This window comes from Mesorhizobium newzealandense, assembly GCF_042682145.1.
GTDB lineage: Bacteria > Pseudomonadota > Alphaproteobacteria > Rhizobiales > Rhizobiaceae > Mesorhizobium > Mesorhizobium newzealandense.
Window position 1 is genome coordinate 1 of the sequence record NZ_JBHUGZ010000015.1, and the last position, 57671, is coordinate 57671.

Genomic DNA, 57671 nt, shown 5'->3' on the forward strand with positions numbered 1-57671 from the left:
AAGGATGTCTACGAATATTCGAACCAGTGAAGATCCCCGCACGCCAACCCCTATGTCCGCGAGCTCGTCTAACACCGCTTTCCGGCTCGCACAGGATGCCATCAACCAAGGGCATGACAGGCGCTGAAGACAAAGCCAAACACGAGCCTGTGGGGAAGTGCCTCTATCTGCCGATCGATCCGGCCGATGTTGCCGCAGCTTACGACAGCGATCATCCGCATCAACGTCGCAGTCGGGCAAGGGCGGGCATCGCGATGTGCTGCAGGCCGACTACGCCTCAACCTGCTGCGCCGGCAATTTGTGCATGATCGAGTTCATGCCAGGAGATCCAGGCGATCACCGCACGCCGAGGGCATAGGAAGAAGTGCCGCTAGGCAGCATCTACTGAGCGCTTCCTCGAGCCTATGTCGACACAGCCGGGCCTGCGCGGGTGAAATTTATCGCGATCACCACGACCTATCCAGCACCGAGACAATGGGCCGCGTCGCGTCGGCGAGGCTGTCATCCTTACGACAACGAGCAAGGAGGTGACGATATCGGCACCAGGCACCGGCCCGATCGATCGGGACTTCGTCGATGCTCGCTGTCGCGCGCCATCTCTCGGCGTCGATAGATGTCGGTGTGCTCGACTTATTCCGAGCACTCGATGCAGCGCGCTCGAACGTCCTCGAGCATCTCCTATGTCGAGATGAGAATCATCCCGGTGGCAGCTGTCAGGCGCCGGCATCACAACACCACACATCGTCTGCCGCTCGCTGGAAGCGGTGGTGTCGCGCCGCCAACCGTGTATCGTGGGCCGCAAGGCAAGGCTGAGTCTGTAAGCGCGCAGATTGACCTTCCGTTCAAAACGCGACGCGCATTTAAGGCCCCTCGGCACGAAGACCGGAAACGCGTTTTTGTCGTCCGCCATTCATTCGCTGCCGTTCACGGCACCGGAGGCGCGCCGCGGTCCGGCGTGCGGACCAGGCCACGTTTTGCGGCCGTTCTACACGGGCCATAACCACCGAAGAATAATCGGTGCGTACGTGATCGCCATAATCGGAGTGTACACTGTGTGGCTGGTGCGGGAACTATATGATCGCACCTTACAACCTTGTGCCGACTTCGAGAGGATCGAACCACTTGCAGCATGCCACGCCTGCCTCGCCCGGCAGGGCAGTGCGCAGACACTGCGCCGACTGCTGCTTGACCAGCGCAAACAACTGTTCGGGCTACGATCCGACGCGCCGCGCAAAGCTATTGTGCGTTCTCTTAGTCGACTCACGCGAACAAGCCGGCCGAGCCGACAGGCTCAAGGGCTTCTCTCCATCGCCTATGGATGTTTTTCCGGCAAGGACGGCGATTTCGATCCGTCCACCGACGCCGTGTGCGGGTTCAGGCGCCGGCAGGCCAACTGCAGACGCGACACTTCTGCAGCTATAGTTTTGCCATGAGGGCGTTGCCAGAGCATCTGTCCGCAGCCGCTACTTCCGCGCGGCGGCTATGTCCCTGCCTACGAATTGAATCGCCATACCGTCTGCCCGGCTGTAGGTGGCTATCCCCGAACTCACGCTGGATGGCGCCGCCACCTGTACTTTTTAAACAGTGACTCATCGATCGCGCCAACGCCGCACATATATAGACACGGGCATCGCCGGTTGCGTCGCCCTGGTCTGTCGCGTACGCCTGCTCGGTGGTGCGTCCCACCATCTCCGCTTCTTCTGATCGCGCTCGTCACCCTGGTCCTTCGCCATGTTGGGTGTGCTGCATATCCTTCGTCTACGCTAGCAGTCCGCTTGCATGGCCGGCGGCGACGATGCGCGGTCGCCGCTCGAGACATGCCGGCGCAACCGGCAGCTTCGTGCCATGCGGCAACGGGCGTGTGACGCCGGCCTGCTGGGTTTGTCCATATGCGACATCTCAGGCCAGAGGCCGCCGAGTGCCGGTGCGTGTCGCCGCGTCCGCATGCGCGCGCATCGGCCTGAGCGCGCTTCCATATCGATCGACTTCATCGTTTCGGCCGCGATCAAGATTACCGTCACATCGCTCGGGCCGACGGTATGCCACCAGTTTCATATTGCGACATCACTGCCTGCGACCGAACGCAGGCGATATCTCGTATCGAACTGCAAAGCATGTGGCGTCGGACGGGTGCGTCTGTCACGCAATCGGACCCTCTGCCGACAGCGCACCAGTCCGCGGTCGATTAGACCGTATCGCCCTGACATGTCTGAGCACTCGAGCCCTTCTCCCGCCTTCGGGCACGATCTCTACAACTATATCGAGCATGACTCCGCGCGTCGCCAACACGGTCTGCCGCAATGCCTGCTGCTACAACGTACATATCTATTATCTCGACCAGATTACGCCGGACCCATGATGCGATGCCTATCGCGTGCCTACGAAACCTTGGTCAATGGTCGGGACGAAATATCCTCGCTCGTCTAGTCGGAGCGTTGCCTCCCTGACATCTCGAAGCGAGTCTCCGATCATATGCTATCCGCACCATGCGATCGATGTTGAAAGAGCAGTGGAGTTCGCCCATCGCGGCGGTGCAGATGGGGCCGACCAGTCCGTATGCGCATCGCTCCTACGGCTACGTCAGTTCGCATGCCATTTGGCAACACGGACGAAAGCGATCCGCTGGCTCCGCAAGGCTACGAACGTCAATCCCTACGATCTCGGCATGGCTGCCGCTTACGGCTACGGGCTGATCTTCGCCGGCCGATACGCGGAGGGACCGCCGATACCTTGCCCATGCTGCGGAGACCTTCAGCCAGGCCACTCGCACAATGGTGGGACTATGGGAACTGTTCGTCGGTGAGTTCATGCTCGGCGACATGAAACAAGCCGATCGCGGCCAGCATGTGCTACTGAGGACCACGGCAACGAAATCGCACTACGCGTGGCGCGCGGCTTGATCACGGCGCCAGTGCGGGCGGACAGGTGACATCTGGGTGAGCACGCTGGACTGGCCGACTGAACGCCGAGATTCCCTAAAATTTAGCCGCCGATCCAAAAGAAACGCGCGCGACCTCGTCGAGCGGCAAATAAGCTATCCAGCCGACCTGACCGACCGGTCTTGGTCGCAGCCCTGCGCAGCCGCCGGCCTCGGCAACGCAAGCGTGACAGCATACTCGACGGTTCAGCAGGATCCTGAGCGCGCCGTGTCTCATATGTATCCTGCGCTCACGATGTCGCGAATGCCGTGGTCGCCGACTTCCGTCCGCGTAACCCCGTACAAATGCGCGAAGATTTACTGCGTCATCTACGGCTACGCCAGCACATATAAGAGATGCACTTCAGCCAAAGTTTGGTGTCGCCCGCATCCCGTTCAATAACCAAATGATTCAGCTCACTGACCGACATCGGCTTTTTTGCCTGCCGACAGGTGTGGCTCGAAGGTCATCGTCCTGTTGCATGGTTTTTCGTTCGGCGCTGCCGACGATGTCTGGCGCACAGAGGTCATTTCGAATTTGTCATTTTCCCTCTCCTGGTACTGCCTTCCCACGCGCACCGCTGGCCTACTTGACTGCCGGGGCATGATGGCTGGTGTTGTCGTTCGATTTTGCCCCGACGCACGTGTCCTGGCCTAAAGGTGGCGCAAGAGCCGTGCTCTCGCCGATCTCTCGCAACGTGCGCTGAAGCGCGTTTCATCTCGTGGGCCACTCGATGGGCGGTGCGGTGGCGATGCTGATGGCGTTGGCCGAGCCCGGGAAAGTAGCCTCGCTGACGCTTCTGCGCCGGGGCGGCCTTGGCCCGAGATCACGGCCCGACGTGTGCGCAGCTATGCCGGAGCCGCAGACCGGTGCGAGATTCGCGCCTGCCTTGCCGCCATGTCCGCCCCCACAGTCTGCCTTCGGAGCGCATCGTCGAATGCTTTGCGAGATGCGCGGGCGTCCGGGCCAGGTGCCGAAGCTCGTCGAGATCGCGGCAGCCATGACCAATGGACGATCGGCAAGGCGTCATCCCGCAGGAATCGTCTCGACGCGCTGAACATGCCGGTCATGGTGTTTTCGATTTTCGAACTGTCGCCCAGGTCGCGGCGCAGTCTCCTATCGATATAGAATTTCATGGGCACAACGATCTCGGCCTCGCTGCCGCCAACACGCTGGCCGCGATACGCGCCGGCGCGCGCCATGCCTCCGTCACCGTTCTCGGGCTCGGCGAGCGCGTCGGCAATGCCGCGCTGGAAGAGGTGGCTACCGCGATGGCGGTCCTCGGCGGCCCAGACACGGGCCTAGAGCTGGCCGCATTGCCCGCCTTGGCGGCCCAGGTGACGCAGGTCGCCCGGCGGACGACAGCAGCCATCAAGCCGGTTGTCGGCGCCGATGTTTTCACTCACGAATCCGGCATTCACGTCGCCGGGATGCTGAAGGACCCGCGTACCTATCAGGGACTGGATCCGGCTCTCGTGGGCCGCTGCCGGCGTATCGTCATCGGTAAGCATTCCGGCGCCACCGCGATTGCTCATGTGCTGGGCGAAAGCGGCCGCGATCTCGACCCGGATCTGGCAGCCGCGATGGTTGCCCGTGTCCGCCGCATGGCAGCCGAGATCAAATCGACCGTCACCGCAGCTCAACTGGTCGAGCCCTACGATAGACTGCGCAGCGAGACGGCTGGCCGAAGCCTTGCATTCCACTGAGGCGGACGATGTCGTTTTTCCTCGCCATCCGTTCCGCCAGGATAGCAGCCGCGGCTTGTGGCGCAAAAAGCCGCTCCGCCATCGCACACAATTTCCGACCTTGGAGAATGCAATGAGTTGTTCCGCTGACGGCCGTCCCTTCGATCTCACGGATATCCTCGCGCGGCTGAAAGGCCTGTCGGCTGCGGAGGAGTTCTTCGCCATCCTTGGCGTTTCCTATGACCCCAAGGTGCTCAATGTCTCGCGGCTCCATATCATGAGGCGGATGGGCCAATACCTTGCGAGCGAAGATCTCTCCGAACTGCCCGACTCGGTGATCGCTGCGCGGGTCCGCGGCACGCTGGAGCGCGCCTACCAGGACTTCGCGATTTCCTCGCCGCTCACGCACAGGGTGTTCAAGGTGCTCAAAGACCACGATCCGGACAAACCTGCTACGCCGGGCCGCACCTTCGTCCCGTTCGAGTCCATGCTGAAACGGTTCGGGAAGGAATGAGCGCGACACGGATGCGACGCAACAATGTCGCCAAGTCGACAAATGGGGGTCATCACGACGAAGCCTTCAGAAGCAACCAACCGAATTTCCGGCAAGAGCGGCGCGCAAATGATTGGCATGAATGATGCGCGAAGGAGACGACCGCAAAGCCCGCATCCGGACAGGAGCCTAGAGAAACCGCCAATGCACATCGTAATCTGCATCAAGCAGGTGCCGGACTCGGCACAGATACGCGTCCATCCGGTGACGAATACGATCATGCGTCAGGGTGTGCCGACCATCATCAACCCATACGACCTGTTCGCCCTCGAAGAAGCGCTCAGGCTACGCGACGCTTATGGCGGCGAGGTCACAGTGCTCAGTATGGGTCCGCCAATGGCAGAGAACGCGCTGCGCAAGGCGCTCAGTTATGGGGCCGACCGCGCGGTGCTCTTGACCGACCGCTATTTTGCCGGCTCCGACACGTTGGCGACCTCCTTCGCTCTTTCCCAAGCAATCGCCAAGGTTGGCGAGACGTTCGGCACGCCAGACATCGTCTTCACCGGCAAGCAGACGATCGATGGTGACACCGCCCAGGTCGGACCCGGCATCGCCAAGCGCCTCGGTCTCTTGCAACTCACCTATGTCGCGAAGATCGCCTCCATTGATCTCGCTGCGCGCGAGATCAATGTCGAGCGCCGCTGCGAAGGCGGCATGCAGTTGCTTAAGAGCAGACTTCCTTGCCTTGTCGCCATGCTGGAAGGCACCAACGAGATCCGCCGGGGTTCGCTTCAGGACGCCCTGTGCGCAGCGCGCAGCCAAGTCGTGAAGTGGAGTGCGGCCGAGGCCGGCATTGAGGACCTCACCAGATGCGGCCTGCGCGGCTCGCCGACGGTCGTCAAGCGTGTTTTCGCCCCGACCCCACGGGCGGAAAAGGCGGAGCGTATCGAAACCGCGGAGAAGACGCCGCGCGATCTCGCTGACGAACTCGTCGCCGCACTCTTCACCCGGCAGCCGGAATTGGCACACGAACTCGCCTTCAACAACGACGCGTGAGGGCAAGGAGCAGACGATGTCGACCCCGAACCGAGAAACCCCTCCTCGCCCTGCCGCCGGCCGTGCCGGCATAAAGAAGGAACTGCCTGACCGTTTCAAGGACCATCGGCATGTCTGGGTTTTCATTGAGCTCGAACGCGGCCAGGTTCATCCCGTATCCGTGGAACTGCTCGGCGAAGGCCGCAAGCTGGCAGACAAGCTTGGCGTCCAGCTTGCGGGCGTCGTGCTCGGACCGCCTGAAGAAGCCACCCGCAACGCCGTTGCCGAGGCCTTCGCTTATGGAGCCGACATGGTCTACCTCGTCGAGGCACCGTTGCTGGCCGACTATCGGAACGAGCCTTTCGCCAAGGCGATGACGGATCTGGTCGATACCCACAAACCGGAGATCCTTCTGCTGGGCGCGACCACGCTCGGCAGGGATCTTGCCGGCTCCGTGGCGACGACTTTACATACGGGGCTCACGGCCGACTGCACCGAACTGGACGTGGATACAGACGGATCGCTCGCCGCGACCCGTCCGACTTTCGGCGGTTCCTTGCTATGCACGATCTATACGCTCAATTGCCGGCCGCAGATGGCGACAGTGCGTCCCAGGGTCATGCCCATGCCGCAGCGCGCCGACAGGCCGGTAGGTCGTGTCATCGAGCACAAGCTGTGGTTAGCCGAGGATGAGATCGTCACCAAGGTCCTCGGGTTCCTGCCGGATAGCCAGTCGGCAAAGGCAAATCTCGCCTATGCCGATGTCGTGGTTGCGGGAGGCCTTGGTCTCGGCGGCGCGGAGAATCTGCAGCTTGTGAAGAATCTCGCGCGCGCGATCGGCGCCGAACATGGCTGTTCGCGCCCGCTGGTCCAGAAGGGCTGGATGCCGGCTGATCGGCAGATCGGCCAAACCGGCAAGACCATCCGGCCGAAGCTTTACATCGCGGCCGGGATTTCCGGCGCCATCCAGCATCGCGTTGGCGTCGAGGGCGCCGATCTCATTGTCGCCATCAACACCGATCCGAACGCGCCGATTTTCGATTTTGCCCACCTTGGAATCGTCACTGATGCGATCCGCTTCCTGCCCGCACTGACGGAAGCCTTCACCCGGCGGCTGTCGCCGCATAGTCGCGACAAGCTAGCGAGTTAAGGAAGATGGACATGATCGAGGAAGAATTCGACGCCATTGTCATCGGGGCCGGCATGTCCGGTAACGCGGCTGCTTACACCATGGCAAGCCACGGCCTGAAGGTGCTGCAGTTGGAGCGCGGCGAATATCCGGGTTCCAAGAATGTCCAGGGTGCCATCATGTACGCGAACATGCTGGAGAAGATCATCCCGGACTTCCGGGACGATGCGCCTCTCGAGCGGCATCTGGTCGAACAGCGGCTTTGGGTGATGGACGACACCTCCCACACCGGGATTCACCACCGGTCGGACCACTTCAATGAGGCGAAGCCGAACCGCTATACGATCATCCGCGCACAGTTCGATAAATGGTTTTCGCGCAAGGTGCGCGAGGCTGGCGCGACGGTTCTTTGTGAGACGACCGTGACGGAGCTCGTCCGAGATGGCAGGGATAGGGTGATCGGCGTCCGCACAGATCGGAGCGGCGGAATAATAGGCGCGGACGTGGTCGTTCTCGCAGAAGGTGTGTGCGGGCTGCTTGGCACCCGGGCCGGCCTGCGATCGATGCCCAAACCAGAAACCGTGGCGCTCGCCGTCAAGGAGATGCATTTCCTGCCCGAAGAGGTCATCGAGCAGCGGTTCGGCCTCAACGGCGATGAAGGCTGTGTGATCGAGGCGGTGGGCACGATCTCCCACGGCATGGCCGGGCTCGGCTTCCTCTATACCAACAAGGAGTCAATCTCATTGGGCGTCGGCTGCCTCGTTTCCGATTTCGCCGCAGCGATGGAGAGCCCTTACGCTCTCCTTGACGCCTTCAAAAACCATCCTTCGATCCGGCCGCTGATCGCCGGCTCCGAGGTCAAAGAATATGCCGCGCATCTCATTCCCGAAGGTGGCTACAAGGCGATTCCGCAGCTCTTTGGCGACGGCTGGGTGGTGGTCGGCGATGCCGCGCAGTTGAACAACGCCATCCATCGCGAGGGTTCGAACCTCGCCATGACCTCCGGCCGTATCGCGGCTGAGGCAATCGTTCAGCTCAAGAGGCGCAGTCATCCAATGACTAAACGGAACCTATCTCTTTACAAGATCATGCTTGACAATTCATTCGTGGTCAAAGATCTGCGCAAATACAAGGACATGCCAGCCTTGCTTCATACCAATTCGTGCAATTTCTTCACCACATATCCGCAATTGCTGTCCAAGGCCGCGCAGAACTTCCTGCGCGTCGACGGCACCCCTAAGATCGACAAGGAAAAAGCGACCACGGCCGCCTTCGTCAAGGCTCGTTCGCGCTGGGGGCTGGTCAGCGACGCGGTCCGCCTAGCATGCGCGTGGCGCTGAGGGAGAGATGACGATGGCAGTGACCAAGTTACGCGTCGAGGACAAGCTTTACCACAACCGCTACTTGGTCGATCCTGGCCGCCCGCATATCAAAGTGCGACCGCACGAGAAGCCGAGCCCGAACCTTCTCGCCCTGACCCGCGTGTGCCCGGCCAAATGCTATGAGTTGAACGACGCAGGCCAAGTGGAGATCACCCCCGATGGCTGCATGGAGTGCGGCACCTGCCGGATTTTGTGCGAGGCCAGCGGTGAGATCGAGTGGAACTATCCGCGCGGCGGCTTCGGTGTCCTCTTCAAGTTCGGATGATCGGCGGCGCCCGCACTGTTCAAATGAATACTGGAGTTCAAACGACCAAGGCGCGCTTGGGAGGAGTATCCTGGATAACCGCTGAGGTGTTTCGATGGCCCATATGCTGCGGGATCGGTTCGATGAAGGAGGTCCTCCGGACATCGGGCCGGAACCGGCCCTCAAAACCATGCACAAAAGCCGATCTCTCACTCAGGGAATTTATGAGATATCGAAGGTTCTGACTGCGCCAGCTCCGCTGGAGATTACGCTCGCCAACGTTGTGAAGGTCCTCCCGTCCTTTCTGCAAATGCGCCACGCAGCAGTGGTTGTCCTGGACACTGCTGTGCGCGAGCTGGAAAACTGCGTGCAATGGACGGCTACACTTGCTCGGTCATGGACAATCACTTCGTCGGACTTCGCCTGCACGAATAGTCAATGCCTTTCTTCGCTCCTGTGGAAAGCAGCCGAGAGTTCGCATGGCGCCAATGCAATCGACGGGCTGTCACGCAGCAACATTTTGCCGGCTGGATCAGGGCTGCTGGCCAGCCGCATCGGCACTCCACACGACAAGGTATCGTCCCTGCTTGCCCAGCGACAGCCCTGCGTCTGACAGAGCGCGACCGGCTGATCGACACTATGGAGAAGGTGGGCTGGGTTCAGGCAAAGGCCGCCCGTATCCTCGACCTCACGCCGCGGCAAATCGGCTACGCTCTGCGCCGGTATGGCATCAAGGTGAAGAAATTCCAGAGATCAGATGACCTGCAATGGCGGGCTGCATCAGCGCTGCTGAACTGTGGCTCAGACACGCTTGCCTTCGCGGCCCCGATCCGCTTGTCCGCCTGTCGGAATGCCGACAAAACGCTGTCCGAACAAAACGACAGAATTCGACACGGAAAGCCAATTCGTGAATTAAAACCGCTCTTTGAGCTGGCATGGCTCTTGCGCTTCCAGCTGCGACGTCCACCAGCAACGGAGCCGTTCGATGCCCGCACCGATCGTTTCGCTTGAGGCCCTGACCAGCACGACGACTTTCGACCAATTGCTGGCGACGGCGAAATCGGCTGGCTGCACATCGCCATCCTGCGGCTCGTCGGAGAAGCCAGACGACTTGGATCCGGTTGTCTGGGAGAGAATCAAGGATCATCCCTGCTTTTCAGAAGAAGCCCACCATTATTTTGCGCGCATGCACGTTGCGGTCGCGCCGGCTTGCAATGTCCAGTGCAACTATTGCAATCGCAAATATGACTGCGCCAACGAAAGCCGGCCCGGAGTCGTCTCGGAAAAGCTCACTCCCGACCAGGCGCTACGCAAGGTGATCGCGGTTGCCAACGAAGTGCCGCAGCTTTCGGTACTCGGCATCGCCGGACCGGGCGACGCCTGTTACGACTGGAAGAAGACAAAGGCAACGTTCGAGCGAGTCGCCAGAGAGATCCCCGACGTCAAGCTGTGCATATCGACCAATGGACTCGCGCTACCGGATCGCGTCGCCGAGCTTGCCGACATGAATGTCGATCACGTGACGATCACCATCAACATGGTCGATCCGGAAGTCGGTGCAAAGATCTATCCTTGGATCTTTCACGGCCACCGCCGATACACCGGCATCGAAGCCGCCCGGATCCTGCACGAGCGGCAGATGCTGGGTCTGGAAATGCTGAGCGCGCGCGGCATCCTGACCAAGATCAACTCGGTGGTGATCCCCGCCGTCAACGACGAGCATCTGATCGAGGTAAATAAATGGGTCAAGGAGCGCGGGGCGTTCCTGCACAATGTCATGCCCCTGATTTCCGACCCCGCGCACGGTACGCATTACGGCCTGACCGGGCAACGCGGCCCCAATGCAACGGAACTCAAGGCCCTCCAGGATCGTCTCGAAGGCGGCGCCAAGTTGATGCGCCATTGCCGGCAATGCCGGGCCGATGCCGTCGGCCTGATCGGCGAGGATGATGGCCAGGAATTCACACTCGACCGAATTCCCACCGAGGTCACCTACGACGCCAGCAAGCGCGAGGCCTATCGCGAGGTGGTCGCGCACGAGCGCCGCGATCACATGGCGGCCAGAAGCAAGGCGATCGGAATGCTCAAGGCAGCAGGTTCCGGCAAGTCCCTTCTTGTGGCAGTTGCGACCAAGGGCGGCGGCCGTGTCAACGATCATTTCGGCCATGCGAAGGAATTCCAGATTTATGAAGCCTCGCCGCGCGGGATCACCTTCGTCGGGCATCGCAAGGTCGAGCAGTATTGCCTCGGCGGCTGGGGCGAAAAAGGCACCCTCGCAGCAATCATCGCTGCTCTGGGGGGCATAGACATCGTGCTGTGCGCCAAGATCGGAGATTGTCCAAAGGATCAACTCGCGGAAGCTGGAATCCGAGCGAGCGACGCTTACGGGCATGACTACATCGAGACGGCAATCAGCGCGCTTTACGCCGCCGAGCTTAGCGTCCAACCGCTGGCGGCGACGGCCTGAGCCGTCTCATTCCCAACCGAACCAGGAGTTACAATGAGTTTTAAGATCATCGCATCCCAATGCACTCAATGCGGCGCTTGCGAGTTCGAATGTCCCTCAGGCGCGATCGAATTCAAGGGCGAGAGCTACGTGATCGAGCGGGACAAGTGCACCGAATGCGAGGGGGCCTTCGATACGCAGCAATGCGCCTCGGTGTGCCCTATGCCGAAGACCTGCGTTCCTGCTTGATATCCGGTGGCCTGAAACGCCTTTATCAACAAACTGACACCTCAAGAAGGAAGGAACGGCCATGGGGCTCGGACGCGAACAGGGGGTCGAAATCCACCAACCTCCACGATTTGAGCCGGGTGAGCGGGTCCGTGCCACGCGCCACATAAAGAATGACGGCACCTTTCCTGGCAGGCAGATCGGCGAAAACCTCGTGCGGAAGGGCGACGAGGGCTATGTGCGCGATGTTGGCACCTTTCTCCAGCAGTTCTTCATCTACGCGGTCGAGTGGATCGATCGTGGCACGGTGGTCGGCATGCGAGCGCGTGAACTGATGAGCCTCGACAAGGTCGAGGCTCCGAGCAGGACCGACAGCACTGTGAATGAAGGAACGGCCAGATGAAAGTAATGATCCGCAGGACCGGCGCTGGCTTGTCGGCGTATATCCCCAAGAAGGATCTCGAAGAGCCGATCGTCAAACTCGAGAAGGAAGCGTTGTGGGGCGGGGCCGTGACGCTCAAAAACGGCTGGCGATTCGTTTTACCCGACCTTCCACGCGATACGCCTTTGCCGATCACCGTCGAGGCAAGGAAGATCTCCGACGAGGACTAATGCCGCGGATTGATAGAGAGCGCGACCAGAGGAAGCGAGCATGAACACGATCCCACCCTCGAGGCACCTCGTCATTGTCCGGGACAGCTTTGCCGAAAAGCTGCTTGAGCTTGCGAAGCAAGCGCTAGCCGCCGATCAGGTGATCCCGTATCTCGGTCCGGGCCTTCTCCGGCTGAGCTCCGCGGAGCCGACTGTACCGTTTACCTCGGAAGCCGTCGCCGCGGCGCTCAACACGAGGATGCCAGCACCTTCCAAGATCCGCACCAATATGTGGTCGGTCGCGCAGTTTATTGAACAGCGCCGGCACCGCCGCACACTTCAAACATGGATGGCCGAGATCTTCGCAGCGCCGGCGGCGCCGACTGTCCTCCACGCCTGGCTCGCAACGCTGCCGCTCTCCCTCATCATCGACAGCTGGTACGACGGCGCCATGCGGGCGGCCCTCGCAGATGCCGGCCGAACGGACGTCGTCGAGATACAAGGCGTAACTCGGGCGAACGAATTCGGTGACATTTGGACGAAAACGTATGATTTGTCCGGCAACGAACTCGAATCCGGATCGGTGGCAAAGACGGTCCTCTATACACCTCACGGCAGCATTAGGCCGGCGGCAAATTTCCTAGTGGCGGATTCCGACTATGTCGAAGTCCTTACCGAAATCGATATTCAGACCCCGATCCCAGACGCGGTGAAGGAACGGCGCAACGATCGGGGTCTTTTCTTTTTCGGCTGCCGCTTCAATGATCAGATGCTGCGCACCTATGCCAGGCAGATCTTGAAGCGCTCCATAGGCCCACATTGCACGGTAATGGATGCGCAAACGCTGACCAGAAACGAAGCCCGTTTTCTGGCGGCAAGCGGAATCACGGTGATCGATATGTCAGCAAGCGAAGCGGTGGCTCGGCTTGTCGGAGCGCGCACTGCAGCAGATGGCCAGGATCAACTTCGCGGACGCCTTTGATATGGAAAGCCGTCCGGCTTGCCGTCAAGGGGGCAAAATTCAGTCGGGAACACACCCGTGAGCAATGCCATTGGCACAGCAACGAACGCTCTGAATTCGGCCACCCATGCGGAGGCGACCCGCCGGGGGCGAGGCTTGAATACGCTGCTGCGCATTACGCGTATGAACTTGCGGCACCCTCGGCAGGTCACCTTCGCTTTCGGTTCCACGATCGGAGCAGTAATCCTCCAGTTGCTCATTCCCCAGCTTCTCGGGCGGGCTGTCGACCAGACCCAGATAGCGATCGGGGACGGTGTCACGGGGACCACGGCAGAACAAGCGCTCTGGACCCCGGCTCTGCTGCTGCTCGGTGTCAGCGCGCTACGCGGCCTCTTCACGATGGCGCAGAACTATTTTGCCGAAGCCGTCGGGCATCAAGTCGCGTACGAACTGCGGCTCGCTTGTTACGACAAGATCCAGCGTCTCAGCTTTTCCTATCACGATCGCGTGCATTCAGGTGATCTGATCATGCTCGGCATTCTCGATCTTGACGGCGTGCGGACGTATTTTTCCAACGCACTGGTTCGCGTGCTCTTGCTCAGCATGCTGATCGGGATCGGCGCCTACACTATGATCTCAACCGACCCGGTGCTCGGCCTGGTCGCGCTGAGCTTCGTACCTTTCGTCGCCTGGCGCTCGTCGGTCACACACCTTAGGCTGCGCGCCACCTGGCTAGACCTGCAGGAGCGGCTTTCGGTCCTGAGCCGCGTGATGGAGGAAAATCTCGCAGGCATCCGGGTCGTCCGCGCCTTTTCGGCACAGGCTTATGAGATGCTGAAGTTCGACCGCGCCTCGAAGAACGCGCTCGACCGCGCACACCACCAGGTTGACGTCTCCGTGCCCAACACATCGGCAATGACCCTCTCCTTTTTTTTCGCCATGGGGTTGGTGCTCTGGATCGGTTGCAACAAGCTCATCGCCGGCGATATCACGGTCGGGACGCTGGCGACGTTCCTGACCTTCATGACGATCCTGCAAATGCCCGTCCGCCAGATCGGTCTGATGGTCAATGCCTTCGCCCGCGCTTCGACTTGCGGTTCGCGTCTCTTCGCTCTCCTCGACCAGGATATCACGATCAGGGATGCTCCCGGCGCCAGACCGCTCGAGATCAGTGAAGGCATTCTGCGGTTCGACAATGTCTCGTTTGCATATCCCGGTACCGAAAACCGCGCCATTTTGAAGAATATCAGCTTTGAAGCCCGCAGGGGCGAGACGATCGCGATCGTCGGTCCGCCGGGTTCCGGCAAATCGACAATGGCTCATCTGATTGCCCGCTTTTACGACGTGAGCGGGGGCGCCATCACGCTTGACGGGCATGACATCCGCGGGGTCACCCTCGCGACGCTTCGCAAGATGGTCGCCGTCGCACAGCAGGATGCATTCCTTTTCACCACGACGATCGAGAACAACATCGCTTACGGCGATCCCTGGGCGAGGGAACAGCGGATCGAGCGCGCCAGCGAATCCGCCCAGCTGCACAGCTACATCCTTAGCCTGCCATCAGGCTACGAGACGGTCGTCGGCGAACGCGGCGCCTCTCTCTCGGGCGGCCAGCGCCAGCGTCTCACGATAGCTCGCACGATGATGCTGCGCCCATCAATCGTCGTTTTCGACGACTCAACGGCCGCGATCGATGGGGCCACCGAGCAGCGCATCCGCGCGGCGATACGACGTTTCGCCAAGGATAGGGTTACGATCATCATCGCCCACCGGCTGAGTTTGCTCACGCACGCCGACCAGATCCTTTTTGTCGACAACGGCGAGATCGTCGAGCGCGGTACCCATCAAGAGCTCTTGGTCAAGCGAGGACGCTATAGCGCCTTGCACGATTTCCAGTTGCGCGCCAGTGATGACATCGCGATCGCGAATGGAGGCGTGACCTGATGGCCAAGGGGCATGTCAGCGAACCCGAAACCGAAACCAATGACGGCAGGCGCCCCCCGCGCGCGGTCGTCGGCTCCCATCGCATCGAGGAGGAGATGTTCGGCCGGGCTTTCGACAACAACATCGTTCGGCGCATCTGGGCCTTCGTCCGCCCCTACCGCGCTATGGTAATCATCTCCGTCGCCGCATTGATGATCTTCACCGGTACGCAGCTTCTCATGCCGCTTATCATCCGTTACGCGATCGACCACGCCATGACTTCGGCTGGCGCTGATCGCTCCGCCCTGCTTGCGGCCGCCGAGGCGTTCGGCCTCACCATTGTGGTTAATTTCGGCGCCGCCTACACACAGGAAACCGCGGTGGGGAAAATGACCGAGAACGTCCTCTTCGATATCCGCCGCGCCATGTTTGGTCATCTGCAGAAGGTTTCGCTCTCCTTCATGGACAAGACCGAGGTCGGACGCCTGATGTCCCGCCTTCAAGGCGACGTCTACGCCATCCACGAATTCCTCGAAACCTCAATCTATTCCGTAGCCGATTTTGCGCTTCTCTTCGGCATTGTTTTCGTGATGTTGTACCTCGACTTCCGCCTCGGCCTCCTGACGCTCTCTGTCCTGCCGGCCTTGTTGATCATCCGGATCGTCTGGTTGCCGCGTGCCCGCCATGCCTTCATGGCCGCACATGAGACCAATTCGGTCGTCAATGGCGCGCTAGCCGAAGCCATTCACGGCGTGCGTACCATACAGTCCATGCACCGTCAGCAGGTAAATTTCATGCTCTATGACGATAAGGCACATGCCAACCTCAGGGCTCACCTGATCGCTGCCAGGTGTGCACAGGTCATGGTCCCGATCGTCGATGGCCTCACCGGCCTGGCCATGGCCGTCATGATCGCGGTCGGCGGCTCCATGGTCATGAATGGTAGAATCGATGTGGGCGTATTGGTCGCCTACCTGTTCTACATCCAGCGCTTTTTTGACCCAATTCGCTCACTTACCCTGCAATATTCGGTCATGCAGCGTGCCATGGCCTCCGGCAAGCGCCTGACCGATGTGCTCGACGTCAAGATCGAGGTACAGGACAAACCGGGTGCCAGGGTGCTTTCGCCGGAAATGGGCGGCTCGGTCGAATTCAGGAACGTCACCTTCGGCTACGAACCCAACCATCCGGTGCTGAAAAATGTCTCCTTCCGGGTCGATCCCGGCGAGACGGTCGCCTTGGTCGGGCCAACCGGTTCTGGCAAATCGAGTGCGATGGCCCTCGTCCGCCGCCTCTATGATGTTCAGCAGGGCCAGGTGCTGGTCGGCGGACATGATGTGCGCGATCTCACCCAAGAATCGCTCGGCGGCCAAATCGCCATGGTGCTGCAGGAGCCGTTCTTATTCACGGGGACGGTCTTCGATAACATTCGTTACCATAAGACCGACGCCACGCGCGACAAGGTCATCGAGGCCGCCAAGGCGGTCTGCGCCCACGACTTCATCATGAGCCTTGCCAACGGCTATGAAGCCGAAATCGGAGAACGCGGTGGCAACCTTTCTCTCGGCCAGCGCCAGCTCATCAGTTTCGCCCGCGCTCTCGTTGCCGACGCCAAGATCCTGGTTCTTGATGAGGCCACCGCCAACATCGACAGCTACACGGAAATCCTGATCCAGAAGGCTCTGAGAAAACTTCTTGAAGACCGCACTGGCCTCGTCATCGCCCACCGCCTTGCAACAATCCGTGGTGCCGACCGCATCATTGTACTTCAGAATGGCCAGGTCATTGAGACCGGCAACCACGACCAACTGATGGCCATGGGTGGGTTCTATTCCAAACTCTACAATCTTAACTACGCATCCTTCGACGACATTCCCGAAGAAAAACTCGATACCACCGCACTAGGGGGGTCCCGGACCTGATGTAAAGTCGGCCGCTGTCGGCCTCAACCGTTCCATCTGGTTGAGGCCGACGAGATCGTTGGACCTGGCGTGCTCGTCGGCGATAGTGTCGGCGGCCGCGCTACATGATCGGGCTCGGCGGCCAGGCTGCGTCGCATCTATCTCGCAGATTCGCGATGGCGTCTCCGGGCTGATCAGTCTCGACAGCAGTCCATCCCGAAGCTGGACCATGCGCGATGTGTCCCCGCGGGTCACTTCAATATTCCCCCGGTTAAGGTCAGTCAAACTCCTCCACCCGCAAGGCAGGACAGATGTGGATTTGTTAGTTTGACTTTGTTTCCCGGGCAAAGGCTTCAGCGGCTTCTTTGAGGCGATAGCAGTCATGAAAACAGCGCGTATCCAGGTCCGCAGCGATGCCGATGCCGTTCTGGTAGAGTCCATCGAGCGCGCAAAGAAGGCCATGCGAACGGGTATCCCTTCGGAACCTTCACATTCAGTTCGCCCTCGCAGCTGTTCACGGTGATCAGCCCCAAGCGGTGGGAGCTGATCGAGCACCTGAAGCGCGTGCATGACGATCTGTCCGGGCTGATCGATTGGGGCATCATCGAGCGCACCGACGACGGAAAGGTTTACGTGCAGATTCCGACATATCCGGCCGGGCATTCTAGCTTGAAGCCGGCCGCCGTTCCGACGTGAAGCTGGCCACCATTCCGATTAATATCCGGCCACTTTGAAGCCTGAGAAGGAGCACCTGGGTCAGCAACTTTGGCATGACGGTCCTTTGGAACAAGAGACGCGTAATGCCGGCAAAGAGAAGGCTGACCATGAGACATTTACGACAGATGCTGCGGCTTGCGGGTGACGGAACGAGCGCCCGAGAGATCGCCCAGAGGCTGGGCACAGCGCGCAGCACCGTGCAGGATAATAATCTGAAGCGTGCAGCTCCGGCGGGGTTGAACTGGCCGCTGCCGGGCGAGCTGACCGACGACGCGCTTGAGCGCCGGCTGTTCGCCAGGGCGGGCTCAAGCAGGGCCTGCGGCGGCTTCCGGAGCCGAATGGGCGGGGCTGGCGCTGGAACTGAAGAGCCGGGGCACGCTAATGCTCGCCGTATCGCGCCGTCCATCCCGGCGGCTATGGCTGCAGTCGTTATGTTGCGGCCAGATTTATGTTGCGGCTGCAGGGGTGAGCCAAGGCTCTCGGTGATTTCCTCGGCCCAAGCCGCCACATAAAGAAGAACGGCGATGGCAATTGCACTACAATGCTTTCAGGAATGCCATCAATGACGGCAGGGAATCGTTGACGTGGGGGCTTTTTCAGGCTGCTGATATCAACCTTGGCCAACGCCTTGGCCTTCATTTGCAGATCCACCTCGGCTTAGATGTGCGTGGTGTCCAACGACACATGGCCCAGCCAAACGCGGATCGTGTTGATATCGACACCTACACGCAGGAGGTGGACGGCTGTCGTGTGCCGAATCGTATGGGGGCTGACGCGCTTCTTGGTCAGGGTCGGAACGGCTTTGCTTGCCATGGCAGCATATTGCGTCACGACGCGGTGTATTCCGAACCGCGTCAGAGGCTCCTTCATCCGCCCAAGAAAGACTGCATCGCTTTTATCCCGATCGATCACCAGGCGGGCCAGCGATGTTGCCGTCGCTGGCCACAATGGGCAGATCCGGATCTTGTTCCCCTTGCCATGAAGACGCACTGAAGGAAACGCGCCCAGTTGAAGATTGCCGACCGTCAATTTTGCTACCTCATCCGCGCGAGCACCGCTGTTGTACAGGAATAGCAGCAGAGCATGGTCGCGCGCCCCCAGAGTCGTACGCCTGTCGGGTTGACCGAGAAGCGCATCCATCTCGGCCTCTTCGAGATATCCGATCGCGGCCTTTGCGGTCTTCTTGAATGGGATTGCCCTTATCTCGGAACACCAGGCCAGGTGGACCGGCGACCGCGTGCCGATGAAGCGAGCCAGTGAATGAATGGTCACAAGCCGTTGGTTGCGGGTTGCATCGCTGCATCGGCGATCACGTTCCAGATGGTCCAGGAACTTACGGGCGACTTCCGGCGTCAGCTCTTCGACGGTCATGCAATCGATGGCACAGCCTTCCTGTTTGCTAGCGAACGGCAGCAACAGAGCCAGCGTGTCGCGGTAGCTGGCTTGGGTGTTGCGGGAAAGATTGCGCTCGGCGACAAGATGTTCCAGTAGAAACCGACGAATCCACGGACCAAGGAGGTTTTTATCCGTCATGGTTGGCCTCCATCGCGTACGGTGCAAAGCGCTCGCTGGCCGCCTCGAGGAGATCCGGCGTCATCTGCAAATAGCGCTGGGTTGAATGTTTCATAATGAGTCCTGTCCGGTTGATGGAGCGGTAATTAAGGCACGGCGGGCGGGAACGGCGTTCGGACCCGGGCGGCCTTTGATAATCGTGAGGCCGGAAGGAGTATCCCGCAGACCACGGTTGAGATTGTCGCTGCAGACTTTGGTGATGAGCCCTGGCGCCCCCATTGATGCACCGTGGTCTCGGCGATCGCGAAGTGTTCGGCCACTTCCTGGGTGATGAGCAGACCACAATCCCGCAGGCGCTGGCGACGGCCGGGCAGGTTGTAGGCCCCACGGATGAAGGCGATCTTCTTGAGTTGAACGGCTTGCCTTCCCAGCTTCGCAGACCGCGTTCATTGAAGATATCGGCGATCTCGCGATCGCAATGACGGTCGAGCAAGCGGTCTACATCGGCGACGAGCTCAGGCTTGAACTTGCGGATCTGGGCGATCGGCAAGGGCCGGTCCAGCGTCAAGGTGCGGGTCGCCCCGCCGGATAGTCGCACGTTTGCGATAATCCTCTCGGCCTTGACCAGGGTGACGTCGGCCACCAGCAGACGCGGGATGCGCTTGCGCTCACTCATGTCGATGCGGGGATCGCTCCAGATCCGCGGGAGTTGCTCGGCAAGATCGCGGACGCGTTGCTGCGTCTCGGCATCGAGGGCAGCGGCTTGCTCGGGCGCGCGTTGTTCATAGTCTTCGACGACGTCGGTGTGGGGCCGCAGCTTCTCGTTCCACTCGGCCTCGATAGTGTCGGCAACGAGGCGATTGGCGGGATCGACCTTCATGTAGCGGCGCCGGGCGAGCTCGGCGTCATGACGCGTCCGCTCCAGGGTGACGTCAAGGGTCATCGGCGTCATCAGCTCGACAAGCAATGCACCCACCGCGGGGTCGACGACTTTGCCGGGCACGGACTGGCATACCTTGCCGCCACGACGGGTGGCGGTCTCCTGGCAGATATAGGTCGGGACGGGTTTGCCGTGCTCTTGGCTATAATGAACTCCCATGCGCTCGCCGCACAGGGCCGCAGAGAACGCGGCCCTGGAGCAAGGCGCTGCCTTCGCGCACCGGTCCGGCGCGGCGCTGCATTCCATAGGCTTGTGCATTGGTGGTGAGACGCTCCTAGTTGGCCCTAAAGCACTCCCAGGCGATATAACCTGGATGCATGTCGGGGATGACGAACCGAGCCATATCCACCTTGATCTGCGAAACGCCACCGCCCGGCCCGGGGCCGTCCACGCGTTCGACCGTAGACGAAGGCGCCGGCATATCTCGGATTATGCAGGACCTGAAGGATGCGGGTGTGCCGTGGCGGCGCCCTCGATCATGACGCGCACCCCTCAATTGGTTCAGCATGCAGACCTTTTCAAATGCACGCGATGGAGCGGCTCGGGCTTCCCCAAACCACCAACGCTTGATTTGTCGATTTCGCTTAAAAGTCCTTTCACAGACGCTTGATCTCGATGCCATATTTCCTCAGCACGTACCCAATCTGGCGCGGCGTCAGCCCGAGCAGGCGCGCCGCCTTTGCCTGGACCCAGCCACATTTTTCCATAGCCGCAATGACACGATCGGCATCAGTCACCCTCGCGCCATTTAAGTAGGCTGGGCCGGCAGGCGCTAACGGCGCAAGCTCGCCTATGGGAGGCGGGACCCCAAGGGCGGCCGAACCGGTGGCGTCGGACGGCGGCGTGCTCGACTTCACTGGCACCGGGACGATCGGCTCAGCTTGCAGCGAGGCCTTCCACAGCGCCGCGGCAAAGCACTGACCGTCGCAGCAGGCAAGGTCCTTTCTGAAGATAGATGGGCCCGCCGCCAAGACCGCTGCCCGGTGCACGCAATTTTGGAGCTCACGGATGTTGCCGGGAAATTCACAGTTCTTCAGTACCTCAATCGCACTCGGATCGAAGGTCAGCGTACGGCCGTTCTCATCACTAAAATTCTTGAGAAACTCAGCCGCGAGGAGCGGAATATCACTGCGCCTTTCCCGTAACGCCGGCACCTGCAGGTGAACCACGTTGATGCGATAGTAGAGGTCGCGGCGGAACTCGTTCCTTGCAACCGCCTCTTCCAGGTTCTTGTTCGTGGCGGCAATCACGCGAACATCGACCTTAACGGTCTGGTTGCTGCCGACGCGCTCAAACTCCTCCTCCTGGAGAACGCGCAGGAGCTTTGCCTGAAACGACCCCGAGATCTCGCCGATTTCGTCGAGGAACAACGTTCCCTTGTCAGCGAGCTCAAACCGTCCCTTGCGCGAATTGAACGCGCTGGTGAAGGCACCCTTTTCATGGCCGAACAATTCGGATTCCAGGACTGTTTCAGGCAATGCCGCGCAATTAAGTTTGACGAAGGGTCGCTTGGCGCGCGGCGACAACTCGTGAAGGGCCCTGGCAACCAATTCCTTCCCGGTACCGGATTCGCCTCGTATCAGAACCGTGCTCTTTGCCTTGGCAACCACCGCTATCTTCTCAAGCAGCGCGTTTAGCGCTGGACTGTCGCCAATCATCCCCTTGACGTAAACCTTCTTACGCTCCCGCGCAGGCTGCTTTTGCAACCGTTCCCCCTCCGCCATCGGTCGCGCGCGGTCGCCGGGGGACAAACGATGCAACTTAATGGTCTGTCCCACCAGGGTGGCGACAACGGTGAGCAGCTGGACATCACAATCGGGCGGATACCTTGGCCCATTGTCCAGGGCGCGGTCGATGGTCAGGGTGCCCACGACGTTCGCATCCACGCGAATGGGAACGCCGATGAACGACACTGCTACGGTGTCTGAGGCCCCGAGCATTTCAATATCGGCGGCACTGAAGGCCAAATGCAGCGCTATGTTCTCGGCGACGAGCGGCGTATCGGTCGTCATAATCTGATCGATTGCCTTGCGCGGCAGGCGCCTGCGGTAGCGCTCATCGCTGCTCTCGTCCCACTCGGTGCTTACGGCAATGTCCAGTACGCCGTCACCGTTGAACGAAGAGATGATGCCGTGTTGCATCCGCACAAACGAGCGCAGCAGCTTGAGAGTTTTGGCCAAAGCCACTTCGAGTCGGGAGGGAGCGGCGAGTACTTTCGATATTTCGGAGATCCCGGTAAACGCGCTTTCGTACGGCTGCACACCAGGGATCACGTCGTTCTTCTCGGGCTTTGCGTTAGCCCCTTGCGCGTCCTTGTCGCACGACGGCGTCTTCCTGGCCCTTTGTTCGGGTTTGCCGATGTTGTGATGCATGTCGTCCTCGATCTCGCGCTTTGAAAACAATGCCCGTTGCAGGGTGCAGCTGCGACGTTTCGGACAAGCGCGAAAATGGCCCTGACATGAAGTTGGGGCGCCACCATCCGATTGCCCGCCAAGCGGGGCATTGCCTGACGCATGTCTTGGTTTTCCTCTTAAGGCGGGGCCGCCATCTCGGCTTCTGTCAGGCGCAACCGCACGTTGACGAAGTGACCGGATCGAGGGAGGATAGTCAATCGAGCTATCCTTTCATTTGTGAAAGGATACTCGGCGCTCTGATAGAATTCTATCAGGTCAATACATTTCTCTTGTCGGTCTCAAAATCTTGCTGCTTATGCAGTTCCGGCACGTCAAGCCGCCGGCGCAACGCTGAGGAGTCTCTCCCCAGATAAAATACGATATTCTTGGCAGTTGCCCATTTTGCGCCATAACGGCATCCGCTCCAGGACTCGAAAAAGGGGCGTACGCACTCGGAACGAAGGCCCGGGTCTCGCTGGAGTGGCTCTGGTTAAAGGAAGGCCTTGGCCTGGCGCCTGACAGGCCACGGCAGAGACGACCGTGGTGGAGATGATTGGCTTCCTGAGGAAACTCGGCGCTAGACGACCTCGCGGGCGCACTTGCCGCTAGCATCGGTTTCATCCGACATGGGCTATGACCCGGGAGTCGGTGGGAGACGCTCAGTAGACCCAGGAACTCTGCGACCTCCCGTGATCTCACGTTGGAGTAGCCATCCGGGACGCCTGCTGCACCATCATCTCCCGCATCCAGATGCTTGCCGGATCACTGTTGTGAAAGGCGGGCCATTGGACGGTCTCGGTGAATGTGGGAAGCGGCAGCGGGAGTTCAATGATCTTCAGGGGGAACGTTTTTTCGAAATGCTTAACCAGCCGTAACGGCATGGTCGCTACACGATCTGTGCCTGACACCATGGGCGGAATCATGCTGAAGCCCTGCACGGCGACCTCGACACGTCTCTTAAGACCATGCTCAAGGAAAAACCATTCGTCGATAGAGGGCCTCAGCGCGCGCCCGAACCTGACCGCAACGTGCCTCATCGACAAATATCTCTCGAGTGTAACCTGCCGTGGTAGCTGTTTGTTCGTAGGGCAGCCCACGCACACGAGCCTCTCGTCGAACAACGCCACTCTTGAATGCGCGCTCGACGTGTACAAATCCGGAAGAATTACAAAATCGATGTCACTGCGCCGGAGAAGCTCATCCGGCTCGTCGTCGACATGCAGCAATTCGAAGCTGACGGAGGGTGCTTCCCGGGCAACACGCTCCACGACCTTCCCAAAAAATACTAGTGTGATGAAATCGGAAAGAATGATCCTGAAGCGCCGATCGGATTGAGCTGGGATAAACGGGTCCTGGGAAATAATCGAGCGCTGGATTTGCAGGAGTGCGTCACGGACTGCGGGGGCGAGCGCTTGCGCACGCGGTGTCAAAATACGTACGCGGCCGCTCAGGATAAATAGGTCATCATGGAAATAATCGCGCAGCCGGGCGACGGCCGCACTCATCGCCGGCTGACTTAGGTTGATGCGGCGTGCCGCCTCCGTGAGCTTGCGTTCGGTCAGCAGCGCGTCAAGCACCACGAGCAGATTCAGATCAAGACCCTTGAAACGCATGTCTTAAGCCATCCAAAGCGTGTATGCGCTTCATCTAAACAAACGATTGTACCGATTTTGCAGAACCTTGCATAGGGTATCCAAGGATGGAAGCCCTAAACCTTCTGATGTGGGCGGAACATCAAGCGCGTCGCATGTCCATTGCGACCAGATTTGTCGGTGATCTGCGCAAGCTACGTCGCGGCGGCTCGGCGCGACAAGCTAATTGCGTGGGCGCTTAGCTCGAGAAACCGTAACCAAGATGAGGCTTCCATGCGCTCACAGCTACGATGGAGGTTGTGCTGGGAAAATGAGTTGCAACTGGCCGACCACATCGAACTCGCCGACTTCTTCCGAAAGACTTATGGACCGACTGGGGCCTTCAATGCGAAGCCATTTGCAGGCAATCGGAGTTGGGCCGGAGCAAGACCCGAGTTGCGTGCAATCGGCTATGACTCGGGCGGTGTAGCGGCTCATATGGGCTTACTACGCCGCTTCATTAAGGTTGGCGAAGTCGATCAACTGGTGGGCGAACTCGGATTGTACGGGGTGCGTCCGGATCTTGAAGGACTCGGAATCAGCCTTTCGTTCCGAGTCGTCTATCCAGTGCTGCAGGAGCTTGGCGTTCCATTCGCTTTCGGCACGGTTCGGCACGCGCTGCGAAACCATATTGTAAGATTCTTCAGAGACGACTTGGCGACCATTGTGTCGGGCGTTCGCGTACGGTCGACCCAAGCAGAGGTATATCCCGACCTCCCGCCGACGCGCCTTGAGGACGTGCTCGTTGTGGTCTTACCGGTTACGCGGCCGATGAGCGATTGGCCGACGGGTGCAATAATTGACAGGAACGGGCCAGAGCTATGAACCCCAACTATCTGTCCGAAGTGCCGTTTGAGTTCGCCGACCGCGTTAGCGATCGCAGCGTTTATTTGACGTTTGATGACGGTGCTAACCTACTTTTCACACCGCAGATCCTCGACGTGCTGGCGCAACATCGGGTGCCGGCGACTTTCTTCGTCATCGGTGCCTACGCCGCAGAGCAGCCGGAACTGATCCAACGAATGATCGCAGAGGGGCATGAGGTAGGCAATCACACGATGACCCATACGGATCTGTCCCGATGCGGATTCGAGGAAGTACAACGTGAGATATTTGACGCGAACCTGGCCATCATGATGGCGTGCCCGCAGGCCTCGGTGCGCTACTTTCGCGCGCCATACGGGGCCTGGAGCCAAGAGGTGATCACTGCCTCGGAGATCGCTGGGCTGACCCCCCTTCATTGGTCGGTTGACCCACGAGACTGGTCTCGCCCCGGCGTCGATGCAATCGTCGATGCAGTGCTCACCTCAGTCCGTCCTGGCGCAATAGTGCTCTTGCACGACGGGTGCCCTCCCGACGAGCTGACTCTTGGCGCTTACGCCTATCTGCGTGACCAGACCACAACGGCGCTGTCCCGTTTGATTCCGGCGTTACACGACCGCGGATATGAAATTCGCTCCCTTCCACAACATCACTGATCAATGAGATCCTATGGACCTGCTAGCTCCAGTCAGTACCTTCGTCGTGTCTTTTTATGCGCTGTTCTCGGCCGCATATGAAGGCTTGCAGGCGGTTTATGCCCTGCGGACAAACGGTTCGTCAGCATCGGACGAACTGGTCGGCCCCGACCCTTGGCCGAGCGTAGATGTCATCGTACCCTGCTACAACGAGGACCCGCGCACGCTCTCGGCATGCCTAGCTTCCATCGCAAGCCAACAATACGCCGGAAAACTGCAAGTTTATGTGGTTGATGATGGTTCTACAAATTGCGACGCCGTCGTACCTGTACACGATACCTATGCGCGCGACCCGAGATTCAACTTCATTCTTCTTCCCAAAAATGTCGGAAAGCGCAAGGCCCAGATTGCGGCGATACGCCGCTCATCAGGAGACTTGGTGCTCAACATCGACTCGGACACGACAATCGCATCCGACGTCATCACCAAGCTTGCACGAAAGATGCGAAATCCAGTGATCGGGGCGGCCATGGGGCAGTTGACGGCCAGCAACCGGATGGACACTTGGTTGACCCGATTGATCGATATGGAGTATTGGCTGGCTTGCAACACGGAACGCGCCGCACAGGCTCGCTTCGGTGCGGTTATGTGTTGCTGCGGCCCATGTGCTATGTACCGCCGCTCCGCGCTCGTTTCCCTGTTGGATCAGTACGAGACGCAACTGTTTCGAGGGAAGCCGAGCGACTTCGGTGAGGATCGTCATCTAACGATCCTCATGTTGAAAGCAGGCTTTCAAACCGAATACGTTTCGGACGCCATCGCCGCAACAGTCGTTCCGGACAGGCTGGTGCCGTATTTGCGCCAACAACTCCGCTGGGCGCGGAGCACTTTTCGAGACACGCTGCTAGGGCTGCCCCTCCTGCCCAGCCTCAATGGCTACCTCACGTTAGACGTGGTCGGACAGAATCTAGGTCCGCTATTGCTCGCCGTTTCAGTACTAACAGGGATCGCGCAGCTCTCACTCACGGGCCAAATGCCGTGGTGGACGGTCCTGGTGATCGCATCGATGACATTGATTCGCTGCAGCGTGGCAGCGTTACGTGCACGTGAATTGCGATTTTTCGGCTTTGCTCTTCACACATTCATCCAAATCTTTCTGATAATTCCGGTGAAAATCTACGCGCTGTGTACGTTGAGCAATAGTGATTGGTTGTCACGCAAAATTGGCACTGTGCAAAACAGGAGAAACAGGCAATTCATCGTGCAAATCACGATTGCTGTATCAAAGACTACAGCACGTCTCGCAATTACTGGGTCAACTGACAGGGAAGATCCTTCGCAATGCTCTGCGGGGCTGGCGACGTGTGGCGGCATTTGCCGCGACGAGTAAGACTAGAAGCTCTGACCCCAGACGAGCCGAGCTTCTCATCGAGCATGCGGAGCTCACAGGCCGAATAGCTTTTCGAAGGCTGACGTAAGCGCATGTCTAAATTTGCAATGGAACTCACCGGGGTAAAGAAGTCGTACGGCGACAAAATCGTTGTCGACGGGCTGTCGTTCACCGTTGCACCGGGAGAGTGCTTCGGCCTTCTGGGACCGAATGGCGCGGGCAAAAGCACGATCGCGCGTATGGTCCTCGGCATGATATCGCCAGACGCGGGCAAGATCACGGTTCTTGGTGAACCTGTGCCGTCACGCGCTCGCTGGGCCCGCATGCGCGTCGGCGTGGTCCCTCAATTCGACAACCTTGATCTCGAGTTTACAGCGCGCGAGAACCTGCTGGTCTTCGGACGCTATTTTGGCAAGAGCGCTCGCGAGCTTGAAGCGGTGATCCCATCGCTCCTCGAGTTTGCCCGCCTTGAGAGCAAGGCGAATGCACGTGTGGCCGAGCTATCCGGCGGTATGAAGCGGCGCCTAACGCTGGCACGTGCGTTGATCAACGACCCGCAGCTGCTCGTATTGGATGAGCCGACCACCGGCTTGGACCCGCACGCGCGCCACCTGATCTGGGAGCGCCTGCGTATCCTGCTGGCGCGCGGCAAGACGATTATTTTAACGACCCACTTCATGGAGGAGGCTGAGCGGCTTTGCGATCGGTTGTGCGTACTCGAGCATGGACGCAATATCGCCGAGGGCAGCCCTCACGCCCTGATCGATAAGCATATCGGGTGCCATGTGATCGAGATCTTCGGTGGCAATCCGCGGGAGTTGAGTTCGCTGATCAGGCCTTACGTTCAGCACATCGAGATGAGCGGCGAAACACTCTATTGCTATGCGCCCGATCCGGAACAGGTGCGGGTGCAGCTACGCGAGCGCGCTGGTCTGCGGCTTCTGCAGCGTCCCCCTAATCTGGAGGACGTTTTCTTGCGGCTGACCGGGCGCGAGATGGAGAAGTGAATGATGGACGAAGGTTTTGCGGCGGCTCTACCCGCCAACGCGTGGAATTGGCTTGCCGTGTGGCGCCGCAATTATCTGGCATGGAAGAAGGTGGCATTTGCGTCAATTCTCGGCAACCTAGCCGATCCGATGATCTACTTTTTCGGACTAGGCTCTGGCCTCGGAATAATGGTCGGTCGCGTTGAAGGTACCTCGTACAGTGCTTTCCTGGCAGCCGGGATGATCGCGGCAAGCGCGATGACCGCTTCGACCTTCGAAACAATTTACGCGGCTTTCGCTCGCATGCGCGACCGGCGCATTTGGGAAGCGATCTTGTACACCCAGCTCACCCTCGGCGACATCATTCTCGGTGAGTTGGCGTGGGCAGCCACCAGGGCCTTCCTGGCCGGTACGGCAATTACAATTATTGCCGCCATGCTGGGCTATGCGGCTTGGCCGTCCGTGCTCTATACGCTGCCGGTCATCGCCCTCACTGGCCTAACCTTTGCGAGTTTGGCGATGGTCGTCACCGCCCTTGCGCCGAGCTACGACTATTTCGTGTTTTACCAGACGCTCGTGATCACGCCCATGCTGTTCCTGTCCGGCGCTGTCTTCCCAATCAACCAACTGCCTGGCGCCTTTCAGCAGGTAACACGCTTCTTGCCGCTGGCACATTCGATCGACCTCATTCGTCCGGCAATGCTCGGTCGCCCGGTTGTTGATGTCGGCGTGCATATCGGCGCTCTTTGCATTTACGCAGTAGTAGCATTCTTCTTGTCGTCTGCATTGCTTCGCCGACGTCTGCTGCGTTGATACTGCTTGCGACTTAAAGAAGGAGACACGGGTGCAGCATCGCTACAGCCTGGAGGTAAGCGTGCTCGGATTGGAAGAAGTGGCGCGAGCGGATATCGAAGGCCGAGGCGCCGGCGCAACTGACGCACAACACCACCAGCGAAGATGTCACCTGTTATAGAAGGTCCGGATGGAATCGGAGCAGGTGCTGAGCGCTACGGAGCAAAGCCACCCCCCAGTTTGAAGAGCCGGCGGTGCCAGGATTCTTTGCTGGATCCTTCGCAAATGTTAATCGGAAACGCACTCAATGACCCATCTCCGCACTTCTCCTGAGCCATTTGCAATCCTGGCGATGCCAAGGAGTGGCACGCACTACCTGGAAGAATTGCTAAACGAGCATCCGAATGTGTTAAGCAACGGTGAGTTGCTCAATACATATGATACGAATTGGCCCGATAAGGATCGCCTGCTACGCAGCGATCGCGAACTCCTGGAGCAGGCCTTCTTGCACTACCCGACGAGAAGCGACAAGAAGGTGACGCATGTTGGCTGCAAGATCAACGAACCTCAGTTTTACGAGCGTCCGGGCTTTTTTGGACAACTGGCCCGTTGGGAGGGCCTCAAGGTCATCCTTTTAATTCGCAGAAACACATTGGAATCGCTGAGATCGCTAGTGCAGGCAAGACAAACTCGCCAGTGGCTTAAGTTCAGTTCGGACAAGAATACCGCTCCACCGTCACCCGTGACATTGTCACTCGCCGCCTGTGAGGCCTACTTCAAAGCTGCCGATGATTTCCACGCTCGGGTCGTGAGCGCCTTCGGGTTAACTAACATGCTCGGAATCGAGTATGAGTGGCTTCTTCGCGATCCCGGCGCTTGCGTGGCAACTGTCTTGGATTTCCTTGGCGTTCCAGCGCTTCAGCTCCCTGGTAGCGGCGTCCTTGAGCGCCAAGAAACGCGCCCGTTGCACGAAACGGTATGGAATTTTGATGAGTTGCGGGCACACTTCGCACATGGTCCTTATGCGAAATTCTTTGAGCTCGGTGCCGCCTGACTGGCTCCTCGCAGCCACTGGCGCGCTTACTCCCAGCGTCACATTGCATGCTTGTTGACGTAGCATTCCTTTTGCGGGAAGAGGCGCTCCGCTCTATTGTGTCAGCGCTTCAAGGCATTTGTCGGCCCGGTCCCAGTCTGCTTGTAGTCACCTCGAGGTCCATGTCAGCGCGGTCGAAACAGTTGACCAAGACGACGCCGGCATCGATGTGACGGGTAAAGGCGTGGGCGTTCCCGATGTCGCGCATCCAGATGGATGCCGAGCGCGACGGTTTTGTCGCGAAGCAAGGCTTTCGTCCTGATCTTGACGCCGAATTCGGTCACTCCACCAGGACCGGCGTCGCCATGTTGCCCAAGGCTTTGTTGTGATTTACCGTAGCATTGCCGTTTAGCGGCGAGCGGTCATCCCTTTGGCCTCCCTCACGCTGCCTGGCTGGGCTTACGGGGCAACCCGGTCGAGAAAGACATCGAATGCGGCAGCAACAGCGCGAATCACAAAGCGATGCTCCTGCCGCACGCGGATGAAACCCTTTTCGATGTCCACTATCCCGTCCTCGGCCAGCATCGCCAAGCGTTCAGCTGAATCGAGAAAGCGGCTCGGATCAGATCTATGGGCGGCGCAGATTGCCGGCACATCGGCCTCGAGATCGCTCATCAGCCGCTCGATGATTGCGGCTCGCACGCGGTCTTCGTCGGTGAGGCGGTAGCCCTTTGACGTCGCCAGATGCCCAGCTGCGATGTGCCTGGTGTAGGAATCCCGTGTAACCTCGTTCTGGACGTACCCCTCGCCGACACGGCCGATAGCCGACGCGCCGAACCCGATCAGGGTTTTGCAGGTGTCGGCCGAATAGCCCAGCGAGTTACGCCGCAGGCGACCGGTTTTTTTGTGCCAGCGCGAGTTCGTCGTCCGGCAAGGCGAAATGATCGAGCCCGATCTCTCGGTAGCCTGCGGCAACCAGCGTCTCGGCTACGGCCGCAGCATGTTCGGCGCGAGCAGCGCTGTCCGGCAGCGCTGCCTCGTCGATCAGGCGCTGATTCTTTATAAGGGACGGAATGTGCGCGTAGCCGAACACCGCAAGCCGGCTGGGGCGCATGGCGATCGCCGCCGTCGCGGTTTCGATGCAGGACCGCACCGTCTGATGCGGGAGGCCCAAGATGAGGTCGAAATTGATGCGGCTTACTCCATGTCGACGCAGCATTTCGACGGCAGCGGCCGTTTGCGCCTCACTCTGGACCCGGTTGATCTCTTTTTGAACAATGGGGTCGAAGGTCTGCACGCCGAGGCTCGCCCGGTTCACGCCGGCTGCTCCTAAGGCTTCGGCCATCTCGGCCGTGAACGTTCGTGGGTCGATCTCGACGGGTTTACCGTCCTATGCCGATAACTGTCATTCTTACCGCTGCGGCTCTCCTGTGTCTTTGCGCTAAGTCAAATCCGTTCCGCTTTCGCCGCGAAACCGGCGTTTCGGCAACCTGCAAGCTCGCGCAACCCAGGTAGAAGCTAATACCGGGAGCGACCAATCGGACAGCGAATTCATGGTCAGCCAACTCGTGTCGTAATTTCGGATTGAATCGTCATTGCGGTGTATAGGGAAGCATCTAGCGGCAGATTCCCAAATGCCCGTTGACAAAGAAGCTAGTTGGAACCTGCCTCTTCCAACTGATCAAGCAGAGTCTTTCGCATAGACGGCCGATCCTACTACGCACAATTCACTCCCGATTGCTGCATCGAAGGTCAGCGGCAAGTTTGGCGGAGTCGCGATGGCATTAAGGTCGTGAACGAATCTAAAACTCCTGAGCCATCATTCGTAAGCAGGTGCGGCGAGCGAATACGCATCTGCTTCAGAACGCCCAATGACGACCATTCGGAGTAACAAGAAATGGCGCTTTAGCTTCGCTCGATCCAATTTCGAGAAATTGAGCACCTTGCATCATGTCAAGTTTGCAGTTGAACGAAAAAACTGGCGACATCCTCGCCACCCTATCGCCCGGGGGCAAGGAAAGCTCTATAAATGAGCCCGAGGAGTTCAGACGATCCGTTACCTGCGATCACCTGATCCTTGGAGACGCCGTAGGCATTGGAGGCCGCCTCCCTCAAGCTGATGTTGCCGTCTTCTGGATACAGTTATTGGCGTTCGATGGCTGCAACCGCACTTTCCATTATGCGTGCCGGCAATGGAAATGGGTTCTCATTTGTGTTTTAGTTTGACGCAACCTAAATCCGGTGCTGGTCCGTTGGACGGCAGAGCTTCTAATTGTCTCGTCACTTGCAAAAGGGACGGAAGAACACTTTGCAGTTTTGCATCGCCTTAGTGTCTGAATCGGAATGACCGCCGTGTTTTCAGGCCCTTGCGAGCCGTCGGGTAAGCATGCGGATGTTTGCGATGAGGACCCAGGCCTGTGCGGATTCGATGGACCGCTCGAAGTCCTTTGCCAGCCTACGGCACCTACCCAGCCATGCGAAGGTCCGCTCAACGACCCATCGGCGTGGCAGAATCTCGAAGCCCTTGGCGCTGTCCGATCGCTTGATGATCTCCATCGTGAACTTGCCGATCTTTTGCAGGGCGCCCCGCAGTTTCGGCCCTGCATAGCCACCATCGGCGAAGACATGGCGCAGCCACGGCCAGCGCTTGAGGATGGATTTCAGGACGGCCGGGGCGCCGTCGCGGTCCTGAATGTCGGCGGCGTGAACGACGACGCCGACCAGCAGGCCCAGCGTGTCGACGACGATGTGCCGCTTGCGGCCCATGATCTTCTTGCCGGCGTCGAAGCCACGAACGCCGCCGCTTTCGGTGGTTTTCACGCTCTGACTGTCGATGACGCCGGCGGACGGGCTTGCCTCCCGGCCTTCGCGTTCGCGCGCCGCCATGACGAGTTCATTGTTGATGGCGCGCAGCAATCCTTCGTCCCGCCAGCGCCAGAAGTACTTCTGCACCGTCGAGAACGGTGGGAAGTCCTTCGGCAGAAGCCGCCATGCTCCGCCCGACGACGCCATGTAAAGCAGCGCGTTCACAACCTCGCGCAGGTCCGTCTTGCGGGGCCGGCCGATCCGGTTCGGCGCCGGCATCAGCGGCTCGATCAGCGCCCACTCCGCGTTCGTCAGGTCGCTTGCGTAGCGCGGGCAGCGCCGTTCATAGTGAGGGCGAGTGGTTTCGGTCCAGGGCATCATGATCTCCGTCGAATCTCAGCAATCCGACAGAATCACAACCCGCTGAAATCACTCACTTCTTTTTGGAGCAGACACTTAACACCTTGGTCAGGGCCCGACCGCCGTGAGGTCGGTCGGGCTGTCCTCGATCGGATGGACTGTACGTCGCGGCCGATCGGGCCCTGGTCACGGTCAAGCGCGAGAAACGGCCTGACGTATCACGTCGCAGACATTGCCGTTCCAATTCCATCTGCCGGGAAATTTCTGATGGAATGCTATCATAGACGGCTGGTTTCCTTTCACAAATGAAAGAGAGTTCGATTGACTCTCCTCCCTCATTCCGGTCTCCTAAATCAACGGGTGGTTGTTGGGCGGCAGAAGCCAGACAGCCAAGAACGACGGCCGCGCGTCATGGAAGGAAGGTCTGCCCAGCGCCTCCGCGGTCCCCGGCACGCGCTGACGGCCGAGCGCATACGCCTATTGAAGTAATGGCGGAACAGGTTATCGCTGCCGACGAGACTGGTGGGCTCACTGGCGTTGCTTGCGGCAACCGCCATTCCCCTCGTCATTGATGACGGAGAAGATACAGCAGGCGGTTTCGCGTGCGACGGCACGAAGTCGTCGAGCGCGGCGTCCTTGGGAGCGCGACGACTGCGAAGCCTCTTTTGAACCGCACCATCGCGGGTCGGGAACCAGCGGTCTCTGCTTCTCGACGTCCTATTTCAAAGTGTCGATTGCAGCGCGAGCGCGGCAAGGACACGGTCGCGTAAGGAATACGCCCTTTGCTGGTGCCAACGATGCGGCTCGTCGCAAAGACGACAAAAGCGAGGGGCGAGCAAAACCGCAAGCCCAAGAGGTCGACCGACGGCCGATCTGCCAGGGAACAAAAAGACCTGCTTGAAGGCGCGCCCTTATCAATCTTATGCATTCTTCAGACCGACCGTTGGCGAATCTTCGTGCGAGATTCCGCTAGGGGTGAAGGCAGACAGTGCGATTATCCGCACAAGGCCGCTTGCGCGGCGTGACAAAAGCTCGGGAGAGGACGTTGTGACACAGGTCTTCCATTTGGCACGGCACTTGCGGCGAGATGGCAGCAGCGTTCGACCGGCGCCGCGATGGGAGAAGCCTGTGAAGGGCATGAACAGCCCGCCCCAATCCGGTCAGGGAGAGAAACAGTGTCAGCCCCACAAGTCCCCAGCGCGAGTCCCGCGCCCCGCAAACCCTTCTATGCCAGGCTTTACGCGCAGGTGCTTGCTGCCATCATCCTCGGCGTCGCAATTGGCCATTTCTATCCGGAACTCGGCGAGAGCCTGAAGCCGCTCGGCGATGCCTTCATCAAGCTCGTCAAGATGATCATCGCCCCTGTCATCTTCCTGACAATTGCGACCGGCATCGCCGGCATGAACGATCTCCAGCAGGTCGGCCGCGTTGTCGGCAAGGCGATGGTCTATTTCCTCACCTTTTCGACGCTCGCATTGATCGTCGGCCTTATCGTCGCCAATGTCGTTCAGCCTGGCGCCGGCCTCAACATCGATCCGGCCTCGCTCGATGTCCAGGCCGTGAATACCTATACCGCAAAAGCCCACGAGCAGTCCGTGACCGACTTCCTGATGAATATCATCCCGTCAACGATCGTCGGTGCCTTCACGGACGGCGACATCCTGCAGGTCCTGTTCTTCTCGGTTCTGTTCGGCATTGCTCTGGCGATGGCCGGAGAGACGGCCACGCCGGTCACTTGCTTTTTCCAGGCGCTGATCGCGCCCGTCTTCAAGCTGGTCGGCATTCTGATGAAGGCTGCGCCGATCGGCGCTTTCGGCGCCATGGCCTTCACGGTCGGCAAATATGGCGTCGGTTCGGTCGTGAACCTGGCGATGCTGGTCGGGACGTTCTATTTCACCGCCTTCCTCTTCGTGTTCGGGGTTCTCGGCGCGGTCTGCCGTTACAACGGCTTTTCGATCTTTTCTCTCATCCGCTACATCAAGGAAGAGCTGCTGCTTGTCCTGGGAACATCCTCCTCGGAGGCCGCGCTGCCCTCGCTCATTGAAAAGATGGAAAAGGCTGGCGCCAAGCGCTCCGTGGTTGGTCTGGTCATCCCGGCCGGATATTCCTTCAATCTGGACGGCACCAACATCTACATGACGCTTGCGGCCCTTTTCATCGCGCAGGCGACGAATACGGATCTCTCGATCGGCGATCAGGTCCTCCTGCTGCTCGTCGCGATGCTCTCCTCGAAGGGTGCTGCAGGTGTCACCGGCGCGGGCTTCATCACGCTAGCCGCTACGCTCTCCGTAGTACCGAGTGTTCCCGTTGCCGGCATGGCTCTGATCCTTGGCGTCGACCGCTTCATGTCCGAATGCCGGGCGCTCACGAATTTCGTCGGTAACGCAGTGGCATCGCTCGTCGTGGCCCGCTGGGAAGGCGAATTGGACCAAGTGCAGTTGCAAGCCGCCTTCCGCGGTCACCAGATTGTCGAGACATTAAACCGGCCAACCGATCAAACGCCCATCGACCTGTTAGGTCGTCGCACTCGTCACAAGAAATAAACATCGAACCGCAGGCTCCAAACGGCGCTTCGCGAGCTCATGGAATCAGAGCGCTAATGCGGTGAGCGCAAAATTATGAGTGCCACAAGCAAACGAATCGTATGTTGATAGGCGCCCGGCTACGCTTGCAGTCCTGTTTGTCGATCACGGAGCATGCGCACGCCTTCATTTTTGCCGCCCGTGATCGTGGCCGAGGCGCGCTGGTCGATAGAGAGCCAACGGCATAAAACAAATCAGAATTGGAACATGGCCAAGCGTCCCACAATTGCCGATCTTGCCCGCGAAGCCGGGGTCAGCGTCGCAACAGTCGATCGGGTGCTGAACGCCCGCCATCCCGTGCGAGAGGAAACCGCGCGGCGGGTCCACGAGGCCGCCCGCGCCATCGGCTATCATGCTGCCGGTCTCATCAAGCAACGCCTGCAGCGGGACTTGCCGCACTATCGGCTGGGCTTCATCTTGAGAAAACCCGCCCAGAAATTCTACCAAGACCTCGCGCGCGAGCTCGAAGCCTCGGTCAGCACGGCCCAGTCCTTCCATGGTATTCCGCTCATCGAATTCGCGCCGTCACATGTGCCGGGCGACCTGGTCGCGCTCCTCAAGGATTTGGGCGCACGCTGCCACGCCATCGCCATGGTGGCGCCGGACCACCCGAAGATTACGGCTGCGGTCGAGGAGCTCAAGGCAAAAGGCATTCCGGTTTTCTCACTGCTTTCCGATTTCGCCACCGGCGTGCGCCAGGGCTATATCGGCCTCAACAACCGTAAGGTGGGGCGGACGGCCGCTTGGATGTTTTCCCGGGTCGCAAAACGGCCCGGTAAGGTGGCGGTGTTTGTCGGCAGCCATCGTTTCCAGGGGCACGAGCTCCGCGATGTTGGCTTTCGCTCCTATTTCCGTGAGAACGCGCCGACATTCGAGGTGCTCGATACGTTCATGAACCTCGAGAAACGGCAGATCACCTACGAAGCAACGCTGGATCTCATGCAGAGGGAACCTGAACTCGCCGGCTTCTATCTGGCCGGCGGGGGCATGGAGGGCGCCATCTCCGCGCTTCGTGAAGAGGGCCAAGGTCAGGATCTCGTGGCGATCGTGAATGAAATCACGCCGGAGTCACGGGCGGCGCTCGCAGATAACATCATCACGATGGCGGTCGCCACGCCACTTAGCCGGCTTTGCCAGGAGCTGATGACATTGGTAGTCCGGGCCATCGAGACCGGCACCGCGGAGACACCGGGGCAGACATTTCTGCCGTTCGACATCTATCTGCGGGAAAATATATGACCTGATGGAATTCTATCATCTGAGCTTCCTTTCACAAATGAAAGAAAGGTCGATTGACTATCCTCATTGCGGTCTCGTGAACCAACGGGCGGTTGGGGCGCGGCACAAGCCCAGACAGCCGACAACGGCGGCCGCGCGTTATGGAAAGGAAGGCCGAGCCATGCGCCAGGCATCGCCCTGCCCTGCACCCGATCACATGGCGGCGCATTTTTCACACAGCAGATTCTCGAAATCTCGCGGATGTGGTCTGGACAAAGTGTGCCGCTGCGTAAAGTCCGTTGCAAGTTCGATATCACGCCGGATCGCGTGATCGCCGAGGTGAACGCCTTAATGGATCATTGTAAAAAGGTCCGGGACAAACTTATCGTCGCCAGCGCTCACGACAATCACGATAGCCCAGTTCTGGGTCGCTGATGCATGTGTCAAACTCGCAACCTCGCAGCCTCAATTAGAAAAACACCAGTTCGCACCAAGGAGCGAAAGCATATGGACCGTCGTAGTCTGATCAAAGGGTTCGGCGCATGCCCGATTTGCGCTCAGGCCGCGGATGCGGCGAGCACCCATTGGGGATATGCTGGCCCGGTCGGACCCGAGTACTGGGCCGATCTGGATATGAAAAATTTCGTCTGCTCGGCGGGCACGCAGCAATCACCGATCGATATCAACAGCGCGGTCAAGGCGGATATTCCGCACATCTCTATTGGTTGGCACAAGGGCGGCGGCAAGATGGTGAGGCGCGACAAATGCCGGCTTTGCCGGCCTTGCCGAAGCTTTTCCCATGCGGCTAGGCGAGGAGATGGCGGTCGACGAGGTCGATCCCAACGGGCTTCTGCCGGCCTCGCTTGGCTACTGGACCTATGAGGGATCATTGACGACGACGCCCTGCACCGAAAACGTCGAGTGGATGGTGGCGATGGAACCGGTCCAGGTCGGCGCTGCAGATATCAAGCGATTTACCTCACTCTACCCGTCGAATGCGCGGCCGATCCATTCACCCAATCGGCGCTTTATCCTGGGCCTCTACCCCATGACTCTTGGTATAAGGTGGCCCGCGACGGTTCCGAACCGTCCGGCGGCAAGCCCGCAGCGTCCGCGGCGACGCTGGTCGGCAGAAGCTACGGCACGGTTTGAAGTAGCCGGGTGCGGACGTGTTGGCGAGCGCGCGAGAGGCTGGTCTGGCGGCCTCACTGTTGGACTGGCGGCCCAAGATGATCAAGCGCGATGCGTCACGACATCCGAGCGGGCGATGATGCCGATAGCTGTTGCCATCAATCAGCGTTCCGGCTTGTCGTCCCGTTCGATGAGAATCCGCTCGGCAGCTCCATCAAGATCCTCGTATTGGCCACTCCTCAGAGCCCAAAGAAAGCCAGAGAGCCCAAGCGCTCCGAGGAACAGAGCCACGGGTATGAGGTAGACGAGCGTCGTCATGACATTCGTGCCCATTCGCCGATGCGGGAGCGTCTGTTGTGCGGAGCAATTCTGGCCGGAGCGTTCGACGCAAATCCTTGCAAGCGCAACGCATTTCCGATGACCAGGAGCGACGAGGCGGACATCGCGACCGCCGCGATCAGCGGCGTGACATTTCCCAGAATGGCGATCGGCACCGCGACGGTGTTGTAGACGATCGCTATGGCGATGTTCTGGCGGATCAGCTGACCTGCCTTCCTGGAAATATCCAGCGCGAGGGGTACTGCCAGAAGGCTATCGCGCAAGAAGACAAAATCCGCCGCGTTGCGGCCAATGTCGGCGGCGGTCGCCGGAGCAATCGAGACATGCGCCGCGCCCAGCGCAGGCGTATCGTTAAGCCCGTCGCCGACCATCAGAACCTTATGTCCGCCTTTCGCCAGCGTCTCGATCCGTTCGACCTTGCCGGAGGGAAGCATCGCGGGAACGAAACGATCGACACCCAATGTTTCGGCCACCTCGCCGCAGGCCCTTGCCGTATCGCCCGACAGCATTTCCACCGACAGGCCGGTATCTTTCAGTTGCTTAACGGCTGCGCTGGCATCGGGGCGCAGCGCATCCTCGAAAGCAAAGGATGCGGTGATGATCCCATTCTTCGAGAGGACTGTCGCACCGAACCCGCCTAATTTGCCTTCGCCGCCGGTTCGGGCTTTCCATCCAGCCCATCCGCGCCGGCCAAGACGCCAAGTGTTTCCGGCGGCGCTGGCTTCGATCCCGAAGCCCGGATATTCGCTGACGGATTCGAGCTTGGGCTGGCCGGAAAACCCCGCAAAGCCGGCCATCGCCCTTGAAAACGGATGGCGGGAATGCGCGGCCATGTCGGCTGCGATCGCCAGCATCGTTGGATCGATGGACGATGCATTGACGAGCCGCGGCTGGCCGAGCGTGAGTGTCCCCGTCTTGTCGAATACCGCTGCGTCGATCGTCGCCAGGCGCTCCATGGCCGAACCATCCTTGACCATCACGCCGTTCTCGAACAGACGCCGCGCCGCAACGACCTCCACGATCGGCACTGCGAGCCCGAGAGCGCATGGGCAAGTGATGATGAGAACGGCGATGGCAATCGTGATCGCCCGGTGCCAGTCGCCAGTGGCCAGCATCCAGCCGATGAAGGTCACAAGGGCCGTCAGATGGACGACCGGCGCGTACAGCGCCGAGACGCGATCGGCGATGCGGCGGTACCGTGCGCGGCCACCCTCGGCGGCTTCCATCAGCCGAACCATCTCCGCCAGGAAGGAATCCTTCGCAGCAGCGGTCGCCTCGATCGTAAGTGGACCAGTAAGATTAAGGGTTCCCGCCTGAACCACACCGCCCGGTGCCACTGTGTTTGGCGTGCTCTCGCCGGAGACCAGCGAGCAGTCGAGATCCGATGTCCCGTAGATGATGGTGCCATCAACCGGAATCCTTTCGCCGGCCGCGATCAGCATTTTCATGCCGGGTTCGATCTCGCCGACCGGCAGGTAGTCGCGCGTGCCGTCGTCGCCCAGCACCATAGCCCCGCGCGCGGCCAGCCGCGACAGGCCTTTGACGGCGGTCCGGGCCCGCTCGCGCATCACGTGGTCCAGGGTGCGGCCGATCAGGAGGAAGAACAGCAGTGAGACAGAAGCGTCGAAATAGGCATGGTCGCCATGGTTGATCGTCTCGTAGAGGCTCATGGCATAGGCGAGCGACACACCGACGGCGATCGGCACGTCCATGTTCATCCGGCCATGGCGAAGCGCGTTCCAGGCCGAGCGGAAGTAGATGCCGCCGGCAAAAGCCAAAGCAGGGATGGCAATCAGCGCCGAGACCCAATGGAACAGGTCGCGCGTGGCACCTTCGGCGCCGGACCAGACCGACACTGAAAGCAGCATGATGTTGCCCGCGGCAAATCCAGCGACCGCGACGGCGCGGATCAGTTCAGAGAGCGTCTTGTCCTTCTCTTCGACCTCTGGATCGAACAAATGCGCCTGGTAGCCAAGCCGGCCAAGGGTGGCTACGAATGGCGGGACCTCTTCTCCATGCCAGCGGATCGAAACCCGTTTCGTCGACAGGTTGACGCGAGCAGCATCGACATTGTCGAGCTTGCCGATCGCCGTCTCGATCGACTGTATGCAGGCGCCGCAATGTACCATTGGCACCGACAGGTCGATCTGGCGGAGCTCTCCGCCGAGGGAGCGGCTTGCCAATTTTATTTCCTGGCTCGAGGGCAGGACGGATGTCACACCGTCCAGGTCCAATGCCATTTCGGCATCCGGTGCGCAGCAGTTCATTGAATCGCCCCTTTGGAAATGATAATGCGGCGAACGTCGCGATAGGGTTCGGCGAGGCCGGCATCGGCATCGATTTGAACGATCCAGACGCCGTCCTTTGGCGTGTGTCGTGTGCTGAATTCCTGGTCCCGGCCTGACGCCAGGGTGATGGCCTTGTCCTCGGCCTCGTAGGCAGGATGGCGAAACAGAACCTTGACGCCATTCATTAGAACAGACTTGCCGGCAGCGTCGCTCAACGAGTAGCGCACATTGCCCGATGCGATCGTCAGCTTGCCGGTCCAGCCCAACGCCGCTTGCGCGCGCCCTTCCTTGGCCTTCTCGTTGAACTGCTGGCTGGCCACATAGGTGTTTTCCACGACCAGGCCTGTCCAGCTCGTGCTGGCGAGCGTTGCCATGGTGAGGTTGACGCCGATGACCACGCCGAAGAAGCCGAGGATGGTGAGCAGCATGTGCCTGCCGGTGAACTCGCGGGATTTCTGCGATTGGGCACTCATCTGGCAGTCTCCGGTGCATTGAACGTGGCGGTGTATTCGGCGGACTCGAGGCCTGCCTTGTCCTCTATCCGGAATTTGAAGCTCCGCGCGGTGCCCTCGACCTGGCCCGCCGGCTGGCGCACGAAGACCTTGAGCACCTTCAACCGATCGGGCTCGACAAGCGTCTCGAATGACCGTGCCGGAGGAAGCTCGATGCCGACCGCGCTCATCTCGGCGCCCGGCAAGCCTTGCAAGGTGACGACGATCGCCCTCGGTTCGGGGATCATGTTCAGCAGCTTGACGGTGTAGCCGTTGCGGATAGAGCCGTCGGAGAGCGAGACGAATTGCGGGTTGCGATCATGCAAGACATTCAACTCGAGCCTCTCGCGTGTGAGCAGCGAAATGAGCAGCGCCAGTCCGACCGCCGACCATGCGCCGAGGTAGATGAAGGTGCGCAGACGGAAGATGTTGCGAAGTTGGAAGTGTGCCAGGCCGTCGGAAAATGCGCCTGTGACAGTCCGGACGAGTGCCGGGTTCACCGGGACGGTGCCGCCGGCAGTCGCAAGCGCCATGTTGGCATTGTAGTCCGAAAGCCTCGCATAGGAGATCAGCCCGCGTTCCCTGCCAAGCTTGTCCATGATGCCGTCGCAGGCGTCGATGCAAAGCGCACAGGTTATGCATTCGAGCTGCTGGCCGTCGCGAATGTCGACGCCCATCGGGCAAACGGCGACGCAGGCATTGCAGTCGACGCAATCGCCGACCGGCTGCCCGGCGGCAATAGCCTTCTTGGCATGACGCGAGCGCGGTTCGCCGCGCCAGTCATTGTAGGTGACGGTTAGCGAATTCTCATCCAGCATCGCCGCCTGAATGCGCGGCCACGGGCACATATAGGTGCAGACCTGCTCGCGCATCAGTCCGCCGAACGTGTAGGTGGTCGCCATTAGTACGGCGATGGTCACATAGGCCACAGGAGCGGCGGTGCCTTCTACGACGTCCAAAGCCAGCGTCGGGGCATCGGCGAAATAGAAAATCCAGGCGCCACCCGTTGCAACCGCGATGACCAGCCAGATAGCGTGCTTGGAGACCCGCAACACCAGCTTGCGCATTGTCCATGGCCCTGCATCGAGCTTCATGCGGGCGTTGCGATCGCCTTCGATCGCTCGCTCCACCACCAGGAACAGGTCGACCCAAACGGTCTGCGGGCAGGTATAGCCGCACCAGGCCCGGCCAACCGTCGATGTGATCAGGAAGAGACCGATTCCGGCCATCATCAGAAGGCCGGCGACATAATAGAATTCCTGCGGCCATATCTCGACGAAGAAGAAGTAGAATCGCCGATGGGCGAGATCGAGCAGCACGGCCTGATCCGGGGCGTATGACCCGCGGTCCCATCGAAGCCAGGGTGTCAGGTAGTAGATGCCCAGCGTAATCGCCATCACCAGCCACTTGAAGCGGCGAAAGTTGCCGGAGGCGCGTTTCGGGAAGATCTTCTTGCGCGCGGCATAGAGCGGCTGCCGCGTCTTGGCGGAATTGACCGCCTCGGCTGCGTGGGGCGCTACCTGCGTTTTCTTTAGCACGGGCATCTCCTCGCGCGCCGCCGATGGTATTGGCGTGCAACCGCACTCGTCTGCTTTGGGTAACGTCCAAGATGCTGAGCTAAGCATGTTTTGCCGCATCGACACGGAGCGCCCCATTAATCAGAACAATCGCCGCACGCCCGAATGTGTCGAGGCCCGGCGCGCCGGGCCTCGTCGCTTGGCGGGGAGGGCCGAGAATAGGCTTCCGATCCTATTCTCCGCCGCCAAGCGAATGGACATAGACTGTGAGTTCCTTGACTGCGGTCTGGCCGAGGCGCCCGGCCCATGCCGGCATGATGCCATGCTTCGGCTCGCGGACCTGGGCGGCGATGGCGGTCTCGCCGGATCTGTAGAGCCAAATCGCATCGGTCAGATTGGGCGCGCCGAGCTCCCTGTTGCCTTGTGCCTTGTCGCCATGACAGGCCACGCAGTTCTCGGCGAAGACCTTGGCGCCGGGCTCGACCAGGCTCGCGTCTTTGACAGCCCCCGATAGGCTGGCGACATAGGCGCTGACCTGAGTGATCTGCTCGGGCGTTATGATGTCGCCAAAAGCGGGCATTTCCGAAACGCGTGTATCCAGGTCGGACGCAAAGCGAATGCCATGCATAATCGTTTGCTGAATCTGCTCCGCCTTGCCGCCCCACAGCCAGTCGTCGTCGTTGAGGTTGGGAAAGCCCGCGGAACCTTGCCCGCCGGAGCCGTGGCACTGCACACAATTGACCTTGAAGGCGGCGCCACCGGCTGCGACGGCGAATTCGCGCAGTGCATCGTCGGCAACAATTTCGGATACGCTTTTCTGCTCGATGGCTGCGACGTAAGTGCCTTTGGCTGCTTCGGCAGCCGCAAGTTCGTTCTTGACGTCGTTTCGGCTGGAAAAGCCCAGAACGCCCTTGGTGGCGGAGCTGAGCATCGGCCAGGCGGGGTAGGCAATCGTATAGGCGGCTGCCCAGGCGATGGTGACGTAGAAGGTGATCACCCACCAGCGCGGAAGTGGGTTGTTAAGTTCCTTGATCCCGTCCCACTCATGGCCGGTCGTCGCGATCCCTGAGATTTCGTCGACTTGCTCGTTGCTCATCATCAATCCTCCTCGAGAGGAATCCGGGCGGCTTCATCGGCCAGCCCGCGGCTGCCGGGTCGGAGCGCAAATGCAATGCAGCCAATGAAGAACAGAGCCATGGCGAGCAGGCCCCAACTGTCGGCAAACTCCCGCATCAAATTGTAATCCATCGACATTCTCCTCAGCGGTAGCCGGCGGCTTCGTCGTAGTTTTTGAAATCAACAAGCGTGCCGAGCATCTGCAGGTAAGCGACAAGGGCATCCATTTCGGTGACCTGTTGGGGGTTGCCGTCGAAGTCGCCAAGCTTGGCCTTGGGGTAGCGGCCTTCCAGACCGGACGTGTCGGCATTGGGATCAGCCTGTGCCATCAGATCGGCATTTGCCTGGGCGATCATCTCGTCTGTGTAGGGGACGCCGACTCGCCTGTTCGCGATCAGATGCGTCGAGAAATCCTTCACCTCGATCGGTGTGCCCTTCAGGAAGGCATAGCTCGGCATGATCGATTCCGGTACCACCGAGCGTGGCGCGTTGAGATGCTGGACGTGCCATTCGTTGGAGTAGCGGTCGCCAACGCGCGCGAGGTCCGGGCCGGTTCGCTTCGATCCCCACTGGAACGGATGATCGTACATCGACTCGGCCGCCAAGCTGTAGTGGCCGTAGCGCTCGACTTCGTCGCGGAACGGCCTGATCATCTGGCTGTGACAGAGGTAGCAGCCCTCGCGCACATAGATGTTGCGTCCGGCGAGCTCGAGCGGCGAGTAAGGCCGCATGCCTTCGACCTTCTCGATCGTGTTGTCGAGATAGAAGAGCGGTGCGATCTCAACGATGCCGCCGACCGTCACGACCAGCAAGGACCCGACGAGAAGGAGCGTGGCGTTCTTCTCGATGACTGCGTGTTTGTCCATCAAGCCCATTTCTGGCTCCTTATTCGCCGGGCTGGAGGGCGGGCACGGAACCCGGCAATGGCTGTTCTTTGCGCTGGTAACCGCGAATGGTCATGGCGACATTCCATGCCATGATCAGGGCACCGGACAGATACATCGCACCGCCGATGGCTCGCATGACATAGTAGGGATGCATGGCGGCGACGGTTTCGGCGAAAGAGTAGACCAGGAAGCCCTGCTCGTCGTATTCGCGCCACATCAGGCCCTGCATGATGCCGGACACCCACATCACCGCCGCGTAGACCACGATCCCGAGCGTCGCCAGCCAGAAATGCCAGGTAACGAGCCGCAGCGAATACAGTCGATCGCGGTTCCACAGCTTCGGCACCATGTAATAGATCGCACCGAACGAGATCATGCCCACCCAACCGAGCGCTCCGGAATGGACATGGCCGATCGTCCAGTCGGTATAGTGTGATAGCGAGTTGACGGTCTTGATCGACATCATCGGGCCTTCGAAGGTCGACATGCCGTAGAAGGCGACGGCCATCAGCATCATGCGGATGATCGGATCGGTGCGGAGCTTGTCCCAGGCGCCGGAGAGCGTCATCACGCCGTTGATCATGCCGCCCCACGACGGCATCCACAGCATGATCGAAAACGCCATGCCGAGCGTCTGCGCCCAGTCGGGCAAGGCGGTGTAGTGCAGGTGATGCGGGCCGGCCCAGATATAGAGAAAGATGATCGCCCAGAAATGGATAACCGACAGCCGGTACGAATAGACCGGACGGTTCGCCTGCTTCGGCACGAAGTAATACATCATGCCAAGAAAGCCGGCCGTGAGGAAGAAGCCGACGGCGTTGTGGCCGTACCACCATTGCGTCAGCGCGTCCTGGACACCGGAAAACGCGGAATAGCTCTTGGAGCCCAGGAAGGAGGCCGGCATCGACAGGTTGTTGACCACATGCAGCATCGCGATGGTCACGATGAAGGACAGGTAAAACCAGTTGGCGACGTAGATATGCGGTTCCTTGCGCTTCAGGATCGTGCCGAGGAACAGGACGAGATAGGCGACCCAGACGATGGTCAGCCAGATGTCCACATACCATTCGGGTTCGGCGTATTCGCGGCTCTCGGTGATGCCGAGCAGATAGCCGGTCGCCGCCATGACGATGAAGAGCTGGTAACCCCAGAACACGAACCAGGCGAGATCGCCGCCGAACAGCCGCGCGCGGCAGGTGCGCTGTACGACATATAGAGACGTGCAAAGCAGCGCGTTGCCGCCGAAAGCGAAGACCACGCCCGACGTATGCAGCGGCCGCAAACGGCCGAAATTGAACCAGGGCTGGATGTTGAGATCGGGGTAGGCGAGCTGCAGCGCGATGACCACGCCGACCAGCATGCCGACAACACCCCAAAACATGGTGGCGATGGCGCCATAGCGGACCGGACCGTCCATGTAGGCCGTGGGGTCGATCGGAGCGGCGGGCTTGAACTCCGTGTTGCGCATCAGGATCACGGTGAAGCCAGCCACGGTGAAGAACAAAACCCACATGTGCTGGCGAAAAGTTTCATCCACGCCGAAGCCGGCGGCCACAAGGGCGGCAAAAGCAAACAGGCTCAAAAGGGCGATCTCTGTGCCGAATTTCATCGCAAGTCCCGATCTCGAATTCCCGCGGACGCCAAATCCGCGGTGCATTACTTGCCGAGCCGCCGCGTGCCCGCCATGATCCAGGTCAAAGCCGCACGAATTTACTGGGCAGCATTGAGCTCGGTGCAATCAGAAGGTGGCGATTGACTGAGAAAACGCAGCACGAGCCGCCTGTTCGTGAGAGAGTCCGACGTCCCCGGCCCGGCTTGGAGGCGATTCCGTACGATGTGATGAGAGGCGGCGTATCGGGAAAACTGAGGCTCTGCGACGCGCGCTGGAAAGCGTCAACAATGCCTTTCCGAACGTCTCAAATGTCTTGGCATAGGCAACGCGGGTCGTTCACTTCTCCGTGACGTTTATAGGTTCGAAGAGACGGTTCATTTTCCCGGCGTATGAGGCGTGCTTGACCTCGGCCGGAGTCGATCTTGCCTCCACCAGCCGGTTGCTCGTCGAGTATGTCGAGGATCAATGCTTCGCCGACGAAGTGGTCGAAACACTCCTGGCGATCGGCCATGGACCCAATAGACAATGCGGAAGCTGTCGGGTTCATGCTACGCGGCTCCTTCAAAGGCTTGCGGCGGGAGATCGCGATCGAAGAAGAGGCATGTCCCGCCGCGGCTCGGAGTATCGGACGTAGGTTCCGTCACTTAGGTCTTATTGAAAGAGCGGTTGTCGCGCGCCTCAGCCGCCGCAGCGCTGTTCCAGCCGGCTCATGTTGTCCACCGTCACATGGCGATTGTTCTCGATCCGGATTATGCCGTCAGCCCGCAATCGCGTCAGCTGTCGGCTCACGGTCTCGAACCTCAGTGCCAGGAAGTCAGCAATGTCGACACGCGTCAGCGGCAGATCGAAGCGCGCCGACCTGGCCGCCGGATCAACAGTCCGATCGATATTCCGGGCGATCGTGAGCAGAAAGCTCGCCACCTTTTCTGGTGCCGTCCTGCGCCCCACAGTCACCATCCATTCGCGGGCTGCGTCGAGTTCGATCAACGTCTGCTTGAATAGGCGATGCTCGAGTTCCGGTGCTTCCTTCATAATCCGCTCGACCGCCGCCTTCGGAAACGAGCACAAGGAGACAACTGTAGCCGCTTCCGCGTTGATCGGGCTTTCCACCTTGAAGGGCCGTCCCAGAAAATCCGGTGCGAACTGGAGGCCGACGATCTGCTGCCGACCGTCCGAAAGGCTTTTCGTCAGCTTGACCACACCTGAAAGCACGTTCGAATAGCTGTCGACGGCCTCGGCGTCGCCGATCAGTTTGACCCCGGGCTCGATTTTGTGACGCCACGAGGTCTTGGCGAGCCCGACCAAATGGTCTGGGTCGAGCGCACCGCAGGCACCGCGATGCCGTGCCTCGCAAGACAGGCAAAGGACGGGAATACCGGAACTGTGAATGTCCTGCTGTACCGTCATTACGCTCGCTTTTATTGATCCCAAATGCCGGCAGGATAACAATCGGTGCGAGAGAAATCCTGCGGCAGTTTGTCCATGCCGAGGGTTGACCGAAATCAATGCTTTGGCTCAGCGATGCATCTAGGGTCCCGCGATGCAAACACGGTGGACCGCGATATGCGACCGGAATTAGCTGCCAGACTTGGCGAGAACGTCCCGCGCTATACCAGTTATCCGACCGCGCCGCATTTCCATGCGGGCGTCGATGCTGCCGTTTACCGCGTCTGGTCGCAGGCGCTCGGAAGCGGTGACGAGATATCGCTCTATCTTCATATCCCCTATTGCGACAAGCTGTGCTGGTTCTGTGCGTGCCATACCAAGCAGACGCGTCATTACGAGCCGGTGGCCGCTTATCTGCGATCGCTGCATGGGGAGATCACCACGGTTGCCGGTCTTGTCAGCGGCAAGGGTCGTGTCCGAGCGGTCCATTTCGGTGGCGGTTCGCCGACGATGGTGAAGCCCGAAGATCTAGTCGCATTGGGGGTTCGCCTACGGGACAGCTTCGATTTTCTCCCGGACGCGAAAATCAGCGTCGAAATCGAACCCAATGACATGGATGAAGCACACCTGGATGCACTCGCCGAAATTGGCATGACGCGGGCGAGCCTGGGCGTGCAGGATTTCGATTCGAAAGTGCAAAAGGTGATCAACCGCGAGCAAAGCTTTTTGCAGACCAAGGCAGTCGTCGACGGAGTTCGTTCACGTGGCGTCGAATCGGTCAATCTCGATCTGCTCTACGGCTTGCCGCACCAGACCAGGGGGAGCGTCTGTTCCACCGTAGCGCAGGCGCTGACCCTGGAACCGGACAGGATGGCGCTTTTCGGCTACGCTCACGTGCCCTGGTTCAAGAAGCATCAAACGATGATCGAAGAGGCATGGCTCCCCGGTCCCACGGAGCGGTTCGCACAATCGCAACTTGCCGCACGAGCGATTGTGGACAAGGGATACGAAGCAATCGGGCTCGACCATTTCGCCAAACCGGGCGATGCGCTGGCGGTGGCTGCCCGCACAGGGGCCCTGCATCGTAACTTCCAAGGCTATACAGAGGATCGCTGCGAGACATTGATCGGTCTCGGTCCTTCGTCCATCGGCCGTTTTCGTCAGGGCTACGTCCAGAACATGGCCTCGCCCGCCGAGTACGGACGCATGGTCGCGGATGGCGGGCTGGCCGCCGTCCGCGGCATCGCGCTTTCCGACGACGATCGCGTCCGTGGCTGGATCATCGAGCGGCTGATGTGCGACTTCGCCTTCTCGGCGATCGATCTGGTAGAACGCTTCGGCGAAGCCGGCCAGAGGCTCCTTCAGCAGTCGAGTTCCATGGCCCTCCACGGTCCGGTTCGATTGCTTGAACTTGATGGCGACAAATTCGTTGTGCCGGCCGCAAGTCGCCCTTTCGTGCGAAGCATCGCGGCCAAGTTCGACAAATATTTCGAAAGTAGTACAGCCAGGCACTCGGTGGCAGTCTGAGCAACGCAGACGAACGGTCATCGTTTTCAATCGATCGCGAACCGATTGCCCTACGTTTGTGACCCTCCATCGGCGACCGTCGCATCAAGATAGGGTTTTGAGAACGGACTAGATGCGAGGGTCTTTGGCATAGGGCGACGATATCGCCGGGTCGTGTCTTCCTTTCGAAGCTCCTCAGTCGCCCGTGAAGAAAGCCATTCGGCACCGGCGTTGTAGGCGAGCCCCGTTTCAGAGGCTATTCCGGTTGAGCTGCGGAGGTCAGGCTGATCGTGGCTGGACCGGTGACGCCGCAGCGGTTGCAGCAGCGCCAAGAGGTAGGCAAACAAAAGCCTCAGCCAGTTGAGCAAGAGGCTGAAGTTGTAGCCGACGCCGGCGAGCATGGCGTTGTTGGCGTCGCTTCGGTGAAGGCCAGGAAGTTGCGGCCCATGCGGTGGTCCTGCTTGAGATGGCCGATGACCGGTTCGACAGCGGCCCGGCGTCGCAGTGCCCGCTTGATGGCCTTGGTGATGCCGCCCCTGGTAGCCGGCGACATGGACCTTGAACATCTTGTCCTTCGGCGCGTTGTGGCCGCGATAGCCGGCATCGGCGACGATCTTGCCGAGATTGGCACCGATAGCGGTTTCGATGGCGGGAATGACGGTGGCCAGTGTGTGGCCGTCATAGCGATTGCCGGGCAGCGCCTTGACATGGGCCGACGAACTGGCCGCCGCGGTTGCGCTGCAGCGTGGTGGCGACCGAGACCTCGACGCCGAACTCATAGGCTTGTGGGCCTACCCTTGCCGATGCATTCCACCTCGGGAGCGTGCAGGGAATAGACCTTGCGGCCGCGCTCGCGCTGCCGCTGGTCCCTGACGCGCCGGGCAAGCCAGCGGCAGGGCGAAGACCTGGGCAGTTCGGGCTGCCCGGCGAGCTTGCGGGTAATGTCGCGGATCACCGCGCCGAGCATGGTGCGCAGCCGCTTAAGCGCCCGGTTTGCGCGCTTGGACTGCTTGGCATGGGCATAACGCTGATGCTTGATCAGCGCGAACTTGCCGACCCGCGCATAGGACTGGCGCAGGCCGATGCCGCTTTTTTGGCCAACTTCACCAGCCACTCGCGGGCCCGATGCATCAGCTTGGCGTCGGTCGGAAAGGTGATGGCCTTCTCCTGCACTGTGGTGTCAACGATCACCGCACGGACGTCGGCCGGTTTGGCCGCCCCCCAGCCGCGTCGCTGCCGCAAGGCTCTCCTGGAGCAAGGCCATCAGCCGCTCCTCGCCCATGCGCAGACGTCAGCGAGCTGCGGTCGAAGGGGCAGGCGGTGCTGGAAGAACTCCTCGCCGCAGAACAGCTGGTAATAGGGGTTCTCAAGCCAGCGCTCGCACAGCGCCTAGTCGGATAGGTTGTGCATCGACTTGAGGATGGCCAGGCCCGCCATCAACCCGGTTGGCAGCGGCGGCCGGCCGGGGTCGTCGTCATAGACCGCGCCGAGCCGTTCTTCGAGGAAACGCCAGTCGATCGACCGGGCCAGTTTCACCAGCGCATGATCCATGTTGAGGATCTGGTCGAGCCGGGATCGCAACAGGTCGGTCTGTCCGCTTTCGCGTCGTTCCTTCGGCCGCATCGCTCGCTCCCTCGCAGCTTCGCATCAACCGTCGAATCACGCGTACGGGTACGCTTTCAATTTGCCGGAAATCGCAGCTCAAAGCCACGATTTTCGGCAAAATCAAACGCAAAGCTGTAGCAGAATCCTAATTGAATCAAAGCCTTCCGAGTTCGACAATGCGGCGCTTTCCGGACAGGTCGCCTAGTTGGGCCGATTGCGGACAGGCCGCTAAAGGCTTGGATACACGAGAAAGCGGGCAAACATCGTTATTGCAGCCTGCCCATCCTTGACGTTAAGCCTGAGGCACCTTGATGGCGCGCTTGGTCGAAGTTGAGAACTCGACGCGGATACGAGTTCTCAAACTGCTGGCCAACCAGCCGACCTAAAGGCATTCCTCCAAAAGGCGTATTTCCGTTCTCCCTGTCGATTCGACAACAACCACCCAATATCCCATAGTCAAGGACCGGTGTCGGGGGATGCCTTAATGCGTTGGGGTTTAGTGTCGATCGCGGTTGCCGCCTCTGTTATTTCGGGCTGTGCTGCCGACTATTTGAACAACTACGAGACGGTGACGCTGGCAGCGGGCGACTCGCTCAATCAGAACGAGTTGCTGCAAACGGTCGATCCGTTCAATCCGAACAGCAACAACACCAAGATCGAAGGCGATGGCCAGCGCATGACGACGGTTGTCCAGCGGTATCACGGCGTGGCGCCGCCTGCGGCCGCGCTCGGCCAGGTTCCAAACAGCAGCGTCGATCTGGACTGCGCTGGCGGCAAGGGGAACAACCCGGTTGTGCAAGGCCCGGTCGCGGTAGGCCCATCCGACCCAAATGGTCTCGATCGAGATCATGACGGCGTTGGGTGCGAGCGATAAGAATGCGCTCGAAACCGAATAGGTCGAAACATCCCCATAGGGGCAGAGTCCACCAATTAGCAGATAACCGGTACAATCGGCGAAGGTATGACCGTGGGCGCGGCGGTGACCGCGTGTCGTGGTGGGGAGTTGTTTTGTTTTTGATGATGCTAGATGCCGTAATGGGCCGGCCTTCGCGAGCATAGCCAGGTTGGGTGGCTGTCCCTCAGAATGAAGGTGTTGAAACGGAGTCCGAGCGATCGGCTCCAAACATCATGAGAGGACAGCCATGGAACATTATGCGGGAATCGATGTCTCTCTGGAAGAGAGCAGCGTGTGCATTGTTGACGGGACCGGAACGATCATGCGCGAGGTCAAGATCGCCAGCGAGCCGGAGGCGCTGGTCCGCTATTTCGACGAACTGGAATTGTCTGTTAGTCGCATTGGGCTCGAGGCCGGGCCATTGTCGCAATGGCTGCATGCCGGGCTTGTGGCCGCCGGACGCGATGCGATTTTGCTCGAGACGCGGCACGTGAAGGCGGCGCTCTCGGCTATGACGGTGAAGACCGACCGGAAAGATGCACGCGGGATCGCCCAACTGCTGAGGATGGGATGGTACCGTCCGGTTCATGCCAAATCGGTGACTTGCAAGGATAGCCGAGCCCTTCTTGTTGGACGCAAGCTTCTGCAAGGCAAGCTTCTCGACGTCGAACTTAGCATCCGCGGGATCTTGCGCGGCTATGGGCTGAAGGTCGGAGAGGTCAGTCGTGGAAAGTTTGAGACGCGCATCCGGGAGCTGACAGCAGGCCACGTCACTTTGGAGACGGTGATTGGTGCGATGCTGGCGGCGCGGATGGCGTTGTGGTGCGAGTTCAGCAAGCTCCATCGCGAGATGCTGAAGATCGCGCGCGCTGATAAGGTCTGCCACAGATTGATGAGCACACCTGGCGTTGGGGCCTTGGTCGCCCTGACCTATCGCTCGGCGGTGGACGACCCGATGCGGTTTGGAAAATCCAGTACGGTCGGAGCCTACTTCGGGCTTACGCCCAAAAAATATCAATCCGGTGAGACCGATCGGGACGGTGGTGTCAGCAAGGTCGGCGACGCCATGGTGCGAACTGCGCTCTTTGAAGCTGCGCACGTCATGCTGACGCGGGCGATCCGCTTCTCGAGCCTGAAGCACTGGGCGCTCGACGTGGCCAAACGTCGGGGCATGAAGCGCGCCAAGGTGGCCCTTGCCCGCAAGTTGGGCGTCGTGCTCCATCGCATGTGGGTGGATGCGACCGACTTCCGCTGGAGCAAGGCCGCAGCGATGGCATAGGAGATAGAGCGTTCGGAGCGAGCCGAAACGGCACCGCTCTCCTGAGGTCCCGTCGCCGGGACGAGGGCTTGGCAAGGTCGTGTGTAGTGCTGTGAATGCTTCGGCAAACCACGCTTCCTAGATTGACCTGTCAGCTCTGGATCTGATGGCATAGTGTGGCGGCCTTCGCGCTGACCACGGACAGAAGCATGATCCTGGCGACGAGATATCGTTCAGAGGGGACTTGACGAACGAAGGCCCATTACAGAAGCACTACTTTGGCAGATTTTTAGCAGCGGGCGCGTTTTTGGAATTCCCAAGAGAGAGTTTGCGTGATTCATGGGAGGTCGGCTTGTGGAGGGCCGATCAATGGATGTGGACTGGCAAGCCGATCTCGAGCACTGGCTTCAACCGTTTTTGGCAGGTCTTTCGCATCCAGCTCGGCGCCGGATGTGTCCGCTGTACATTGCTGGTCTGATCGGGCCGGGCGACCGTAAGAGCGTACAACCGATCAAGATGCTCGGAGAGATGCTCTGAGAGCCAACTTCCGATACTTCCTTCCGTCGAGGAGGTCTAACTGCCATCCGCACGAGGTCCTATGCGACGGGCGAAGGCGAAGATACGTATCCACGCCGCCAGCAGACATATCCATCGCGTTGAGGAGAGCCCCTTTTGCCCATTTTTCAGCCGATGATCCGCTACCTCAAGTCTCGCGAGCTGTTCGCTGGCATCGACCGTATGCCGGCATTGGGCACGCCGGTTAGCGCGCGGACGTTCGAGGTCACTAGTCCATCGACCGGCGAATTGCTGGCCGAACTCCCCGACATGGGTGTCGAAGAAACGCGCGCCGCCATTGACAAGGCCCATTGCGCACAGCCTGGGTGGGCAGCCCTGACGGCCCGGGAGCGCAGCGATATACTCTGGCGCTGGCACCAACTAATCGTGGATCACGCCGACGACCTCGCTGCCATTCTCACCGCAGAGATGGGCAAGCCACTCGCCGAAGCGAAGTCGGAGGTAACCCATGCGGCTGCGTATCTGCAATGGTACGCTGAAGAGGCCAATCGCATCTACGGGGAAACGATCTCTGCACCATCAACAGACCGCCGCATGCTGGTGATCAAGCAGCCGATCGGCGTCGTTGGTACGATCACGCCATGGAATTTTCCCGCCTCCATGGTTGCGCGCAAGATTTCGCCGGCTCTCGCCGCCGGCTGCACAATCGTGCTGAAACCTGCTGAACAGACGCCACTCGTGGCAGGCGCTATGTTCGCCCTGGCCCAGCTGGCCGGTTTTCCCGAAGGCGTGGTCAACCTTATCTACGCTTCCGAAGGCGACGCTATCGGCCGCGAACTCTGCTCCAACGCCAAGGTCCGCAAGATCAGCTTCACGGGCTCGACCGAGGTCGGCCGGCTCCTCATGCGTCAATGCTCGGACCAGATCAAGAAAGTCAGCCTTGAGCTCGGCGGAAATGCGCCTTTCATCGTCTTTGACGATGCAGATATCGATGCTGCCGTTGACGGTGCGATCCAGGCGAAATTCCGCAATGCCGGCCAGACTTGCGTTTCTGCAAATCGCCTTTACGTCCAATCCGGCGTCCACGATGAGTTCGTCGAAAAGCTCGCCGAAAAGGTTTGCCAGCTTTCAGTCGGTGACGGCTTCGATCCGGGGGTGTCCATTGGGCCGCTCATCGACAAACGCGCTCTGGCAAAGATCGAATCCCATATCGCCGATGCCGTTGCGAAAGGCGGAATCGTTCGATGCGGGGGCGATCGCGTCGGTATGGAAGGCACACTTTTTCAACCGACTGTCCTCACCGAGGTTTCTCGCGCGATGACAGTGGCGCAGGAGGAGACCTTCGGACCCCTAGCACCTATCATTCGCTTCCAAGATGCGGATCAGGTTGTCCGCGAGGCCAATGACACAATCTACGGGCTCGCAGCCTACTTTTATGCCTCCAACCTGAAACGCGTGTGGCGCGTGGCCGAAGCTTTGGAATATGGCATGGTGGGCATCAATACAGGACGAATGTCCTCGGAAGCAGCTCCTTTCGGAGGAATGAAGCAATCCGGCATCGGGCGGGAGGGGTCCCGCCATGGGCTCGAGGACTACCTCGAAATGAAATATCTCTGTATGGGCGGAATTTGAAGCAGGGCACGCGCCGGCCGAAACAGGGGTCGGAGCCGGGCTCGTCTTCGGCCGCGAGGGGACGGGGGCTTTGTAGAGCTGAACGGAAAAAGCAGACTCACCTGTTACGTGATAACCACATACTGGTGATAAGAAAGCTTAGCGGTAGGCAAGGCCGGCTCTGAAACAGGAAGCCAGATTGGCAAACAACCAACATATTTCGTACGATTTGTATCAGCCCGGCCAGAACTACGACGGGGTAACATCCAAGCTCAAAGAGCTTGGGAACTGGGCCAAAATCCACAAGTCTTTCTGTATGTGAACCCGTCCTATACGGCCAGCCATGCGGCGGCGCACGTCTGGTCCGCTATGCATACTCGCAATACGTATATGTCGTCGACGCCATGAACAACGAAGCGGCATGCACAATCTGTCGGACGATGCTACCAACTATATTAAGAACCAGTGGTACAAGTAGTCCTTTTCGTCATTTCGCCCTTGTAACGAACCTCATTTTTCTTCACGTTCTCGGCATCGACAGAGGGGCCGCAGAACGAACCCATAGCGGAGATCCGCGCCAAGAGCTCGGATCGATGAAGTAGTCGCTCAAACGTGCGCTTCACCGGCAAGACGCGCAACGGATCGCCCGATGCAAACCCGTGTTAACGGGGTCGAAATGGTAGCAGCGGTCGTAGCAATGGGGGTAGAAGTACACTGGCGCGGCGGCCCGGCGGCTGACACCACGCCGGCGCCCGGACCGCTTGTGCGACGTGGGGCCGGCCACCCCGGTAATAGAGCTACAGGGCGACCAGCTCGGCGAGCTTGGCCGCGACGTCTGCCATCAGATTTTCTGCAGTACTCAGCCCGCTTCGCGAACCGAGCAGGGGGCTGACTTCGCGGAGAGCTTCGTACGTCGTGTCGTGCACAATGGGGACGAGCAGGTCACGCGCTAGGAGTGCCGATAATTCTTTGTCGGCGATGCCCTCTCCTTGGAGGCGGCGCAGCAGCGCAGGGGTCACCAGCACGATCCCGACTCGCGACTTCGTCGCCCTTGTCGATTTCGCGGAGCAACCGCGTGCCGAGGGCGACGTCCTTCTCGCTGAACCAGACCGAGACACCGCGCAACTCGAGCAGATCGTGCAGTTCCGTGGCGGCCCCTCTCCGGTCGTCCCACGCATGGCAGAGAAAGACGTCCCGAAGGTCAGGCCGGGGCGCTCGCTTTTCGACGCTGTCGCGGACCGGCGTGAGTGCCCGCACCTCGGCAAGCGTGTACGCCACGGGCGAACCGGCTCGCGACCATCTCGGCCAAGGAGCCGCTTGCCGCCCTTTTAGGCCTTCGATCCGTTTGCGATGAATGGCGGCTTTCGAAAGTCAGAGAAAGACTTGGTAACGGCCGATTATAGGCGCGAAGCGGGCCAAATGGGTTCATCCAAACCGCGGTTCTTGCAAAAACCCTCTCGGCAATATAGCCCCACAAACGGCACAAACGGGACGTTAATGGAAAATGAAAGCACGATGACTGCATCCGACGAGCAGCACGACAACGCCGACTTGGTATCACTCTCCGCCGACATAGTTTCTGCATACGTGTCGAATAATCTGATACCAGTCCCGGAAAACGTAACCCGTCGTTGTTGGTACAATCCTCGCGTTCCGCCAGACATGGAGGCATGTCTCCATCGATAGATTCAACTCATCAGCCATCCGCCAGCTAGGCCAATGAACGCGTCTCGGTCCCTGGCCGCTTGGGGTATTTCCAACCGCATCGCACCGAGAAGCATGCGCATGTTGGTAGCGATCAAGTCCGCCAAACTCTTCACCTGACGCTTTTCAAGAGCACCGAGACAGTCCGCGAGGCCTAATGCAATCTCGGACGGATAACGCTGGTGCATGCGTTTGCGTGCCGCAGCACTTTCTATTCCCAGCGCCAGGAGAAACGCATTAAGCTGTTCTGGGGTAACTTCATCGAGCGTTTCCGCCTCACCGATCCTGTAAGCGAGCTCGTCGGTCAGAGTGTCGTCGAGCCTGGTCGGCAAGATATCGTAACGCGGCGCAAAGTGGATTCTGCCTCCAGGTTCATAGAGCAGGGCGAAGTTTTTTGCATGTCCATCGTTATTGCCTATCAGGAGATCAAATATCGTGGCCCTGATGAAGGTTTCCTTCGCCTGGGCGGGATCGACCGTCGCCTCAAGTATCCTGCGGATGCCCGAAACGTCGAAGCGCCGGCCTGCCTTGCCACGCCTTTCGTACTTCATCGAGACCGGCAAACCGAGGGCCTGCGCGAAATCCTCCTGATGAAGACGCACGATCCTGTTCTGTCGGTCTCTGCCTCGGTCGAAGCGGGTCACGAGTAGGGTCTCGATCCCGCCAATCGGCACTACAGAGACTTCGGCCGTGTCGAACCCCAGCGCCCCGGAAAGCCTCATCGCCTACATCAACTATTGCACGCAAGGTGGAGGGTTGGGGGGCCGGTGGGGGGGAGGAGGGGGACTGGTGGCCAAAATCCACGAGTCTTTCCTGTATGGTGAACCCGTCCTTATAGATACTATAAATAGCGACGGCCAGGCAGTAGAAACGAAGCGGGCCACTATCTGGTCCTGGTCCGCTATGCTTACTCGCAATACGGTATATGTCGTTACGTACGGGGGGGTATCCGATGGAACAGAGACGAAGCGGCATGGGGGTTGTGATTTTTTTTTGGGGGGGGGGGGGGTAGTTGATCATTGGGTGGATGGTTCTAAGCTAGTAGGTGAACAATGCA

47 protein-coding genes and 7 pseudogenes are annotated in these 57671 nt (G+C 59.8%); 31 read left to right on the top strand and 23 right to left on the bottom strand.

Annotated elements, in window-relative coordinates; genetic code table 11:
• Positions 1-3669 precede the first annotated feature (3669 nt).
• From ACFSOZ_RS22595 to ACFSOZ_RS22670, 16 genes and pseudogenes are all read left to right on the top strand, one after another.
• Positions 3670-3975 carry a hypothetical protein gene (locus ACFSOZ_RS22595; RefSeq protein ID WP_379101721.1) on the top strand — a complete coding sequence of 102 codons (306 nt, stop codon included), beginning with the start codon at positions 3670-3672 and terminating at the stop codon, positions 3973-3975.
• Entirely contained in the window at positions 3926-4624 is a 699-nt protein-coding gene (locus tag ACFSOZ_RS22600; RefSeq protein WP_379101702.1) for a homocitrate synthase/isopropylmalate synthase family protein, read from the top strand. The genes ACFSOZ_RS22595 and ACFSOZ_RS22600 overlap by 50 nt, the downstream gene beginning before the upstream one ends.
• 112 nt (positions 4625-4736) lie before the next feature.
• On the top strand, positions 4737-5117 hold the full coding sequence (gene nifW, locus ACFSOZ_RS22605) for a nitrogenase stabilizing/protective protein NifW (RefSeq protein WP_095082068.1): 381 nt from the start codon (positions 4737-4739) through the stop codon (positions 5115-5117).
• A 183-nt stretch (positions 5118-5300) separates the two neighbouring features.
• The gene (locus ACFSOZ_RS22610; RefSeq protein WP_095082070.1) at positions 5301-6152 is read left to right on the top strand and encodes an electron transfer flavoprotein subunit beta/FixA family protein; all 852 of its coding nucleotides are present in this window, start codon (positions 5301-5303) and stop codon (positions 6150-6152) included.
• A 16-nt stretch (positions 6153-6168) separates the two neighbouring features.
• Positions 6169-7281, top strand: a complete 1113-nt coding sequence (locus ACFSOZ_RS22615; RefSeq protein ID WP_379101704.1) for an electron transfer flavoprotein subunit alpha/FixB family protein — start codon at positions 6169-6171, stop codon at positions 7279-7281.
• Positions 7282-7292: 11 nt separating this feature from the next.
• Entirely contained in the window at positions 7293-8600 is a 1308-nt protein-coding gene (locus ACFSOZ_RS22620) for an FAD-binding protein (RefSeq protein WP_095084245.1), read from the top strand.
• Positions 8601-8607: 7 nt separating this feature from the next.
• Entirely contained in the window at positions 8608-8907 is a 300-nt protein-coding gene (locus ACFSOZ_RS22625) for a ferredoxin family protein (RefSeq protein WP_095082074.1), read from the top strand.
• Between the two features lie 325 nt (positions 8908-9232).
• Positions 9233-9633 (top strand): annotated as a pseudogene (locus ACFSOZ_RS22630) (helix-turn-helix domain-containing protein); the annotation flags it as partial.
• Between the two features lie 238 nt (positions 9634-9871).
• Complete coding sequence (gene nifB, locus ACFSOZ_RS22635; RefSeq protein WP_095082076.1) at positions 9872-11353, top strand: nitrogenase cofactor biosynthesis protein NifB; 1482 nt, start codon at positions 9872-9874, stop codon at positions 11351-11353.
• A gap of 33 nt (positions 11354-11386) precedes the next feature.
• Positions 11387-11581: a 4Fe-4S dicluster domain-containing protein gene (locus ACFSOZ_RS22640; protein ID WP_095082078.1), complete on the top strand. Its 195-nt coding sequence runs from the start codon at positions 11387-11389 to the stop codon at positions 11579-11581.
• Between the two features lie 61 nt (positions 11582-11642).
• Positions 11643-11963, top strand: coding sequence for a nitrogen fixation protein NifZ (locus ACFSOZ_RS22645; RefSeq protein ID WP_379101706.1), 321 nt, complete (start codon positions 11643-11645; stop codon positions 11961-11963).
• Entirely contained in the window at positions 11960-12172 is a 213-nt protein-coding gene (gene nifT / locus ACFSOZ_RS22650) for a putative nitrogen fixation protein NifT (RefSeq protein ID WP_095082082.1), read from the top strand. The genes ACFSOZ_RS22645 and nifT overlap by 4 nt, the downstream gene beginning before the upstream one ends.
• Before the next feature lie 40 nt (positions 12173-12212).
• Positions 12213-13133, top strand: a complete 921-nt coding sequence (locus tag ACFSOZ_RS22655; RefSeq protein WP_095082084.1) for an SIR2 family NAD-dependent protein deacylase — start codon at positions 12213-12215, stop codon at positions 13131-13133.
• Between the two features lie 69 nt (positions 13134-13202).
• On the top strand, positions 13203-15056 hold the full coding sequence (locus tag ACFSOZ_RS22660) for an ABC transporter ATP-binding protein (protein WP_245331070.1): 1854 nt from the start codon (positions 13203-13205) through the stop codon (positions 15054-15056).
• Positions 15056-16957, top strand: coding sequence for an ABC transporter ATP-binding protein (locus ACFSOZ_RS22665; protein ID WP_095082088.1), 1902 nt, complete (start codon positions 15056-15058; stop codon positions 16955-16957). Before ACFSOZ_RS22660 ends, ACFSOZ_RS22665 begins: the two co-directional genes overlap by 1 nt.
• 498 nt (positions 16958-17455) lie before the next feature.
• The gene (locus ACFSOZ_RS22670; protein WP_245331018.1) at positions 17456-17632 is read left to right on the top strand and encodes a DUF2087 domain-containing protein; all 177 of its coding nucleotides are present in this window, start codon (positions 17456-17458) and stop codon (positions 17630-17632) included.
• Between the two features lie 450 nt (positions 17633-18082).
• On the opposite strand, the gene ACFSOZ_RS22675 is transcribed toward ACFSOZ_RS22670, so the two are convergent.
• The 5 genes from ACFSOZ_RS22675 to ACFSOZ_RS22695 form a co-directional block, all read right to left on the bottom strand.
• Entirely contained in the window at positions 18083-18292 is a 210-nt protein-coding gene (locus ACFSOZ_RS22675; protein WP_206073676.1) for a hypothetical protein, read from the bottom strand.
• 18 nt (positions 18293-18310) lie between these two features.
• Positions 18311-19186: a tyrosine-type recombinase/integrase gene (locus tag ACFSOZ_RS22680; RefSeq protein WP_206073677.1), complete on the bottom strand. Its 876-nt coding sequence runs from the start codon at positions 19184-19186 to the stop codon at positions 18311-18313.
• Entirely contained in the window at positions 19176-20363 is a 1188-nt protein-coding gene (locus tag ACFSOZ_RS22685; RefSeq protein WP_379101708.1) for a hypothetical protein, read from the bottom strand. The genes ACFSOZ_RS22680 and ACFSOZ_RS22685 overlap by 11 nt, the downstream gene beginning before the upstream one ends.
• A 338-nt stretch (positions 20364-20701) precedes the next feature.
• Positions 20702-22477 carry a nif-specific transcriptional activator NifA gene (gene nifA, locus ACFSOZ_RS22690; RefSeq protein ID WP_379101723.1) on the bottom strand — a complete coding sequence of 592 codons (1776 nt, stop codon included), beginning with the start codon at positions 22475-22477 and terminating at the stop codon, positions 20702-20704.
• Between the two features lie 716 nt (positions 22478-23193).
• Positions 23194-24111, bottom strand: a complete 918-nt coding sequence (locus ACFSOZ_RS22695) for a LysR family transcriptional regulator (protein WP_095082092.1) — start codon at positions 24109-24111, stop codon at positions 23194-23196.
• Between the two features lie 252 nt (positions 24112-24363).
• On the opposite strand from ACFSOZ_RS22695, the gene ACFSOZ_RS22700 reads away from it, so the two are divergent.
• The 7 genes from ACFSOZ_RS22700 (at position 24364) to ACFSOZ_RS22730 (ending at position 30176) form a co-directional block, all read left to right on the top strand.
• Positions 24364-24954, top strand: a complete 591-nt coding sequence (locus ACFSOZ_RS22700) for a NodA family N-acyltransferase (RefSeq protein WP_095084247.1) — start codon at positions 24364-24366, stop codon at positions 24952-24954.
• The gene (nodB, locus tag ACFSOZ_RS22705; RefSeq protein WP_095082094.1) at positions 24951-25607 is read left to right on the top strand and encodes a chitooligosaccharide deacetylase NodB; all 657 of its coding nucleotides are present in this window, start codon (positions 24951-24953) and stop codon (positions 25605-25607) included. Before ACFSOZ_RS22700 ends, nodB begins: the two co-directional genes overlap by 4 nt.
• 13 nt (positions 25608-25620) lie before the next feature.
• Complete coding sequence (gene nodC / locus ACFSOZ_RS22710; RefSeq protein ID WP_095082096.1) at positions 25621-26976, top strand: chitooligosaccharide synthase NodC; 1356 nt, start codon at positions 25621-25623, stop codon at positions 26974-26976.
• A gap of 92 nt (positions 26977-27068) precedes the next feature.
• Positions 27069-27983, top strand: a complete 915-nt coding sequence (gene nodI / locus ACFSOZ_RS22715; protein ID WP_095082098.1) for a nodulation factor ABC transporter ATP-binding protein NodI — start codon at positions 27069-27071, stop codon at positions 27981-27983.
• Between the two features lie 3 nt (positions 27984-27986).
• Positions 27987-28775 carry an ABC transporter permease gene (locus tag ACFSOZ_RS22720; RefSeq protein ID WP_095084248.1) on the top strand — a complete coding sequence of 263 codons (789 nt, stop codon included), beginning with the start codon at positions 27987-27989 and terminating at the stop codon, positions 28773-28775.
• Between the two features lie 286 nt (positions 28776-29061).
• Complete coding sequence (locus ACFSOZ_RS22725; RefSeq protein ID WP_095082100.1) at positions 29062-29808, top strand: sulfotransferase domain-containing protein; 747 nt, start codon at positions 29062-29064, stop codon at positions 29806-29808.
• A 236-nt stretch (positions 29809-30044) separates the two neighbouring features.
• The gene (locus ACFSOZ_RS22730; protein WP_378921994.1) at positions 30045-30176 is read left to right on the top strand and encodes a hypothetical protein; all 132 of its coding nucleotides are present in this window, start codon (positions 30045-30047) and stop codon (positions 30174-30176) included.
• 70 nt (positions 30177-30246) lie between these two features.
• Here ACFSOZ_RS22730 and ACFSOZ_RS22735 read toward each other — a convergent pair.
• The 4 genes and pseudogenes from ACFSOZ_RS22735 to ACFSOZ_RS22750 form a co-directional block, all read right to left on the bottom strand.
• Positions 30247-31165, bottom strand: a pseudogene (locus ACFSOZ_RS22735) (radical SAM protein); the annotation flags it as partial.
• A gap of 179 nt (positions 31166-31344) precedes the next feature.
• Positions 31345-31678, bottom strand: a pseudogene (locus tag ACFSOZ_RS22740) (LLM class flavin-dependent oxidoreductase); the annotation flags it as partial.
• Positions 31679-31694: 16 nt separating this feature from the next.
• A pseudogene (locus ACFSOZ_RS22745) lies at positions 31695-32101 on the bottom strand (histidinol-phosphate aminotransferase); the annotation flags it as partial.
• A 44-nt stretch (positions 32102-32145) separates the two neighbouring features.
• Complete coding sequence (locus ACFSOZ_RS22750) at positions 32146-32970, bottom strand: IS5 family transposase (RefSeq protein WP_379092658.1); 825 nt, start codon at positions 32968-32970, stop codon at positions 32146-32148.
• 1157 nt (positions 32971-34127) lie between these two features.
• On the opposite strand from ACFSOZ_RS22750, the gene ACFSOZ_RS22755 reads away from it, so the two are divergent.
• From ACFSOZ_RS22755 to ACFSOZ_RS22765, 3 genes and pseudogenes are all read left to right on the top strand, one after another.
• Entirely contained in the window at positions 34128-35495 is a 1368-nt protein-coding gene (locus ACFSOZ_RS22755) for a dicarboxylate/amino acid:cation symporter (RefSeq protein ID WP_245331020.1), read from the top strand.
• Positions 35496-35741: 246 nt separating this feature from the next.
• Complete coding sequence (locus ACFSOZ_RS22760; protein ID WP_095084249.1) at positions 35742-36773, top strand: LacI family DNA-binding transcriptional regulator; 1032 nt, start codon at positions 35742-35744, stop codon at positions 36771-36773.
• Positions 36774-37259: 486 nt separating this feature from the next.
• Positions 37260-37794 (top strand): annotated as a pseudogene (locus ACFSOZ_RS22765) (carbonic anhydrase family protein); the annotation flags it as partial.
• A 251-nt stretch (positions 37795-38045) separates the two neighbouring features.
• Here ACFSOZ_RS22765 and ccoS read toward each other — a convergent pair.
• From ccoS to ACFSOZ_RS22815, 10 genes are all read right to left on the bottom strand, one after another.
• Positions 38046-38201: a cbb3-type cytochrome oxidase assembly protein CcoS gene (gene ccoS, locus ACFSOZ_RS22770; RefSeq protein WP_095082106.1), complete on the bottom strand. Its 156-nt coding sequence runs from the start codon at positions 38199-38201 to the stop codon at positions 38046-38048.
• Positions 38198-40489 carry a cation-translocating P-type ATPase gene (locus ACFSOZ_RS22775; protein ID WP_095082108.1) on the bottom strand — a complete coding sequence of 764 codons (2292 nt, stop codon included), beginning with the start codon at positions 40487-40489 and terminating at the stop codon, positions 38198-38200. Before ACFSOZ_RS22775 ends, ccoS begins: the two co-directional genes overlap by 4 nt.
• Entirely contained in the window at positions 40486-40983 is a 498-nt protein-coding gene (locus ACFSOZ_RS22780; protein WP_095082110.1) for a FixH family protein, read from the bottom strand. Before ACFSOZ_RS22780 ends, ACFSOZ_RS22775 begins: the two co-directional genes overlap by 4 nt.
• Positions 40980-42545, bottom strand: a complete 1566-nt coding sequence (gene ccoG, locus ACFSOZ_RS22785; RefSeq protein WP_095082112.1) for a cytochrome c oxidase accessory protein CcoG — start codon at positions 42543-42545, stop codon at positions 40980-40982. The genes ACFSOZ_RS22780 and ccoG overlap by 4 nt, the downstream gene beginning before the upstream one ends.
• Before the next feature lie 205 nt (positions 42546-42750).
• Positions 42751-43614 carry a cytochrome-c oxidase, cbb3-type subunit III gene (gene ccoP / locus ACFSOZ_RS22790; protein ID WP_095082114.1) on the bottom strand — a complete coding sequence of 288 codons (864 nt, stop codon included), beginning with the start codon at positions 43612-43614 and terminating at the stop codon, positions 42751-42753.
• A 2-nt stretch (positions 43615-43616) separates the two neighbouring features.
• Positions 43617-43766 (bottom strand): cbb3-type cytochrome c oxidase subunit 3, encoded by a 150-nt coding sequence (locus ACFSOZ_RS22795; RefSeq protein ID WP_095082116.1) that lies wholly within the window; start codon positions 43764-43766, stop codon positions 43617-43619.
• An 11-nt stretch (positions 43767-43777) separates the two neighbouring features.
• Entirely contained in the window at positions 43778-44509 is a 732-nt protein-coding gene (gene ccoO, locus ACFSOZ_RS22800) for a cytochrome-c oxidase, cbb3-type subunit II (protein ID WP_095082120.1), read from the bottom strand.
• A gap of 10 nt (positions 44510-44519) precedes the next feature.
• Complete coding sequence (gene ccoN / locus ACFSOZ_RS22805; RefSeq protein ID WP_095082122.1) at positions 44520-46130, bottom strand: cytochrome-c oxidase, cbb3-type subunit I; 1611 nt, start codon at positions 46128-46130, stop codon at positions 44520-44522.
• Positions 46131-46437: 307 nt separating this feature from the next.
• Positions 46438-46680, bottom strand: coding sequence for a hypothetical protein (locus ACFSOZ_RS22810; RefSeq protein WP_167392002.1), 243 nt, complete (start codon positions 46678-46680; stop codon positions 46438-46440).
• A gap of 131 nt (positions 46681-46811) precedes the next feature.
• Entirely contained in the window at positions 46812-47540 is a 729-nt protein-coding gene (locus ACFSOZ_RS22815) for a Crp/Fnr family transcriptional regulator (RefSeq protein ID WP_095082125.1), read from the bottom strand.
• Positions 47541-47696: 156 nt separating this feature from the next.
• On the opposite strand from ACFSOZ_RS22815, the gene hemN reads away from it, so the two are divergent.
• A complete protein-coding gene (gene hemN, locus ACFSOZ_RS22820) occupies positions 47697-49046 on the top strand; it encodes an oxygen-independent coproporphyrinogen III oxidase (RefSeq protein WP_095084250.1) in 1350 nt (449 codons plus the stop codon).
• Positions 49047-49339: 293 nt separating this feature from the next.
• Here the strand turns inward: hemN and ACFSOZ_RS22825 are convergent.
• Positions 49340-50648: pseudogene (locus tag ACFSOZ_RS22825) on the bottom strand (IS5 family transposase); the annotation flags it as partial.
• A gap of 481 nt (positions 50649-51129) precedes the next feature.
• Between ACFSOZ_RS22825 and ACFSOZ_RS22830 the strand changes: the two are divergent.
• From ACFSOZ_RS22830 to ACFSOZ_RS22845, 4 genes and pseudogenes are all read left to right on the top strand, one after another.
• Positions 51130-51504, top strand: coding sequence for a calcium-binding protein (locus tag ACFSOZ_RS22830; protein WP_245331022.1), 375 nt, complete (start codon positions 51130-51132; stop codon positions 51502-51504).
• Positions 51505-51772: 268 nt separating this feature from the next.
• Positions 51773-52804, top strand: coding sequence for an IS110 family RNA-guided transposase (locus tag ACFSOZ_RS22835; RefSeq protein WP_379101710.1), 1032 nt, complete (start codon positions 51773-51775; stop codon positions 52802-52804).
• Positions 52805-53115: 311 nt separating this feature from the next.
• A pseudogene (locus ACFSOZ_RS22840) lies at positions 53116-53296 on the top strand (transposase); the annotation flags it as partial.
• Positions 53297-53473: 177 nt separating this feature from the next.
• On the top strand, positions 53474-54931 hold the full coding sequence (locus ACFSOZ_RS22845; protein ID WP_378922012.1) for an NAD-dependent succinate-semialdehyde dehydrogenase: 1458 nt from the start codon (positions 53474-53476) through the stop codon (positions 54929-54931).
• 776 nt (positions 54932-55707) lie between these two features.
• Here ACFSOZ_RS22845 and ACFSOZ_RS38785 read toward each other — a convergent pair.
• From ACFSOZ_RS38785 to ACFSOZ_RS22855, 3 genes are all read right to left on the bottom strand, one after another.
• On the bottom strand, positions 55708-55929 hold the full coding sequence (locus ACFSOZ_RS38785; RefSeq protein WP_465264470.1) for a hypothetical protein: 222 nt from the start codon (positions 55927-55929) through the stop codon (positions 55708-55710).
• Complete coding sequence (locus ACFSOZ_RS38790; protein WP_342586850.1) at positions 55853-56188, bottom strand: toll/interleukin-1 receptor domain-containing protein; 336 nt, start codon at positions 56186-56188, stop codon at positions 55853-55855. Before ACFSOZ_RS38790 ends, ACFSOZ_RS38785 begins: the two co-directional genes overlap by 77 nt.
• Positions 56189-56598: 410 nt before the next feature.
• Positions 56599-57336 (bottom strand): HipA domain-containing protein, encoded by a 738-nt coding sequence (locus tag ACFSOZ_RS22855; protein WP_379101712.1) that lies wholly within the window; start codon positions 57334-57336, stop codon positions 56599-56601.
• Between the last annotated feature and the right edge of the window lie 335 nt (positions 57337-57671).

What these genes read in the sequence shown, in the direction of transcription:
- ACFSOZ_RS22595 (WP_379101721.1), top strand. Translation starts at nt 3,670, where the DNA reads ATGCTGATGGCGTTGGCCGAGCCCGGGAAAGTAGCCTCGCTGACGCTT.
- ACFSOZ_RS22600 (WP_379101702.1), top strand. Translation starts at nt 3,926, where the DNA reads ATGGACGATCGGCAAGGCGTCATCCCGCAGGAATCGTCTCGACGCGCT.
- nifW (WP_095082068.1), top strand. Translation starts at nt 4,737, where the DNA reads ATGAGTTGTTCCGCTGACGGCCGTCCCTTCGATCTCACGGATATCCTC.
- ACFSOZ_RS22610 (WP_095082070.1), top strand. Translation starts at nt 5,301, where the DNA reads ATGCACATCGTAATCTGCATCAAGCAGGTGCCGGACTCGGCACAGATA.
- ACFSOZ_RS22615 (WP_379101704.1), top strand. Translation starts at nt 6,169, where the DNA reads ATGTCGACCCCGAACCGAGAAACCCCTCCTCGCCCTGCCGCCGGCCGT.
- ACFSOZ_RS22620 (WP_095084245.1), top strand. Translation starts at nt 7,293, where the DNA reads ATGATCGAGGAAGAATTCGACGCCATTGTCATCGGGGCCGGCATGTCC.
- ACFSOZ_RS22625 (WP_095082074.1), top strand. Translation starts at nt 8,608, where the DNA reads ATGACGATGGCAGTGACCAAGTTACGCGTCGAGGACAAGCTTTACCAC.
- nifB (WP_095082076.1), top strand. Translation starts at nt 9,872, where the DNA reads ATGCCCGCACCGATCGTTTCGCTTGAGGCCCTGACCAGCACGACGACT.
- ACFSOZ_RS22640 (WP_095082078.1), top strand. Translation starts at nt 11,387, where the DNA reads ATGAGTTTTAAGATCATCGCATCCCAATGCACTCAATGCGGCGCTTGC.
- ACFSOZ_RS22645 (WP_379101706.1), top strand. Translation starts at nt 11,643, where the DNA reads ATGGGGCTCGGACGCGAACAGGGGGTCGAAATCCACCAACCTCCACGA.
- nifT (WP_095082082.1), top strand. Translation starts at nt 11,960, where the DNA reads ATGAAAGTAATGATCCGCAGGACCGGCGCTGGCTTGTCGGCGTATATC.
- ACFSOZ_RS22655 (WP_095082084.1), top strand. Translation starts at nt 12,213, where the DNA reads ATGAACACGATCCCACCCTCGAGGCACCTCGTCATTGTCCGGGACAGC.
- ACFSOZ_RS22665 (WP_095082088.1), top strand. Translation starts at nt 15,056, where the DNA reads ATGGCCAAGGGGCATGTCAGCGAACCCGAAACCGAAACCAATGACGGC.
- ACFSOZ_RS22675 (WP_206073676.1), bottom strand. Translation starts at nt 18,292, where the DNA reads ATGAAGGCCAAGGCGTTGGCCAAGGTTGATATCAGCAGCCTGAAAAAG.
- ACFSOZ_RS22680 (WP_206073677.1), bottom strand. Translation starts at nt 19,186, where the DNA reads ATGACGGATAAAAACCTCCTTGGTCCGTGGATTCGTCGGTTTCTACTG.
- ACFSOZ_RS22685 (WP_379101708.1), bottom strand. Translation starts at nt 20,363, where the DNA reads ATGCACAAGCCTATGGAATGCAGCGCCGCGCCGGACCGGTGCGCGAAG.
- nifA (WP_379101723.1), bottom strand. Translation starts at nt 22,477, where the DNA reads ATGCATCACAACATCGGCAAACCCGAACAAAGGGCCAGGAAGACGCCG.
- ACFSOZ_RS22695 (WP_095082092.1), bottom strand. Translation starts at nt 24,111, where the DNA reads ATGCGTTTCAAGGGTCTTGATCTGAATCTGCTCGTGGTGCTTGACGCG.
- ACFSOZ_RS22700 (WP_095084247.1), top strand. Translation starts at nt 24,364, where the DNA reads ATGCGCTCACAGCTACGATGGAGGTTGTGCTGGGAAAATGAGTTGCAA.
- nodB (WP_095082094.1), top strand. Translation starts at nt 24,951, where the DNA reads ATGAACCCCAACTATCTGTCCGAAGTGCCGTTTGAGTTCGCCGACCGC.
- nodC (WP_095082096.1), top strand. Translation starts at nt 25,621, where the DNA reads ATGGACCTGCTAGCTCCAGTCAGTACCTTCGTCGTGTCTTTTTATGCG.
- nodI (WP_095082098.1), top strand. Translation starts at nt 27,069, where the DNA reads ATGTCTAAATTTGCAATGGAACTCACCGGGGTAAAGAAGTCGTACGGC.
- ACFSOZ_RS22720 (WP_095084248.1), top strand. Translation starts at nt 27,987, where the DNA reads ATGGACGAAGGTTTTGCGGCGGCTCTACCCGCCAACGCGTGGAATTGG.
- ACFSOZ_RS22725 (WP_095082100.1), top strand. Translation starts at nt 29,062, where the DNA reads ATGACCCATCTCCGCACTTCTCCTGAGCCATTTGCAATCCTGGCGATG.
- ACFSOZ_RS22730 (WP_378921994.1), top strand. Translation starts at nt 30,045, where the DNA reads ATGTCGCGCATCCAGATGGATGCCGAGCGCGACGGTTTTGTCGCGAAG.
- ACFSOZ_RS22750 (WP_379092658.1), bottom strand. Translation starts at nt 32,970, where the DNA reads ATGCCCTGGACCGAAACCACTCGCCCTCACTATGAACGGCGCTGCCCG.
- ACFSOZ_RS22760 (WP_095084249.1), top strand. Translation starts at nt 35,742, where the DNA reads ATGGCCAAGCGTCCCACAATTGCCGATCTTGCCCGCGAAGCCGGGGTC.
- ccoS (WP_095082106.1), bottom strand. Translation starts at nt 38,201, where the DNA reads ATGACGACGCTCGTCTACCTCATACCCGTGGCTCTGTTCCTCGGAGCG.
- ACFSOZ_RS22775 (WP_095082108.1), bottom strand. Translation starts at nt 40,489, where the DNA reads ATGAACTGCTGCGCACCGGATGCCGAAATGGCATTGGACCTGGACGGT.
- ACFSOZ_RS22780 (WP_095082110.1), bottom strand. Translation starts at nt 40,983, where the DNA reads ATGAGTGCCCAATCGCAGAAATCCCGCGAGTTCACCGGCAGGCACATG.
- ccoG (WP_095082112.1), bottom strand. Translation starts at nt 42,545, where the DNA reads ATGCCCGTGCTAAAGAAAACGCAGGTAGCGCCCCACGCAGCCGAGGCG.
- ccoP (WP_095082114.1), bottom strand. Translation starts at nt 43,614, where the DNA reads ATGAGCAACGAGCAAGTCGACGAAATCTCAGGGATCGCGACGACCGGC.
- ACFSOZ_RS22795 (WP_095082116.1), bottom strand. Translation starts at nt 43,766, where the DNA reads ATGGATTACAATTTGATGCGGGAGTTTGCCGACAGTTGGGGCCTGCTC.
- ccoO (WP_095082120.1), bottom strand. Translation starts at nt 44,509, where the DNA reads ATGGGCTTGATGGACAAACACGCAGTCATCGAGAAGAACGCCACGCTC.
- ccoN (WP_095082122.1), bottom strand. Translation starts at nt 46,130, where the DNA reads ATGAAATTCGGCACAGAGATCGCCCTTTTGAGCCTGTTTGCTTTTGCC.
- ACFSOZ_RS22810 (WP_167392002.1), bottom strand. Translation starts at nt 46,680, where the DNA reads ATGAACCCGACAGCTTCCGCATTGTCTATTGGGTCCATGGCCGATCGC.
- ACFSOZ_RS22815 (WP_095082125.1), bottom strand. Translation starts at nt 47,540, where the DNA reads ATGACGGTACAGCAGGACATTCACAGTTCCGGTATTCCCGTCCTTTGC.
- hemN (WP_095084250.1), top strand. Translation starts at nt 47,697, where the DNA reads ATGCGACCGGAATTAGCTGCCAGACTTGGCGAGAACGTCCCGCGCTAT.
- ACFSOZ_RS22835 (WP_379101710.1), top strand. Translation starts at nt 51,773, where the DNA reads ATGGAACATTATGCGGGAATCGATGTCTCTCTGGAAGAGAGCAGCGTG.
- ACFSOZ_RS22845 (WP_378922012.1), top strand. Translation starts at nt 53,474, where the DNA reads ATGATCCGCTACCTCAAGTCTCGCGAGCTGTTCGCTGGCATCGACCGT.
- ACFSOZ_RS22855 (WP_379101712.1), bottom strand. Translation starts at nt 57,336, where the DNA reads ATGAGGCTTTCCGGGGCGCTGGGGTTCGACACGGCCGAAGTCTCTGTA.